The organism is Marinobacter sp. C1S70, from assembly GCF_000475355.1.
Lineage (GTDB): Bacteria > Pseudomonadota > Gammaproteobacteria > Pseudomonadales > Oleiphilaceae > Marinobacter > Marinobacter nauticus.
In genome coordinates this window covers 115,098-170,409 of the sequence record NZ_AXBW01000015.1, presented here as the reverse complement: position 1 = coordinate 170,409, position 55,312 = coordinate 115,098, and the positions used below count along the sequence as shown (strand labels likewise).

At 57.8% G+C, this 55,312-nt stretch carries 57 protein-coding genes (1 of these 57 running past the window's edge); 25 read left to right on the top strand and 32 right to left on the bottom strand.

Features of this window, described 5'->3' with window-relative positions; translation table 11 throughout:
* Positions 1-67 precede the first annotated feature (67 nt).
* Entirely contained in the window at positions 68-496 is a 429-nt protein-coding gene (locus Q669_RS05325; protein ID WP_014422248.1) for an Lrp/AsnC family transcriptional regulator, read from the top strand.
* Positions 497-811: 315 nt separating this feature from the next.
* Positions 812-2,494: an AMP-binding protein gene (locus tag Q669_RS05320; RefSeq protein WP_022991491.1), complete on the top strand. Its 1,683-nt coding sequence runs from the start codon at positions 812-814 to the stop codon at positions 2,492-2,494.
* Positions 2,495-2,579: 85 nt separating this feature from the next.
* Here the strand turns inward: Q669_RS05320 and Q669_RS05315 are convergent, their stop codons facing one another.
* The gene (locus Q669_RS05315; protein ID WP_014422246.1) at positions 2,580-2,774 is read right to left on the bottom strand and encodes a hypothetical protein; all 195 of its coding nucleotides are present in this window, start codon (positions 2,772-2,774) and stop codon (positions 2,580-2,582) included.
* A gap of 127 nt (positions 2,775-2,901) precedes the next feature.
* Here Q669_RS05315 and Q669_RS05310 point away from each other — a divergent pair, with 127 nt between their 5' ends.
* On the top strand, positions 2,902-3,801 hold the full coding sequence (locus Q669_RS05310) for a LysR family transcriptional regulator (protein ID WP_011786329.1): 900 nt from the start codon (positions 2,902-2,904) through the stop codon (positions 3,799-3,801).
* 1 nt (position 3,802) lies between these two features.
* Here the strand turns inward: Q669_RS05310 and Q669_RS05305 are convergent, their stop codons facing one another.
* The gene (locus Q669_RS05305) at positions 3,803-4,432 is read right to left on the bottom strand and encodes a lysozyme-like domain containing protein (protein WP_141067148.1); all 630 of its coding nucleotides are present in this window, start codon (positions 4,430-4,432) and stop codon (positions 3,803-3,805) included.
* A gap of 189 nt (positions 4,433-4,621) precedes the next feature.
* On the opposite strand from Q669_RS05305, the gene Q669_RS05300 reads away from it, so the two are divergent.
* Positions 4,622-5,449 (top strand): DUF2059 domain-containing protein, encoded by an 828-nt coding sequence (locus Q669_RS05300; RefSeq protein WP_022991488.1) that lies wholly within the window; start codon positions 4,622-4,624, stop codon positions 5,447-5,449.
* 57 nt (positions 5,450-5,506) lie between these two features.
* On the opposite strand, the gene Q669_RS05295 is transcribed toward Q669_RS05300, so the two are convergent.
* Entirely contained in the window at positions 5,507-5,785 is a 279-nt protein-coding gene (locus Q669_RS05295; RefSeq protein WP_008939100.1) for a peptidylprolyl isomerase, read from the bottom strand.
* Between the two features lie 180 nt (positions 5,786-5,965).
* Here Q669_RS05295 and Q669_RS05285 point away from each other — a divergent pair, with 180 nt between their 5' ends.
* The 3 genes from Q669_RS05285 to Q669_RS05275 are packed head-to-tail and all read left to right on the top strand — an operon-like array spanning position 5,966 to position 9,025.
* Entirely contained in the window at positions 5,966-7,552 is a 1,587-nt protein-coding gene (locus Q669_RS05285) for an ABC-F family ATPase (RefSeq protein ID WP_022991486.1), read from the top strand.
* Complete coding sequence (locus tag Q669_RS05280) at positions 7,549-8,100, top strand: DUF1415 domain-containing protein (protein ID WP_022991485.1); 552 nt, start codon at positions 7,549-7,551, stop codon at positions 8,098-8,100. The genes Q669_RS05285 and Q669_RS05280 overlap by 4 nt, the downstream gene beginning before the upstream one ends.
* A 28-nt stretch (positions 8,101-8,128) precedes the next feature.
* Positions 8,129-9,025: an NAD-dependent protein deacetylase gene (locus Q669_RS05275; RefSeq protein WP_011786324.1), complete on the top strand. Its 897-nt coding sequence runs from the start codon at positions 8,129-8,131 to the stop codon at positions 9,023-9,025.
* A 7-nt stretch (positions 9,026-9,032) separates the two neighbouring features.
* Here Q669_RS05275 and Q669_RS05270 read toward each other — a convergent pair whose 3' ends face one another.
* Both Q669_RS05270 and Q669_RS05265 read right to left on the bottom strand, forming a co-directional pair.
* Complete coding sequence (locus Q669_RS05270) at positions 9,033-10,445, bottom strand: sodium-dependent transporter (RefSeq protein ID WP_014422240.1); 1,413 nt, start codon at positions 10,443-10,445, stop codon at positions 9,033-9,035.
* Between the two features lie 90 nt (positions 10,446-10,535).
* Positions 10,536-11,633, bottom strand: a complete 1,098-nt coding sequence (locus Q669_RS05265; protein ID WP_022991484.1) for a Leu/Phe/Val dehydrogenase — start codon at positions 11,631-11,633, stop codon at positions 10,536-10,538.
* Positions 11,634-11,936: 303 nt separating this feature from the next.
* Here Q669_RS05265 and Q669_RS05260 point away from each other — a divergent pair, with 303 nt between their 5' ends.
* The 3 genes from Q669_RS05260 (at position 11,937) to Q669_RS05250 (ending at position 14,377) form a co-directional block, all read left to right on the top strand.
* Entirely contained in the window at positions 11,937-12,683 is a 747-nt protein-coding gene (locus tag Q669_RS05260; protein ID WP_022991483.1) for an AzlC family ABC transporter permease, read from the top strand.
* Positions 12,673-12,984, top strand: coding sequence for an AzlD family protein (locus Q669_RS05255; protein WP_014422237.1), 312 nt, complete (start codon positions 12,673-12,675; stop codon positions 12,982-12,984). The genes Q669_RS05260 and Q669_RS05255 overlap by 11 nt, the downstream gene beginning before the upstream one ends.
* 85 nt (positions 12,985-13,069) lie before the next feature.
* Positions 13,070-14,377: a hypothetical protein gene (locus tag Q669_RS05250; protein ID WP_022991482.1), complete on the top strand. Its 1,308-nt coding sequence runs from the start codon at positions 13,070-13,072 to the stop codon at positions 14,375-14,377.
* 129 nt (positions 14,378-14,506) lie between these two features.
* Here the strand turns inward: Q669_RS05250 and Q669_RS05245 are convergent, their stop codons facing one another.
* Entirely contained in the window at positions 14,507-15,280 is a 774-nt protein-coding gene (locus Q669_RS05245; protein ID WP_011786318.1) for a DUF3750 domain-containing protein, read from the bottom strand.
* 156 nt (positions 15,281-15,436) lie between these two features.
* Between Q669_RS05245 and Q669_RS05240 the strand changes: the two genes are divergently transcribed.
* Positions 15,437-15,652 carry a dodecin gene (locus Q669_RS05240; RefSeq protein ID WP_011786317.1) on the top strand — a complete coding sequence of 72 codons (216 nt, stop codon included), beginning with the start codon at positions 15,437-15,439 and terminating at the stop codon, positions 15,650-15,652.
* A gap of 6 nt (positions 15,653-15,658) precedes the next feature.
* Here the strand turns inward: Q669_RS05240 and Q669_RS05235 are convergent, their stop codons facing one another.
* From Q669_RS05235 to Q669_RS05225, 3 genes are read right to left on the bottom strand one after another with little or no spacing between them, the layout of a single operon-like run.
* Positions 15,659-16,321, bottom strand: a complete 663-nt coding sequence (locus Q669_RS05235) for a hypothetical protein (protein WP_022991481.1) — start codon at positions 16,319-16,321, stop codon at positions 15,659-15,661.
* A 46-nt stretch (positions 16,322-16,367) separates the two neighbouring features.
* Positions 16,368-17,534, bottom strand: a complete 1,167-nt coding sequence (locus Q669_RS05230) for a GNAT family N-acetyltransferase (protein ID WP_022991480.1) — start codon at positions 17,532-17,534, stop codon at positions 16,368-16,370.
* Positions 17,535-17,592: 58 nt separating this feature from the next.
* The gene (locus Q669_RS05225) at positions 17,593-17,952 is read right to left on the bottom strand and encodes a hypothetical protein (RefSeq protein WP_022991479.1); all 360 of its coding nucleotides are present in this window, start codon (positions 17,950-17,952) and stop codon (positions 17,593-17,595) included.
* 166 nt (positions 17,953-18,118) lie between these two features.
* On the opposite strand from Q669_RS05225, the gene Q669_RS05220 reads away from it, so the two are divergent.
* Positions 18,119-18,808: a response regulator transcription factor gene (locus tag Q669_RS05220; RefSeq protein ID WP_022991478.1), complete on the top strand. Its 690-nt coding sequence runs from the start codon at positions 18,119-18,121 to the stop codon at positions 18,806-18,808.
* Positions 18,802-20,121: a sensor histidine kinase gene (locus Q669_RS05215; protein WP_022991477.1), complete on the top strand. Its 1,320-nt coding sequence runs from the start codon at positions 18,802-18,804 to the stop codon at positions 20,119-20,121. Before Q669_RS05220 ends, Q669_RS05215 begins: the two co-directional genes overlap by 7 nt.
* Here the strand turns inward: Q669_RS05215 and Q669_RS05210 are convergent.
* The gene (locus Q669_RS05210) at positions 20,098-20,304 is read right to left on the bottom strand and encodes a hypothetical protein (RefSeq protein ID WP_224849769.1); all 207 of its coding nucleotides are present in this window, start codon (positions 20,302-20,304) and stop codon (positions 20,098-20,100) included. The two genes, Q669_RS05215 and Q669_RS05210, sit on opposite strands and share 24 nt — an antisense overlap.
* A gap of 10 nt (positions 20,305-20,314) precedes the next feature.
* Between Q669_RS05210 and Q669_RS05205 the strand changes: the two genes are divergently transcribed.
* From Q669_RS05205 to Q669_RS05190, 4 genes are all read left to right on the top strand, one after another.
* A complete protein-coding gene (locus Q669_RS05205; RefSeq protein WP_022991475.1) occupies positions 20,315-20,920 on the top strand; it encodes a YigZ family protein in 606 nt (201 codons plus the stop codon).
* A gap of 71 nt (positions 20,921-20,991) precedes the next feature.
* A complete protein-coding gene (locus Q669_RS05200) occupies positions 20,992-21,519 on the top strand; it encodes a DUF4136 domain-containing protein (RefSeq protein WP_022991474.1) in 528 nt (175 codons plus the stop codon).
* Positions 21,520-21,538: 19 nt separating this feature from the next.
* The gene (locus Q669_RS05195) at positions 21,539-21,898 is read left to right on the top strand and encodes a translation initiation factor Sui1 (RefSeq protein WP_022991473.1); all 360 of its coding nucleotides are present in this window, start codon (positions 21,539-21,541) and stop codon (positions 21,896-21,898) included.
* Between the two features lie 42 nt (positions 21,899-21,940).
* Positions 21,941-23,194 (top strand): D-amino acid dehydrogenase, encoded by a 1,254-nt coding sequence (locus Q669_RS05190; RefSeq protein ID WP_022991472.1) that lies wholly within the window; start codon positions 21,941-21,943, stop codon positions 23,192-23,194.
* An 83-nt stretch (positions 23,195-23,277) separates the two neighbouring features.
* Here Q669_RS05190 and Q669_RS05185 read toward each other — a convergent pair whose 3' ends face one another.
* The 15 genes from Q669_RS05185 to Q669_RS05115 form a co-directional block, all read right to left on the bottom strand.
* A complete protein-coding gene (locus Q669_RS05185) occupies positions 23,278-24,924 on the bottom strand; it encodes a fatty acid--CoA ligase (protein WP_022991471.1) in 1,647 nt (548 codons plus the stop codon).
* A 67-nt stretch (positions 24,925-24,991) separates the two neighbouring features.
* A complete protein-coding gene (locus Q669_RS05180; RefSeq protein ID WP_022991470.1) occupies positions 24,992-25,273 on the bottom strand; it encodes a pyrimidine/purine nucleoside phosphorylase in 282 nt (93 codons plus the stop codon).
* 66 nt (positions 25,274-25,339) lie between these two features.
* On the bottom strand, positions 25,340-25,750 hold the full coding sequence (mnhG, locus tag Q669_RS05175; protein WP_022991469.1) for a monovalent cation/H(+) antiporter subunit G: 411 nt from the start codon (positions 25,748-25,750) through the stop codon (positions 25,340-25,342).
* Positions 25,743-26,015: a monovalent cation/H+ antiporter complex subunit F gene (locus tag Q669_RS05170; RefSeq protein WP_022991468.1), complete on the bottom strand. Its 273-nt coding sequence runs from the start codon at positions 26,013-26,015 to the stop codon at positions 25,743-25,745. The genes mnhG and Q669_RS05170 overlap by 8 nt, the downstream gene beginning before the upstream one ends.
* Positions 26,016-26,025: 10 nt before the next feature.
* Positions 26,026-26,499, bottom strand: coding sequence for a Na+/H+ antiporter subunit E (locus tag Q669_RS05165; RefSeq protein ID WP_014422219.1), 474 nt, complete (start codon positions 26,497-26,499; stop codon positions 26,026-26,028).
* On the bottom strand, positions 26,496-28,010 hold the full coding sequence (locus tag Q669_RS05160) for a Na+/H+ antiporter subunit D (protein ID WP_022991467.1): 1,515 nt from the start codon (positions 28,008-28,010) through the stop codon (positions 26,496-26,498). Before Q669_RS05160 ends, Q669_RS05165 begins: the two co-directional genes overlap by 4 nt.
* Positions 28,007-28,354, bottom strand: coding sequence for a Na+/H+ antiporter subunit C (locus Q669_RS05155; protein WP_014422217.1), 348 nt, complete (start codon positions 28,352-28,354; stop codon positions 28,007-28,009). The genes Q669_RS05160 and Q669_RS05155 overlap by 4 nt, the downstream gene beginning before the upstream one ends.
* A 34-nt stretch (positions 28,355-28,388) precedes the next feature.
* Entirely contained in the window at positions 28,389-28,814 is a 426-nt protein-coding gene (locus Q669_RS05150; protein WP_022991466.1) for a Na+/H+ antiporter subunit B, read from the bottom strand.
* Complete coding sequence (locus tag Q669_RS05145; RefSeq protein ID WP_022991465.1) at positions 28,811-31,120, bottom strand: putative monovalent cation/H+ antiporter subunit A; 2,310 nt, start codon at positions 31,118-31,120, stop codon at positions 28,811-28,813. The genes Q669_RS05150 and Q669_RS05145 overlap by 4 nt, the downstream gene beginning before the upstream one ends.
* A gap of 121 nt (positions 31,121-31,241) precedes the next feature.
* The gene (locus Q669_RS05140; RefSeq protein WP_011786298.1) at positions 31,242-31,574 is read right to left on the bottom strand and encodes a Na+/H+ antiporter subunit G; all 333 of its coding nucleotides are present in this window, start codon (positions 31,572-31,574) and stop codon (positions 31,242-31,244) included.
* Positions 31,575-31,589: 15 nt separating this feature from the next.
* Positions 31,590-31,859 carry a K+/H+ antiporter subunit F gene (locus tag Q669_RS05135; protein ID WP_011786297.1) on the bottom strand — a complete coding sequence of 90 codons (270 nt, stop codon included), beginning with the start codon at positions 31,857-31,859 and terminating at the stop codon, positions 31,590-31,592.
* A complete protein-coding gene (locus tag Q669_RS05130) occupies positions 31,856-32,344 on the bottom strand; it encodes a Na+/H+ antiporter subunit E (protein ID WP_011786296.1) in 489 nt (162 codons plus the stop codon). Before Q669_RS05130 ends, Q669_RS05135 begins: the two co-directional genes overlap by 4 nt.
* Positions 32,344-33,861: a monovalent cation/H+ antiporter subunit D gene (locus Q669_RS05125; RefSeq protein WP_022991464.1), complete on the bottom strand. Its 1,518-nt coding sequence runs from the start codon at positions 33,859-33,861 to the stop codon at positions 32,344-32,346. The genes Q669_RS05130 and Q669_RS05125 overlap by 1 nt, the downstream gene beginning before the upstream one ends.
* Positions 33,858-34,229 (bottom strand): Na+/H+ antiporter subunit C, encoded by a 372-nt coding sequence (locus Q669_RS05120; RefSeq protein WP_011786294.1) that lies wholly within the window; start codon positions 34,227-34,229, stop codon positions 33,858-33,860. Before Q669_RS05120 ends, Q669_RS05125 begins: the two co-directional genes overlap by 4 nt.
* Entirely contained in the window at positions 34,229-37,030 is a 2,802-nt protein-coding gene (locus tag Q669_RS05115; protein ID WP_022991463.1) for a monovalent cation/H+ antiporter subunit A, read from the bottom strand. Before Q669_RS05115 ends, Q669_RS05120 begins: the two co-directional genes overlap by 1 nt.
* Positions 37,031-37,382: 352 nt before the next feature.
* Here Q669_RS05115 and Q669_RS05110 point away from each other — a divergent pair, with 352 nt between their 5' ends.
* Positions 37,383-39,437 (top strand): NADPH-dependent 2,4-dienoyl-CoA reductase, encoded by a 2,055-nt coding sequence (locus Q669_RS05110; RefSeq protein ID WP_011786292.1) that lies wholly within the window; start codon positions 37,383-37,385, stop codon positions 39,435-39,437.
* Positions 39,438-39,503: 66 nt separating this feature from the next.
* On the opposite strand, the gene Q669_RS19695 is transcribed toward Q669_RS05110, so the two are convergent.
* Together Q669_RS19695 and Q669_RS05105 are read right to left on the bottom strand one after the other, a co-directional pair.
* Positions 39,504-39,668 (bottom strand): hypothetical protein, encoded by a 165-nt coding sequence (locus Q669_RS19695; RefSeq protein ID WP_011786291.1) that lies wholly within the window; start codon positions 39,666-39,668, stop codon positions 39,504-39,506.
* A gap of 140 nt (positions 39,669-39,808) precedes the next feature.
* Positions 39,809-40,801: a GlxA family transcriptional regulator gene (locus Q669_RS05105; protein WP_022991461.1), complete on the bottom strand. Its 993-nt coding sequence runs from the start codon at positions 40,799-40,801 to the stop codon at positions 39,809-39,811.
* Positions 40,802-41,078: 277 nt separating this feature from the next.
* Between Q669_RS05105 and Q669_RS05100 the strand changes: the two genes are divergently transcribed.
* The gene (locus Q669_RS05100; RefSeq protein WP_022991460.1) at positions 41,079-42,881 is read left to right on the top strand and encodes an acyl-CoA dehydrogenase; all 1,803 of its coding nucleotides are present in this window, start codon (positions 41,079-41,081) and stop codon (positions 42,879-42,881) included.
* Between the two features lie 174 nt (positions 42,882-43,055).
* Positions 43,056-43,835 (top strand): crotonase/enoyl-CoA hydratase family protein, encoded by a 780-nt coding sequence (locus Q669_RS05095; RefSeq protein ID WP_022991459.1) that lies wholly within the window; start codon positions 43,056-43,058, stop codon positions 43,833-43,835.
* Between the two features lie 227 nt (positions 43,836-44,062).
* Here the strand turns inward: Q669_RS05095 and Q669_RS05090 are convergent, their stop codons facing one another.
* Positions 44,063-45,367, bottom strand: a complete 1,305-nt coding sequence (locus Q669_RS05090) for an alkane 1-monooxygenase (protein WP_022991458.1) — start codon at positions 45,365-45,367, stop codon at positions 44,063-44,065.
* A 181-nt stretch (positions 45,368-45,548) separates the two neighbouring features.
* Here Q669_RS05090 and Q669_RS05085 point away from each other — a divergent pair, with 181 nt between their 5' ends.
* The 5 genes from Q669_RS05085 (at position 45,549) to Q669_RS05065 (ending at position 50,697) form a co-directional block, all read left to right on the top strand.
* On the top strand, positions 45,549-45,800 hold the full coding sequence (locus tag Q669_RS05085; protein WP_014422208.1) for a hypothetical protein: 252 nt from the start codon (positions 45,549-45,551) through the stop codon (positions 45,798-45,800).
* A 79-nt stretch (positions 45,801-45,879) separates the two neighbouring features.
* Positions 45,880-46,194, top strand: a complete 315-nt coding sequence (locus Q669_RS05080; RefSeq protein ID WP_022991456.1) for a hypothetical protein — start codon at positions 45,880-45,882, stop codon at positions 46,192-46,194.
* Between the two features lie 179 nt (positions 46,195-46,373).
* Complete coding sequence (locus Q669_RS05075; protein WP_022991455.1) at positions 46,374-48,389, top strand: PhoX family protein; 2,016 nt, start codon at positions 46,374-46,376, stop codon at positions 48,387-48,389.
* A 237-nt stretch (positions 48,390-48,626) separates the two neighbouring features.
* Positions 48,627-50,267, top strand: coding sequence for a methyl-accepting chemotaxis protein (locus Q669_RS05070; RefSeq protein WP_022991454.1), 1,641 nt, complete (start codon positions 48,627-48,629; stop codon positions 50,265-50,267).
* 61 nt (positions 50,268-50,328) lie between these two features.
* Positions 50,329-50,697: a DUF4870 family protein gene (locus Q669_RS05065; RefSeq protein WP_022991453.1), complete on the top strand. Its 369-nt coding sequence runs from the start codon at positions 50,329-50,331 to the stop codon at positions 50,695-50,697.
* Between the two features lie 15 nt (positions 50,698-50,712).
* Here the strand turns inward: Q669_RS05065 and Q669_RS05060 are convergent, their stop codons facing one another.
* The 4 genes from Q669_RS05060 to Q669_RS05045 form a co-directional block, all read right to left on the bottom strand.
* Positions 50,713-52,026: an MFS transporter gene (locus Q669_RS05060; protein ID WP_011786281.1), complete on the bottom strand. Its 1,314-nt coding sequence runs from the start codon at positions 52,024-52,026 to the stop codon at positions 50,713-50,715.
* A gap of 80 nt (positions 52,027-52,106) precedes the next feature.
* Positions 52,107-53,201: a DUF1513 domain-containing protein gene (locus tag Q669_RS05055; protein ID WP_022991452.1), complete on the bottom strand. Its 1,095-nt coding sequence runs from the start codon at positions 53,199-53,201 to the stop codon at positions 52,107-52,109.
* 12 nt (positions 53,202-53,213) lie between these two features.
* A complete protein-coding gene (locus Q669_RS05050; RefSeq protein ID WP_022991451.1) occupies positions 53,214-54,248 on the bottom strand; it encodes an imelysin family protein in 1,035 nt (344 codons plus the stop codon).
* Between the two features lie 9 nt (positions 54,249-54,257).
* A protein-coding gene (locus Q669_RS05045; RefSeq protein WP_022991450.1) for a di-heme oxidoredictase family protein crosses the window boundary here: on the bottom strand, positions 54,258-55,312 show its 3' portion. Its footprint extends 355 nt past the window's final position; 1,055 of the gene's 1,410 nt are visible here — the last part of the coding sequence; the start codon falls outside the window, past its right edge — the gene reads right to left on this strand; the stop codon is at positions 54,258-54,260.

Sequence of the window (55,312 nt, the reverse complement as noted above, 5' to 3'; positions counted from 1 at the left end):
GGTTTGCAGTGTCAGAATGTTCGAAATGATCTATTGTTTTGTTGAAATGATAAGTTTAGGGGTCAAAATGACAGAAAGTCGCGATCAGAAACTGCTTGCCCTGCTCCGGCGCAATGCCCGTACGAGTGTGACCGAACTGGCCAAAGCACTGCACGTGTCCCGATCGACGATTCAGAATCGCATTGCCAGGCTGGAGGCCAGCGGTGTCATTCGAGGCTATTCGGTGATCCTGGGAGGGGATTATCTGGAAGGGCAGGTGGAAGCCCACGTGTCTATCAAGGTCCGGCAGAAGCTGACCGCACGAACCAACACGGAACTGGAGCGTATCAGCCAGGTGGCACAGTTATTTGCCGTGAGCGGGGAATATGACCTTATAGCGATTGTCCAGGCCCGTACTCTGGAGGAGTTAAGTAAGGTGCTGGACGACATCGGCAATCTCGAAGGCGTCGAACGAACCAACTCAGCCGTCGTGCTGGAAACCCGCTTCAAACGTTAGCGTTTAACGGTCAGGAACCGAGCATGCCTGCCCAGGCGCTGTAGAGAAAGGCACCGGAACCGACCAGAATCAGGGCCCAGGCCGGAAAGATCAGAACAGAGCGCGTTGACGATTTCATAACGACCTCCTGAGGTGATGACAATCTTTACGCTGCAACTTTCAATCTAGACCAGACTTGACGGATGTCACGAAGTATTTTGAGTGACAGGTCTCAGATTCGAGCTAAACGGCCAATCACCGGGATTGTTATTGCTATTGAGGGAGTCGGAAAGTTGGCTAGTATGGAGAGGAAGAAAACAATAACAAGGACGCACAATGGCCGTAGACCCGAACAAGCAGACTTCACTGCATTGCCTTTATTACTGGGCAGAGCATACTCCCGACAACGTTTTTTTGACCCAGCCCTACCCCGACGGGCGCGTTGAAGATATTACCTGGCGTGAAGCCGCCGACCAGGTGTCGCGCATGGCCGCTCACCTGAACACGCTGGGGTTGCCTCAGCGAAGCAATATCGGGATTCTGGGCAAAAACAGCGCCCACTGGATTCTGTCCGATCTGGCTATCTGGGCAGCAGGGCACGTCAGCGTGCCGCTCTATCCAACTCTGAATGGCGAGACCGCAGCCTATATTCTGGACCACAGTGAAGCTCAGATGCTGTTTCTCGGCAAACTCGACGGCACGGCCGATGGCTGGCATGACATCAAGGGCCATATTCCCGAGCAATTACCGATTATCTCGCTGCCGCTATCGCCTCGGGACGACACGCCCAAATGGCAGGACATTGTCGCCGAACAGTCCCCGGCGAAACCGAAACTGCCCGATCCCGATGATCTGGCCACCATTGTTTACACCTCTGGCAGTACCGGGCGGCCGAAAGGCGTGATGCACAGCTTCCGGACCATGATCTCGGTTGCCGACGGGCTGCAGCAGCTATTCCCCGTATCGGCCAGCGAACGTATGTTGTCCTATCTCCCCCTGGCCCATGTGGCCGAACGGGCGGCGGTGGAGACCCAGTCACTGTATTACGGTTTCCATCTGTACTTTGCCAACTCGCTGGATACCTTCCAGGAGGATCTGCAGCGGGCCCGGCCAACCCTGTTTTTCTCGGTGCCTCGCCTGTGGATGAAATTCTACCTGGGGGTGAATGCGAAGTTGCCGCCCAAGAAGCAGAAACTGCTGTTCAATATCCCCATTCTGAACACGCTGGTTAAGAAAAAGGTGCTCAAACAGCTGGGGCTGGATCATTGCCGGGCGGCACTCACCGGTGCAGCTCCGCTCTCGGTGGAGATCATCGGCTGGTACCGAAGCCTTGGTCTGGAGTTGCTGGAGGTCTACGGTATGTCGGAGAACTTCGGCTATTCCCATGCCAACCGTCCGGGCCAGGCCAAGGTGGGCACCGTTGGAATGGCCAACCCGGGTGTTGAACATCGGATCGGGGAGGGCGGCGAAGTTCAGGTGAGGAGCCCGGGCCAGATGCTCGGTTATTACAAGAACGAGGAAAAAACCCGGGAAGACCTGACGGATGACGGTTTTCTCAAAACCGGTGACATGGGTGAAATTGACCGTGATGGATGCCTGCGCATTACCGGGCGGGTTAAAGACCTGTTCAAAACCTCAAAGGGGAAATACGTGGTGCCGGTGCCTATCGAGAACCGGTTCAATCACCCCAAGGCGGAAGTGGTGTGTGTGGCCGGTGCCAACCAGCCCCAGCCGTGCCTGATGGTACTGCTTTCCGAGGAGGCCCGCGATGAACTGGAGCGGGGAGGCAGTCGCAGCGAGCTGGAACAAGAGCTGGCGGAGGAACTGGACTCCGTGAACGCGGAATGTGAGTCCCACGAAAAGGTGGCTTTTGTAGTCGTGGTGCGTGAACCCTGGACCATGGAAAACGGTATGCTCACACCCACCATGAAGATCAAACGCAATGTCATCGAGGATTTCTACAACCGCAAGATGGACGAGTGGTTTGAGCAGAAACGCAAAGTGATCTGGGAATTCTGACCAGGTACAAGCGAACAAAAAAACGCCGGCATGGAAACATGCCGGCGTTTTTTATTCAGCAACCCCGAAAGGCGTGCAGTCTGTTTTAGTGGCCGCCCTGAACCTGGGGCATATCCTGCGCCACGGCTACCGCCTTGCGATTGAAAATTCGCACCTTGCGGCTGATAAACTGCATCGCCTGCCTTGCGGCAGCGCGGGTATACTGGCGCCTGACCTCAGTACTGTTGTGGAGGATACTGGACGGCAGCGGTTTAACGGTTGCGATATGGTTCTGAGTCATAGCGCCTTCCTCCTTCATCTGGTGGATTGTTAGCGATCTATCTTTAATTTACGTTCAATTCTAAGGATTCTTTTTTGCAGCTTGAATACGTTAAAATCCGTACCCTTGTTGCAAATATGCAGTGATTATGGACTGGGATTATCTTCGATATATAAGGGCCCTTGCAATAGGCGGAACGCTTGCAAAAGCCGGTGAAATTCTGGGTGTTCACCAAACGACTGTTTTACGGCGACTTGATCAGATGGAAGAGTCGCTGGGGGTGCAATTTTTTGAGCGTAACCAGAGCGGATTGCAGCTCACCCCCGTGGGAGAAATGGCCTTTCGGGAGGCTGAACGGCTGGCTACCGATATGGAAAACCTTGAGCGCAAACTGGTGGGGGATGATTCCGCACCGGTTGGCAAGGTTCGTGTGGCCGCTGAAGACGTGATGATGAATGAACTGCTCAGCCCGATTCTGGCCGAGATGGTGCGCACCTATCCCGAGATTGAGCTGGAAGTTCTCACCGATAACGATGTGGCTAATCTCAGCCACCGGGAAGCCGACCTTACCCTTCGGCCGGAGAACAAGCCCCAGGCAACGCTGGAGGGTGAACGGATTGCCGCAATCGAATCCGCGGTCTATGGCGCAGCAAAATACTGCCGCCGGCACCGGAACATGGATATCGAGAATCAGCCGGAAGGCTGTACCTGGATACTGCCAGACGAATCCTTCAGCCACCTGGCAACGGGGCGTTGGTACCGCAAACAGCTGAAAAATGTCACGTCGGTGATTCGCTGCAATAGCCTGCAGTCCATGCATGCCCTTGCCCGGGCCGGGGCAGGCCTGGCAGTACTGCCCTGTTACCTGGGCGACGCCACCAGGGAATTGCGGCGGCTGTCCGATCCTCTGGAGGGCGAAAGCATCGACCTCTGGCTCCATGTAAACCAGGATACCCAGCAGATGGCCCGGGTCAGAATGGTCATGGAGTTTCTGGTAGAGCGTTTGCAGAGTCTGGAGTCGGTGATCGAGATTTCGGGAGCCCTGTAGTTCAGTCTTCAGCCGAGCAGAACGGCCAGAACTGGTACCAGCGCCAGCACTGGAACTCCGCTTCGCACTGCTGCAACTGGTTGTGGTAGCGGTAAGCCCTGGCCCGGACCCGGCTGGCCAGGGCCTGAAGCTGCGGCTTACGGTCGAAGGAGCGCCGGGCATAGCCGGTTCTGCCTTCATGGTAGGCCAGGTACAATTCCCTCGGGGCGGTATAGGGGATACCCAGTTGCTGGTGGCTCAGGCGGTTATACCAGCCGACGAAATCCAGGGCATACTTCATATCGCTGCGCACCGTCAGCCAGTCACCATCGTTTGCTGCCAGGTATTCCTGCCAGGCTGGATCAAGGGCCTGGGCGTAACCGAAGGCTGTGGTTGGTCTTGCCCACGGAATCAGACCCCATAGCCGGGTACGCGGTGGTCTGGCATGGCTTCGGAACGATGATTCGTAAAAGACAAAGGCCATCTGGGTGGCAATGGGGGTTCCCCAGCGTTGTTGTGACGCGCTGGCATAGTCGTACCAGACCGGATGCTCCCGGAAAATGTCGCAAAGGTTTTCCGGTCTCGCCGGGGGATCCGGAGCCAGCAGGCTGAAGCGGAGCGTGGCCCAGATCCCGATCAGTAGGCCGGCCACCGGTGGCCCATACCATTTGGCCAGGCGAAGCCAGCGTGCTTTTTCAGCCTTATGGCGGCTCTTTTTCTTTCGGCCTGACCTGTTGCGTATTCCTACCAAACTGTCATCTCCTGAACCCCTGGATTGCTTGCTGCCAGCCTTGGGCCCATGGCATAAGAGAGTCATTGCATTAGCCAGGATGATAGGTAAATGAAGCGATTGGCCCTAGTTAAACCTGTTTTAGTCGTTGCCATGCTTGGCGCGGGCTCAGCTCAGGCGGCCCCGGATGCCGCCAGCGTGCTCGAAGCCTCCCCGATTGACGACATTGTTGAGCAATACCCGGCGATGCTAAGCCAGGGTATTCGGGAAGGGCTGAAACAACGCGGTCAGGTGCCGCCCATGGTGGCGGATACCGTTGGCTATGTCGTGAGCAGCAGTTTCAGCGCCGACAAAATTGAGCAGCAGATCATTACCGATCTGCAAGCACAGCTGACGGACGAACAGCTTCAGGCGGTAAGTGAGTGGTACCAGACACCCGTCGCCCGGAAAATTTCGAGCGCAGAGATTGCCGCCTCGGCGCCGGAAGCCTGGCCGCAGATTCAGGCCAGCGCGCCGGAATTGAATCGAAAGTACAAAGGCGCTCCCAAAGCCGAGATGTTCGATCGATTCGACCGGGCCGCCCGGGCAACCGAAAGCGCGGTGGATACCACCATTGCTGTTCAGTTGGGGTTGGCCACTGCCATGTCGGCGCTCAGCAGCGAATCAATGCATTATGAGCAGTTGGAGCGCCGTATCGAAAACCAGCGAGGAATGCTTCGGGGTGTGGTCGGCCAGCAGGTCTACGACAGCTATCTTTATACCTACGACAAGATCAGCGCCCAGGAGCTGGCATTGTATCTGGACTTCCTCGAAAGCCCCGCCGGTAAGCAGTTTTCTCAGGTTGTGACCAGCAGTATTCAGCAGGCGATCATGGAGCCGGTGGAAAGCATCGGACGGCAGATATCGAGGTTCATGGCACCGCCGGCAGGATCGGAGTAGGACGCACCCCGGCCGGCGTCGGAGATATTCCGAACACCGGCCGGGCCAATCATCGGATCAGCTGCGGCTGGTGACTTCCAGCAGGTGGTAGCCAAACTGGGTCTTGATGGGGCCGATCACAGTATTGAGCTCGCTGTTGAAAACGGCTTTGTCGAACTCCGGAACCATCTGGCCCGGCCCGAAAGAACCCAGGTCGCCGCCGTTACGGCCGGAAGGGCAGGACGAGTGCTGCTTGGCGACTTCTGCGAAATCCTGGCCACCTTCGATGGCTTTCTTCAGTTCCTCACACTTGGCTTCACTGTCTACCAGAATGTGGCGTGCGGTTGCTTGTGCCATGATCAATTTCCTGTCGTTGGGTGAATGGAACACAGACCGGAATGCTGCCCGCAGCGGCGCCCTGAGGCAAGTGGTTTTTGTCCGTGTTTCTGCGGCCTCACAGTCTCTGGTGCAAACCTGTACAATGCCGGCTTTCTTTTCGCCGGCGCTCGTCGGCCTCTACTTCGACAGGTTTGTTTCTTGATCTCCACCGCCAATCTCACCATGCAGTTCGGGGCGCGGCCCCTGTTTGAAAATGTGTCGACCAAATTCGGCAACGGCAACCGTTACGGCCTGATCGGGGCGAATGGTTGCGGTAAATCCACCCTGATGAAAATTCTGGGTGGTGATCTGGAGCCATCGGCGGGCCAGGTTATGCTGGAACCGAATACCCGGCTGGGTAAGCTCCGTCAGGATCAGTTTGCCTATGAACAGTGCTCAGTGATGGACACTGTGATTATGGGCCACGAAGAACTCTGGAATGTGAAAAAGGAGCGGGACCGCATTTATTCGCTGCCGGAGATGAGTGAGGAAGACGGTATGGCCGTGGCAGACCTGGAAGTACAGTTTGCCGAAATGGATGGCTACACCGCGGAATCCCGAGCCGGTGAGTTGCTGCTGGGCCTGGATATTCCTCTGGAGCAGCACAACGGCCCCATGAGTGCTCTGGCGCCGGGCTGGAAACTGCGTGTGCTGCTGGCACAGGCTCTGTTTTCTGACCCCGACGTACTGTTGCTGGATGAGCCCACCAACCACCTGGACATCAACACCATCCGCTGGCTGGAAAACATTCTGGTGGCCCGCAACAGCACCATGATCATCATCTCTCACGACCGTCACTTTCTGAACAGTGTATGTACCCACATGGCGGACCTGGATTATGGTGAGCTGCGCCTGTTCCCCGGCAACTACGACGAATACATGACCGCCGCCACCCAGGCCCGAGAGCGCATGCTGTCAGATAACGCCAAGAAGAAGGCCCAGATTGCCGAACTGCAGCAGTTTGTCAGCCGCTTCTCGGCCAATGCCTCCAAGGCCAAACAGGCCACCTCTCGCGCCCGTCAGATCGACAAGATCCAGCTGGAAGAGGTGAAGCCCTCAAGCCGCGTGAGTCCCTTTATCCGCTTCGAGCAGGGCAAGAAGCTGCATCGTCAGGCCGTGACTCTGAAAGGTCTGACCAAGGGCTTCGACGAAGGCCCCTTGTTCAAAAACCTGGATCTGCAGATTGAGGCGGGGGAACGCGTGGCTGTTATTGGACCGAACGGGATTGGTAAAACCACACTCCTGCAATGCCTGGCTGGCGCTTATGAGCCGGATGCCGGCGAGGTGAAGTGGACCGACAGTGCCGAGGTTGGATATTTCGCCCAGGACCACACCGCGGATTTTGCCCGCGACGAGACCCTCACCGACTGGATGGCGCAATGGACCACCGGCGGCGAACAATTAGTGCGCGGCACGCTGGGGCGAATGCTGTTTTCCGGTGATGATATTGGCAAGTCTGTAAAGGTAATCTCGGGGGGGGAGCAGGGCCGCATGCTGTTCGGCAAACTGATCCTTCAGAAACCGAATGTGATGCTGATGGACGAGCCCACCAACCACCTGGATATGGAGTCTATCGAGGCTTTGAACCTGGCGTTGGAGAACTATCCGGGAACGCTGATTTTCGTAAGCCATGATCGTGAGTTTGTCTCTTCGCTGGCGACGCGGATTATTGAGCTCACAGCTGATGGGGTGACTGACTTCAGTGGCTCCTATGACGATTATCTTCGGAGCCAGGGCTACCTATGAATGAATCACAGGTTGTAAGCGCCAGCCGGCAATGGGTTGAAGAAGTGGTGGTTGGTTACAACCTCTGCCCCTTCGCCAAGCGCGAGTTGGTCAAGAACCGCGTGCGTTTTGTCGTCAGCGAGGCGGAGAATGAGGATGAGCTTTTACAGGCGTTGCAGTCAGAGTTGCAGCGCCTGGAAGACGAGCCGGACGTCGAAACCACGTTGTTGATCCATCCTGGTGTGTTGCAGGATTTTTTCGCCTACAACGAATTTCTCGATGCCGCGGATGCCTTGCTGAGCTATCTGGAGCTGGAAGGTGTCTTTCAGGTTGCCAGTTTCCATCCGGACTATCAGTTCGCCGGCACCGATGCAGAGGCTGCGGAAAACTACACCAATCGATCACCGTACCCCATGCTGCACCTGTTGCGGGAAGCAAGCCTGGAAGCGGCTATTGATCACTATCCGGACGTAGATGGTATTCCCGACCGGAATATTGCGTTGATGAATGAGCTCGGTGTGCAGAAGATGCGTACTATTCTGAAACGGTGCACCGACGCCGAAACCTGACATTCCGAGCCACTGAGTTGTAACGGAAATGACTGAGCATCGAACCCGCCCATTCAGTTCCAGCCAGCGCTTGCCCGAGCTGGAAACGCCGCCTGTGATGCATAACCCGAAGGAAGCCGGGGCGTTGCTGGCGGAGTTTATCCAACAACATCCAAGATTGATGATTCTCACCGGAGCCGGCGTGAGCACGGATTCCGGTATTCCAGATTATCGTGATGGCGATGGTGCCTGGAAGCGTAAGCAACCGGTGCAGCATAAGGCGTTCATGGAGGACTTCCACACCCGCCAGCGTTACTGGGCGCGCAGTCTGATTGGCTGGCCGGTCATGCGTAATGCCGCGCCCAACCCGTCCCATCACTACATTTCGGATCTGGAACTGCTCAACCACAGCAGCCTGGTGGTTACCCAGAACGTGGATCGTCTTCACCAGAAGGCGGGCACCCGGGCGGTGACCGATCTACACGGGCGGGCGGACGAAGTCGTGTGTATGGGCTGCGGCTATCGTTGCCCCCGGGATGAGGTACATGACCGTTGCGCCGAGCTCAATCCCGGATTTCGGAAGTACACAGCGGAGACGGCACCGGATGGGGATGCCGATCTGGATGTGGATTTTTCCGAGTTCCGACCGGTGGACTGCCCCAGATGCGCCGGTATCCTGAAACCGGATGTAGTGTTCTTCGGGGACTATGTGCCAAAGGACAGGGTGTACTCTGCGCTTGATGTACTCAAGGCGAGCGATGGCCTGTTGGTGATTGGTTCGTCGTTGATGGTGTATTCCGGCTTCCGTTTCTGCCGCTACGCCAGCGAGTGGAAAAAGCCCATTGCCACCCTGAATCTGGGGCGGACCCGGGCTGAGGATCTGGTGGATCTGAAACTGAACGCGAGGATCGGGGAGACCCTGAAGGCCTCCCTCGATCAGTTGTGAGCGTTATTTACATCAGGTTGTAGATGAACACCACGCCCACCGCAATCGGGGTGATGAAGCGCACGGTGACAAACCACAGGTTGAACGTACCCGGTGACAGGGCCAGCTCTTTCTCCATGGCCGGTTTCGACATTACCCAGCCGGCCATCAGCGCGACCAGTAGCCCACCCAGCGGCAGCAGGATGTTGGCGGTGAAGAAGTCCAGCAGGTCGAAGATGGTTTTGCCTTCCAGCATCGGGATGAAGCCCAGTGGTGCGAAATCCGCCCACAGGTTCAGCGACAGAATAGAGGCAATACCCAGAGCCCAGCACACCACACCGGCACCCAGCGTACTGACGGTGCGGTTCATGCCCTTTTGTTCTTCCAGCCATTCAACGATCGGTTCCAGCAGGGAAATGCCAGAGGTCCAGGCGGCGAAAATCAGAAGTACAAAGAACAGGGTGCCGAACAGTGAGCCCATGGGCATCTGACCGAAGGCCAGGGGCAGGGTCTGGAAAATCAGGCCAGGGCCAGCACCGGGCTCCAGGCCGTTGGCAAAGACAATCGGGAAAATGGCGAGGCCGGCCAGCAGGGCGACACCGGTATCAATCACCGAGACGGTAATGGAGGTTTTGGCGATGGAAATCTTCTTGGGCAGGTAGGAGCCATAAGCCATCATCACCGCCATACCCAGGCTCAGAGTAAAGAATGCGTGTCCCAGTGCCACCAGTACGCCGGAGGTGGTGAGCTTGGAGAAGTCCGGCTGGAACAGGAAGGCTGCCGCCTGGCCAAAGTGGCCGGTGGTCATGGCGTAGCCGACCACAATCAGTAGCAGTACAAACAGTGCCGGCATCAGAATGCTGACGGCCCGCTCCAGGCCGGAGCGCACACCTTTCGCCACCACCAGCATCACCAGGGCCATGAACACCGTGTGCCACAGCAACAGGGTGCCGGGATTGCTCAGCAGGCCGGAGAAAATCGCACCCACGGCATCTGCGGTCTGGCCGGAGAGCTGGCCGCTGGCGGTGGTGCCAACGTAGGAAATGGCCCAGCCACCAATCACCGAGTAAAACGACAGAATCAGGAAGCCTGCAAGAATGCCCACGGCGCCGACCAGTTTCCAGGCCGGGTTCAGTCCGTCTCGCTGGGCGATCGCCTTGATGCTGTTAACCGGGCTGTGGCCACCACGACGGCCGATCATCACCTCGGCCATCATGATGGGAATACCGATGATGGCGATGCACAGCAGGTAGACCAACACAAAAGCGCCACCGCCGTTTTCGCCGGTTACGTAGGGGAATTTCCAGATGTTTCCGAGGCCCACAGCGGAACCGGTGGCCGCGAGGATGAACGCGAGCCGTGATGACCAGAGCCCGCGCTGGGCATTGGAGCCCTCAAGGCTGCCGGAATAGGCAGCAGAACCGGATGATGAGACAGACATGGTTTTCTCCCGAAGGTCTTGTTTTTGTTACTGGGGTTAAAAATGGAGCCGCAGAGACTGCGGCTCCCAAGGGGAAGCACCGGTGTCAGGTTATCCGGTGCGAGACAGCCGCTGGGGCGCCAGCCCAGCACCCGCGGCATGCTTGGTGAACCGTTCTTCAGCCAGTTCATTGGCAATTTCACCGGTAGGGAGCCCGGTGCGGTCAGAACGGTTAAAAATTTCGGTCAGGGTGTCGCCGATGGTTTCCACATGGGCGCGCACTTTTTCCGGGGATGCCCCTGTGCGTTCGTAGAACACATCAATGATGCCGCCGGCGTTAATCGCAAAGTCTGGAGCGTACAGAATGCCCCGCTGTTTCAGTGCCGCGTCGTGTTCCGGGCGATCCAGCAGATTATTGGCCGCGCCTGCGACGATACCGGCGCGAATGGCAGGAATACTGCGGTCGTTCAGGACGGCGCCCATGGCGCAGGGTGCGATAACATCCACGGGCAGAGTCAGTATGTCTTCCGCCGAGGCGGCGTGTGCGCCGAGCTGGTCGACAGCCCTCTGCATGTTGTCGGCGTGAATATCGTTCACCCAGAGTTCAGCGCCAGCGTCTTTCAGGTGTTGGGCCAGGCGGAACCCGACATTACCGATGCCCTGGATGGCTACTTTCAGGCCGGTAAGGTCGTTGCTGCCGAGCCGGTGTTTTACTGCTGCTCTGAGGCCAACAAAGGTGCCGTAAGCGGTGACAGGAGAGGGATCCCCGTTACTGGGGGTGCCGTCGAATCCGGTACGGTAGGCAACGCCGGCCACATGGCGGGTATGGCGCCCCATCACTTTCAGATCCGGCACGCTGGTGCCGGAGTCTTCGGCCGCAATGTAATGGCCTCCCAGGCTTTCCAGGTGCTTGCCCATAGCCTCCAGCAGGGCTTGTGTTTTGTGCTTGCGCGGATCGCCAATAATCACGGATTTGCCACCACCCAGGTCCAGATTGGCCAGGGCCGATTTGTAGGTCATTCCCCTGGACAGGCGAAGCACATCTCGCAGCGCTTCTTCATCACTGGCGTAAGGGAACATTCGGCAACCGCCTAAAGCGGGGCCGCGGGAGGTGTTGTGAATAGCGACAATGGCTTTGAGGCCGGTTTCGGCATCGCAGAAAAACGACAGGTGTTCGTGGTGATCGAACTCCGGATGGCTGAACAGCATGTTGAAATCCTCTCCCGCACAGCCGGATCCCGGCGGCAGGTTCTGTCTTGTTTTTGTCGGTCTGGCTTGTGGCCAGGGTGTCGATTTCAGGTGTCCTCCCGAAGGATTGGTCGGGTTGCCCTTTTGGGGCCGGACGAAATTCAAGCTAATGCAAGTTTACGTGAACGTCAACCTTGGCGGCCGGCGGAATTGTGAACTTGTTTGATTTAATCATCTAACTGCCTGAGCACTGGTAAGAAAAAAAACGCTTAATGGTGGTTTCTACCTATACGCGTTTTGCACTATACGGCTTAGCTTCTTCAGATGTCTGTCGCCTCCTATCCTTATCAGTTTGATTCGCGGAAAGTCCGTTCCGAGTTCTTCCGCCTGCTCCCCATCTCATTCTTTGTGGTGGCGTTTGGTGCTGCCTTTGGTCTGGCCGCCATTCAGGAAGGGTTGACGCCGCTGCAGTCTATCCTGATGAGCACGACCGTGTTTGCTGGCGCTTCGCAGTTTGCGGCGGTGGATATCTGGGGCGCCGATGTCTCGGTTCTGCCTTTGATCGCCGTGGTTTTTGCCATCAATTCCAGGCACCTGCTGATGGGCGCCTCGCTATACCCGATGCTCAGGGAAGTCTCTCCCGGGCGGCGTTATGCGCTCTTGCTATTGCTGACCGATGCCAACTGGGCGGTCTCGGCCCAGGATTACCAGAATGGCAGGCGCAATCTGGAAGTGATTATCGGGGGTGGCCTGGTTCTGTGGCTGGCCTGGATTGTTGGTACAGCCCTGGGTGTCTACTTCGGCGGTTTGTTACAGAACCCCAGAGCCTTCGGGCTGGATATGGTGCTGGGTTGCTTCCTGCTGGCCATGGCACTGGGTGGCAATAAATCCCCGCGGGTGCTGGTCGCCTGGTGCGTTTCCGGCGCAGCCTCCCTTGCCGCCTGGAAATGGCTACCGCCCAATATGCACGTGGTGGTTGGCGCGATCGCTGGTGGTCTGGTCGGTTTGTTCTGGCTGGAACACAAAACCGAGGTGGCGGATAGCCAGCGGGAGGTGTCTGGTGACCATTGAAACTACCACCCTCGGTGTGCTGGCGCTGATCACCATCATGACAGTGGTGACACTGATTACCCGTTTTGGCGGCGTGTTCGTGATGTCGTTTGTGCGCATCAATCCGAGGGTAGAGAGTTTTATCAATACCATGGCCAGCTCGGTGCTGATCGCCATCATTGTACCCATGGCGGTGGGTGGCGATCTGGGTGCGCTGGCAGCACTGGTAGCCACGACGGTTTCCATGCTTGTGCTCCACAAGCCGCTTCCCGCTATCGCTATTGGCTTGCTGGCCGCTGCGACGGTTCGTTATTTGCTCTGATGTCGTCGGTGGGTGTGGTTGAAATCTGCTCAAGTTTTCGGTGATGGTGCCGTTAAGTGACCCAGTGTCACTGAGGTACCACTCCATGATTGCATCCAGCCAGATTTCGCTGTTTCAGGACAGCAGCCGCCAGGTCTCGGCGTTTGACAGTTCCCAACTGAGAATCCGCCAGTCTGCCGCCCCGGAGCCGCAGGGGCAGACCAATCGGGGCACCGAAGTGTCGCTGATCCGACAGGCGGCGTATCGCTACAGCAGCCAGGAGCAGATGGCCTTTTCCAGCACCAGTGAGGTGACCGGGTCCAACCGAGCGGCCACCTTCACCAGTTCGGAACTGGTCGAAAAGTCTTCAGAGCTGTTCCTGATGGGGCAGCAGGCGCTGACGGTCAGCCGAGCCGCCCTGGGAGGTGAAGCAGCTGCGGAATCGCCGAAGAGTCTGTCGGTTTCTGCCGGTCGCTATATGTTCTACTCCGAAAGCGAAACCCGCAGCTTCGCGTCGACTGGCAGTATTACCCTCGACAATGGTGAAACCATCGACTTTACCCTGTCGCTCAGGCAGTCCCAGTCCCGTAGCTATGAATACTCCGAGCTGATCCAGATTCAGGAGCGTCCCCTGACTGATCCGCTGGTGATCAACTTTGGTGCTTCTACCGCGAGACTGACCGACACCCTGTTTGAATTCGACATGACGGGCAACGGCGAGACGGCGCAGTTCGCCTCTCTGGGCGCGGGCAGCGGATATCTGGTTTTTGACCGCAATGGTAACGGTAAAGTGGACGATGGCAGCGAATTGTTCGGTCCGGAAAGTGGCTCTGGCTTCAGCGAGTTAGCTGCATTTGATGACGATGGTAACCGCTGGATAGATGCTAACGATGAAATATTTCAGTCCCTGTCGGTGTGGGTACAGACGGCTGATGGCGGCCAGGATCTGCGCTCGCTGGCGGAGGTTGGGGTCCAGGCACTCTATGTCGACAGCGTGGACGACCGCTTCACCCTGACCAATCCTCAGGGCGTGCCCCTGGGGCAGATCAAGGCCTCTGGTATTTATCTGACCACTGACGGTGACGTTCGTACTCTGGAAGAGCTGGACCTGGCGGAGCAGAACACCGAGTCGGCCCCGGCGGTGGAAACCGCGCTTGGTGTTCGCAATGCTGAACCAGAGATGAGTGGCGCTGTCTCGGCGCGAATTGCGGCAATTCAAAACGCGCTGGAGAAACTGAACGAAATTCGTGAGAAGCAGCAGGCGTTTATTGAGGCTTCAAAAGAGCAGGGCGAAGAAAAGTCCCCGCTGGATGGTTACCTGAAGATCATTGATAAACTGCGGCTGGAGTTGCTCAACAGCCAGGATGAGAAGAAGCAGGCAGCCAGTCGGTATCTGGAATTCGCCAAGCTTTGACTTTGGGACAGTGCAGCTCAGGGGTGGGGGTGGTCTCCCAAAAATGTCGGAGGCCATGGATGGCCGGAGAGAAGCGCACATGGATGTGCTTGTAGCGGTTTTTGGGAGACCACCCCCACCCCTGAGCGTCTAGCGAGCTGGTTGCTCGTGCATGGGGTTTGTGTCAAGCAAGGCCAGCTCGCCGAGTCCCGGTAATTTGATCCCCAGCGCCATGGGATTGATACCCAGCGACAACCCCAGAATATTCACTTCCAGACCCTCTCGAACCCCGGCCAACACACCGAAATACCCACCCAGGGATAGTTGATAGCCCGCGCCACCCGGGCTTGGGGCGATCAGCCGGTCACCCAGGTAGTCCTTGCCGATGGCGTGGCTGGGCAGGGCTACGTCGAGCCCTGGCGTTTCCCGTATCACCCAGGCTACGAAGGTATTGCTGTTTGGCCCCGGCCAGGCTTCGTATTGGGTGGGGTAGGGATAGTTTTCCACTGCCTGATAGATCTGCGGAATCAAGGCCGCGGCTTTCTCTCCCCGAATATCTGCATACAGTTCCGGCCTGGCGCCGTACCAGTGTCTGTCCGGGTCGCCGGGGCGGGAATTGACCACGTAGGTGCGCCAGCCGGTGACCTCGTGCACCTGATAATAATCAGCGCCATGTTCTTTGGTCGCAATCCAGGTATGTACCGCAAAGTAGCCTCGCCAGCTCCAGGCGCGTGCGCCATAGACCTGAATAATGGCTTCCTCAACCTGTTCGGGTCGAGGCGCTATACCGGCGCTTTCCCGGCTGGCGGTACGCCAGCTCTCCGCAACCTCAAGGCTGCTGCTGGCGGCCAACAGAAGGGGGCCGCCCAGAAGCAACAGCAGGGCGCCGAGCAGGCCCGCGGCGTATTTGAGAAGTCGTTTCATTTACAGGTCCGGTTCGAGTATTTCCAGCATGCTACAGGCAAGATGATACGCCTTTTAACGGTCAATGGATGAAGCAGGTTAAAGAATGGTAGTTTGCCCAAGCTCACGCTGGCTTCTAGGCTCAAGGTGTAAATATTCTTGAGTCAGGAGGCTGTCATGTCTGATCACCATGTCTACAAAAAAGTGGAAATCGTAGGCTCATCAAAGACAAGCATTGAAGATGCCATTCAGAACGCGCTGGATGAGTGTGGGAGAAGTGTTCGCAATATGGAGTGGTTCGAGGTAACGGAAACCCGTGGCCACATTGTCGACGGAAAGGTCGGTCATTATCAGGTGGGCCTGAAAATCGGTTTCCGGATTGCCGATAGCTAAGCAAACTTAGCCGCTTCTTATGGCGCGGTGCCGGATGGTGGTCACCAGGTGATTCAAAAGCTCCCGAGCCTCGCCCTCATGCAGGCTGTGAAACTTGTCGTGCAGGACTCTCCGGTCGTGATCGGAAGCGCCGTGCCGGACTTCCTTCACCAGGTCCAGGTACTGGCAGGCGGCGAGGTGGGCCTTGATTTCCACGTCAATGAGCCGGGTGAGCAGTTCATCCACCGTTTCGTGACAGAAGGGGCGGTGCTGGTTCAGGTGATTTCGGGCGTCCAGCGCAGCGTTTCTGGCCTCCAGACGTAAGTCGTTGGCGGATTCACCGGTTTCGACAGTTCGCAGAAACTGCCCCAGGCGTTCGTGCAGAAGCCAGATGGCCGGCCAGGTCTTCTGGTAGGCTTCCATTTCCGTTTGGTAACGGGCTTGGTCCAGTGAGGAATGGCTGGTCGACGGGCTATGATCTGAGCGGTTGAACTGGCTGACCCGGATGTCATCCATTTCACGCCAGAGGGTGTCCGACCTTTCCCTCAATGCGCTGAGCTGGCTCTGGTTTTTGTTCCGTAACCGGGATGCCAGTATCAGGCTGAGAAGCGCCAGCACAAAGGCACCCAATGCCACCATCAGGGGTGGATCAAATGCGGTGAGTATGCTTCCTGGCAGACCGGTATCCATGGCCGTTCACCTGATTGAAGTCCGTCCTGGTCAATCAGTATACAGACTATTGCGGTGTTTGTTGTTTAAACGGCAGTAAGGTTTCCGCCTCTGCAAAATACCCTTGTACCTGCTCTGCTTCTTCCCGGGTGAAGTCGGCAATGGCGTCCCGGAATCCGGGGTGCTGTATACCGTGCCAGGAATGGGTGATCACCGGTTCAAACCCCCGAACCAGTTTATGTTCGCCTTGGGCGCCGGCATCAAAATGTGTCAGCCCAAGCGCCAGCGCCAGCTCGATTCCCTGATAGTAACAGGTCTCGAAATGCAGGTGATTGTACTCGTCCAGACAGCCCCAGTATCGGCCGTAAAGTGTGATTTGCCCCGACAGAAACAGGGCCCCGGCGATCATTTCGCCCTGTTTGATCGCCATGATTACGTGCATATGCTCGGATAGCTGCTCTCTCAGTAACGTGAAAAACTGTTTGTTCAGGTATGGTCTCTGGCCCCGCTTCAGATAGGTGGCCTGGTAGAACACATAGAAGGCGGCAAGAACCTGGTCTGGAATATCCTTGCCATGGAAGCAGGCAAAAGTGATGCCCTGTTCCGCCACTTGCCGGCGTTCCTTGCGAATGGATTTACGCTTGCGGGAATTCAACGCTGCCAGATAATCGTCGAAGCTGTGGTAGTTGTGGTTGTGCCAGTGGAATTGGCAGCCGATGCGATGCAGTTCATCGTCATGCGTCAGCAGTTTCTGGTCCTCGGCGTTGGGAAACAGCAGGTGCCAGGAGTGTGCCCCAAGGTGGTGTGTCAGGGTATCCAGCAAGTCGTGCAGGCGTTCGGGTGTCAGCTGTCGCCGCACCTCAGCGTCCAGCAGCAGCCGGGGTCCGGCAGACGGTGTGAACGGAATGGCGAGCAACAGCTTTGGATAATAGGGCAGGCCGTATCGCTGGTAGGCCTCGGCCCAGGACCAGTCGAACACATATTCACCCATGGAGTGGGTTTTCAGGTAGGCGGGTGCCAGGCCCACAATCCGGCCTTCGTGCTTGAATACCAGGTGGCTGGGGGTCCAGCCCGTTTCGGTGCGGGTGCAGCCGCTCTCTTCCAGTGCCTGAAAGAATTCGTATCGAAGAAACGGATTGGAGACCCCCGCCAGTCGTTGCCAGTCCGATTTCGGGATGGCGGCAATACTGGCTCGGGTCTCCAGAGTGAGTTCGCGTGGCGCGTTTTCTGACATGGTTGGTTTCAGGTCGTTGACGAATACCTTCTACCATACGCCAGAACCCGTCATTTGATCACTCCTTGTCTTGCTTCCCACTGTTGCTACAGCGTTGCTGCATTTTTTCCTGCCATTGATTCATGCGTTTTTCCTGTTTGGCCTGTCGTTCCTGATGAATCTCCGCCCAGATCTGGCGCTGTTCCTCATTCAGTTTCAGGCGATCGGCCATTTCTGCCCGATACGTTTCCCTCTCGGCCCGGCGCTCCTCACGGTTAAAGGGGCCTTTGCCTTCACGGAAGTTCTCGCACAGTTCCTGTTTGTCCCACTTGCCGTTCTGGTTGTGTTTGCCGTGCCGTTCCGCGAGAACAGCCGGGCTGGCGGCCATCAGACTTGCCACCAGTACACCGGCGGTTAACAGGGTGGTTTTTACTTTCATTGGTCTTTCCTCGTCGTTGTTCACAATGGATGATGGCCATGCTACGCGGACGCAACGTCAGATGGTGTCAGGGCTACGTAAAGGTTCGGTAAAGGCCGGGAGACCGCCCGCAGCGCTGCAGGATGGCCATGCTAGACTGTGACCGGCACATCCCAGAGAGAAGACTATGCAGAACCGGGTACTGTTGATTGAAGATGACGATGAGTTACGGGAGCTGTTAGCCCGTTACCTGGCCAGCCAGGGCTTCAGTGTGCGTGAGGCCGCCAATGGTCGTGATGGACTGGCTCTCGCTCTGGGCCAGGATTGTGACATTGTGGTGCTCGATATCATGCTGCCTGATATCAATGGTCTGGATGTTCTGAGGGAACTTCGGGGCAAGACGCACTTACCCGTGATCCTGTTGACGGCCCGTGGCGATGAAACTGACCGAATCGTCGGCTTTGAAGTGGGCGCCGATGATTACATTCCCAAGCCCTGCAATCCCAGAGAGCTGGTGGCGCGGCTTCAGGCCCTGCTTCGTCGTATCGCCTGGGATCAGAAAACCGAGGTGGACGCCAGCCGGACTTATGGTGACTTGCGGGTGGAGCCTGGACAGCGCCGCATCTACCAGAATGACGCGCCCCTGGAACTGACCGGCACCGAGTATGAAGTGCTTCAGGTGTTGCTGGCCCATGCCGGCAGCGTGGTCCGCAAGACCGATCTCATGCAGTGGGCGCTGGGGCGCCGCCTTGAGGCCTACGACCGCACTCTGGATATGCACATCAGCAATCTTCGCAAGAAACTGGGCAATGATGACCCACCCCGCATCGAGACGGTGCGAGGACTGGGATACAGCTACCGGATACCCACATGTTGAAGCGCTTTATGTTTCCTCTGTTCTGGCGGATTTTTCTATCCATCTGGCTGGCCATGGCGGTAACCGTGGTGGCCAGCCACCTTGCCTCGCGTTATCTGTTGGACCGGGAACGCCAGGCGATTGAACGCCAGGTGGGTTTACAGGAACTGGCTCGCGAAGCTCTAGTCATTCGTGAACAGCGGGGTCGGGGGGATGCCTGGCGCTTTTTGCGTTCGGAAGGTGAACGCCTGGATTTGCACCTGATGCTGATCGAAAAGGAGCAGGGCCAGCATCGACTGCCCCGGGCGATTCGGGAACGCATCCAGTCCGGTTGGTACCCCCACAAGCCAGCTGTTCTGGATCTGCAGGAGGGCTATCAGCTAGTTGCCTGGCCCCGGATGGGCGGCGATGGTTGGCTGGACCCGAGAATGTTCCGGTTTGTGGAGATGGGGCTGGCGTTCCTGTTGATCTCCCTGGCCTGTTGGTGGATTGCGCGAATGGTCTCGCGGCCGTTGAGACACATGGAGGGAACCGCCCGGGCGATTGCCGGGGGGGATACTGGACTGCGGGTTGCTGGTCGCATTGCCCGGCGCCGTGATGAAGTGGGCCAGTTGGCGACGGCATTTAACGGTATGACAGACCGGCTGTGCCAGCTGCTGGACCGTCAGAACCAGCTGTTGCGGGATATCTCCCACGATCTTCGTACTCCGCTGGCACGGCAGCGGGTGGCGATTGAGCTGGCTTCGGATAGCGGCGCCGATGAGGCATTGATGACCAGTATTCTGCGCCAGAACGAGCGGCTGGAAACCATGACCGGCCAGATTCTGACCCTGTACCGGGTGTCCGAGAACGGCGGTGATATGGCGCGTGAGCCGGTCAAGCCGATGGTCCTGGTCAATCACGTGCTTCAGGATGCCGCCGATTATGCTGAGCACCAGCGCGTGGACTGCAAACTGGTGGCCTCGGAGGAGAGCAAAGCGGTGTCTGTGCTCGGTGACAGCAGTTTATTGCAGCGTGCGTTTGATAACGTGCTGCAAAACGCCCTGGACCACACGCCACCGGGTAAATCGGTGAAGCTCTCTCTGTCCACGGACAATGAGAGAATCCGTTTGATCGTCGCTGATGAGGGACCGGGTGCTCCGGAAGACCTGCTACAACACTTGTTTGAGCCGTTTTTCCGGGCTGACAAATCCCGTGGTGGCAAAGGTTGGGGGCTGGGGCTCGCTATTGCCCGTGATATCATTCAGGCCCACGACGGGCACATCAGTGCCCGCAACCGGGACGAGGGTGGCCTGGAAGTGACCCTTGAGCTACCGGTCTTTGTCGGAGGCTGAGGAATCGGCGCTCGGGCTTTGATCCGGTGCGTTGTCACTGCCCGGTTTCAGCTTGCTGGCGGCAGAAAAATCAATGCCTTCCTGCAGCTCGTCCTCATCAAACCGGATGCCGCAGGCGGCCTTGCGTATCCGTGCAGGGGCCGCGGTCCCGGGTTGGGTCTGTTCGTTATCTTCGGTCGTCATAGGATCGCCCATGAGTAAGGATTACCCGATTCCTGCAGGATACCTTGAGCGGGAAACGGAAGTGAAGAAAAGCCGTTTTATTGCCCGAGTGTATCCCGTCAGTGACCGGGACGACGTACGAACATACGTTGACCAGGCCCACCGCGACTACCCCGATGCCCGTCATGTCTGCTGGGGGTATCAGATCGGCCGGCCCGGCTCTGCGGCCGAGGCTGCCATGAATGATGATGGTGAGCCTTCCGGAACCGCCGGCAAACCCATTCTGGGCGTGATTCAGCACAAGGATATGGGCGACGTACTGGTGATCGTTATCCGCTATTTTGGTGGTATCAAGCTTGGAGCCGGTGGCCTGGTTCGGGCCTATGCCGGCGCCGCTGAAAGTGTCTTGTCCGCCGTTGATCGCGTGGTGCAGCAGGCACGTGTGCAGGCAACGGTGCAGTTCGGGTTTGCCGATGAGCAACCGCTGCGGCACTGGTGCGACGGGCATGAAGGGCGTATCGACGCGATTTCCTATACTACGCGGGTGACAGCCAGCGTTTCCTTGCCTGTGGCTCAGCAACAGGACTTCAGCGCTTTTTGTGAGTCCCAGAAGATGGATTACCGTTTTGAAACCTGACTGACTGAGGCAGGCCGGTAGACCTGGGCACGCGTATACTGGAGACATATGGGAACAACGGAGTTAAGCCTATGCGTATTATCATGATCGCTGCTTTGGCGTTGGCCATAACCGGCTGTGCCAGCAATGTAGTGACCGACTACAATTCAGCCACCGTTTTTGGCAATTACAGCAGTTGGGCCTTTGCCAGCAACGCCCAGGACTCTGGTTTCACCTCGCTGGATGACGCCCGGGTTCGGGACGCGGTAGAGCGCGAGCTGAACCGGAAGGCCATGAAAAAAGTGACGGAAACTGAAGCTGATCTTCTGATCAGCTGGCAGATTGTGGCCGAGGAACGGCTTGAGCAGGTAGGCGTTGGCCTGGGGTTCGGGTTCGGCCATGGCAACTTCGGCTGGGGCCTCTCATCGCCGCCACCGGTGCGAGAGGTAACCGAGGGCAAACTGGTGGTGAGAATGGTTGATCGGACCACCGAGGAAGTGGTCTGGCAAGCCGCGAGTCGACGCTATCTCAATGAAAACCAGTCGCCGGAAACCCGCCGCGAGCTGATTGACGAGGTTGTCTCGGAAATGTTTTCCAAATACCCTCCGGGCCTGAACTGATTGCAGATAAGGCGTAATCATGGGTATGAACAAGCGCAAGGGTGGTCTGGTGTTCTCCACGGATCAGGGGCGGATGTGCCCTGAGTGCCGGAACCCGGTGGATGACTGCACCTGCCAGGCGGCGCAGAGGCCGGCTGGAGACGGTATTGTGCGCGTCAGCCGGGAGACAAAGGGGCGCAAAGGCAAGGGCGTGACCCTGGTGACCGGTATTCCGCTCGACGACAAAGAACTGAAAGCCTACGCCAAACAGCTAAAGGCCAAATGCGGTACAGGTGGTACAGTAAAAGACGGAGTGGTGGAGATACAGGGCGACCAGCGAGATATTCTGGTGCCGTTACTGGAGCAGGAAGGCTGGACCGTCAAGCGCGCGGGCGGCTAACGTTCTGAAGCTACCACAGTTGATCAATCAGGGGAGGCAGGCATGCACATAGCGGTACTTGGGGCAGGCGTCGTTGGTATCACCACCGCGTGGTACCTGCAGAAACAGGGGCACCAGGTAACCGTGGTCGACCGACAGAACCAGTCAGGACTGGAAACCAGCTACGCCAATGGCGGGCAGGTATCGGTGTCCCATGCCGAGCCGTGGGCCAATCCTTCGGCGCCCCTGAAAGTCGCAAAATGGCTTTTCCAGCCGGATGCCCCACTGTTGTTCCGGCCCCGGCTGGATCTTTACCAGTGGCGCTGGGCGCTGTCGTTCCTGGCTCAGTGTACCTCTGCCAAGGCCGCCCATAATATCCGCCAGATGGTCAATCTCGGTACTTACAGCCGTTCATGCCTGCAGTCACTGCGAGACGAACTGAAGCTCGATTATGACCAGTTAGCCAAGGGCATTCTGCATTTCTACACCAACCCTGCCGAATTCGATGCGGCCCTGGAACCTTCCCGCATCATGCGTGATCTGGGCTGTGACCGTCAGGTTATCGATGCTGGTCGTGCGGTTGAGCTGGAGCCGGCCCTTGAACCGATCCGTCATCGTATTGCCGGCGCGACTTACACCGCTGATGACGAAAGCGGCGATGCCCGAAAGTTTACCCAGGCTCTGGCTGAGAAATGTAAAGAAGCCGGGGTGGCTTTTGAATATGGCACCGAAGTGCTGGGTTTTGATCGGGCGGGTGACCGGATCCTGGGCGTGCTGGCACTGAAAGACGGCAAACATCACACCCTTCGGGCGGACAGCTATGTGTTGAGCCTGGGCAGTTTCAGTGCGGTACTTGCCCGCCAGCTCGGGATGTTCCTGAATATCTATCCGGCCAAGGGCTATTCCATTACCGTGCCGGTGAAAAACGAAGAAGCGGCCTTTAACGTCAGCCTGACCGACGATGAATACAAGCTGGTTTACTCGCGCCTGGGCGACCGAATGCGTGTCGCTGGCACAGCAGAACTGAATGGTTACCGTCGCGACCTGAACTTTACCCGTTGTCGGGCGATTGTCCGTCGGGCTGCGGAAGTCATGCCCGAGGCTGGCTATTGGGATCAGGCCGAATTCTGGACCGGCTTGCGGCCAGCAACGCCATCCAATGTGCCCTACATCGGTAAAAGCCACTTCACCAATCTGTACCTCAACACCGGTCATGGTACCCTGGGCTGGACCCACTCCTGTGGCTCGGCAGCCGCTCTGGCGGATATTGTTGCTGGGAAGGATCCTGAGGTGGACTTCACCTTCTCAGGCCTCTGAGCAGCCGACGATTCCGGTAGCACACAAATAAAAACGCCGGCGTCTGTTGCCAGGACGCCGGCGTTTTTTGCTTCCCCGGAAGATTAGTCTTTCAACTGATCCCGAATCAGTTTTTTGTTGATCTTGCCGACGCTGGTTTTGGGAATGTCTTCCACAAAACGCATCTGCTCGGGAATCGCCCATTTATTGATGTCGCCGCTGTCGACAAACTGTTGCAGGTGCTGCTTGATATCCTGCTCAGAGATGGATTCTCCGGGCTTCAGGGTGATCAGGGCGTAGGGACGTTCCCCCCATTTCTCATCGGGCACACCTACCACCGCAGCCCCGGCAACGGCAGGGTGCTGGCTGATCATGTTCTCCAGGTCGAGCGACGACAGCCATTCGCCTCCGGTCTTGATCACATCCTTGATGCGGTCTTTGATGGTCAGCGTGTTGTCCGGCTCCATGGAGGCGACATCACCGGTGTGTAACCAGCCGCCTTCCCACAGTTCCTCGCCTTTGTCCGGTTGTTTGAAGTAACTCTGGGTCAACCAGGGGGCGCGAGCGACCACTTCACCCTTGGCTTCGCCATCATGGGCTACGGGGTTGCCGTCAGGATCGACAATTTCCAGTTCCACCATGGGCACGGCTTTACCGGTCTTCACCCGGATTGCGGTTTGCTGATCCAGAGGCAGTTCAAGATCCGCCGGGGTGAGGTGCGTGGTGCTCAGCAGCGGGCAGGTTTCGGACATGCCGTAGCCGGTGAACATCTTGATGCCGAGTTTCGCCCCCACATCGCACAGGCCTTTGGTCAGGGCGCTGCCACCGATGAGCACATGCCAGTTGCTCAGGTCGGCGGTCTTGATGGACTCGGTGGCCATCATCATCTGCATGATGGTGGGCACGCAGTGGGAGAAGCTGACCTTGTGCTTCTTGAGCAAATCCACCAGTAGTTCCGGCTCATAACGGCCGGGGTATACCTGTTTGATGCCCATCATGGTGGCCGCGTAGGGTACGCCCCAGGCGTGAACGTGGAACATGGGCGTGACCGGCATATACACCGAGGATGAACGCAACAGCGGCATCTCGTCGAAATGGGAGATGCTGCCGGCCATGGAAAGCGTATGCAGTACCAGCTGGCGGTGGCTGAAATACACGCCTTTCGGGTTACCGGTGGTGCCGGTGGTGTAGAAGGTGGTGGCGACGCTGTTTTCGTCGAAGTCCGGGAAGTCGAAGTGGTCGCTGGCCGCGGCCAGCAGGGCTTCGTACTCGCCGTGGGTGTCGAATGAGGCGTTGCCCGGCTTGTCGCTGTCGGTTACCTGAATCCAGGTGTTGACGGTTTTGATCTCGTCTTTCACGCCCTCGATGATGGGCAGGAAGTCATCATGTACCAGTACCGCGTCGTCCTCGGCGTGGTTCATGGTGTAAACGATCTGCTCCGGCGACAGGCGCACGTTGACCGTGTGCAGTATGGCGCCAATCATCGGAATCGCAAAAAAACACTCCAGGTACCGGGGCGTATCCCAATCCATCACAGCCACGGTATCGCCAGGTTTGATGCCGGCGTCGGTCAGGGCATTGGCAAGGCGATGGATGCGCTCGACCAGGTCCTTGTAGGTGTATTTGCTGCGATTGGCGTAAACAATCTCCTGATCCGGGTTATAGCGGGGCCCGGACATCAGCAACCGCTTGATCAGGAGCTGGTACTGGTGGGCGTTTTCAGCTGGTTTGAGAATTCGGGTTTGTGCCATGTTGTTGTCCTCTTTCTCTGCTTATGTTTGTTGTCACGGTAAGAAAGACTGGCTGACTGACTGAGGCTTATCCGTAGGTACAGAGATAAGCGGTGTCGACATCCGCTCTCGCTTTGAAGCTCGCTTGCCCGGCTACTTCAAAACTTTCGCCGGCACCAAAGGTTTGCCAGTCTTGCTGGCCCGGCAGCAGCACCGTCAGTTCACCGCTGACGACCGTCATGGTTTCTTTTTCTGAGGTGCCGAATTCGTATTCTCCGGCACTGATAACACCGATTGTGGCAGGCAGTGTGCTGGACTGGAAAGCCACTGATTTTACCTTGCCATCGAAGTATTCATTGACTGTCAGCATGTCTGGTATTCCTTGAAATGGTTTGCAGCCTACTATACTGGAAATTCCTGTGCTGCCAATCACAAACTATTGGTTTGAGGTACCTTTTCCAGTTCGGGTTGGCTGCCCGTGCTTTAGCTCCTCGAGCCCGCTATTGAGTTTGTGGGTAACCGGGTCATATCGTTCCTGCAGCTCATCCTTGATGGTGCCGGCCCAGAGTTTGGTGCCGGTGAAATAACCGGCCCGGCCTATGACATGAGCGGCGATCGGAGCTGTCAGAAAAATGAAGATAACAATGGCAACCGCCCGCGCGGCCACGGTACTGTCCCCGAAATAGAACGCCACGCCACCCATGGTCATCATGGCCCCGAGGGCACCGGCTTTGGTCGTGGCGTGCATACGGGTGGGGAGATCGGGCAACCTGAGAACGCCGATGGCGGCCAGTACCATGAAAGCAGCGCCTGCCAGAAGCAGAACGGATACCAGTATTTCAATCATTCTTAACGCCTCCCCGCTCCACGAATCTGGCGAAGCCGATGGCTGCCAGAAAGGCTGTCAGGGCGATAACAATGGCAACATCCAGGAAACTGGCTACGCCGGTATCAATCGCGTGCACACCCACGTAGCCAACCACGATGGATGCAATCAGTTCCAATGCGACCACCCGGTCCGGCAAGGACGGACCACGGGTAAGCCGAATGAAGGCAAAGAGCAGCGCCAGAGACAGCATCAGATAGACAATATTGATCACAACACTCAGCATGGCTGGCCTCCTAGCGTGTCACCTTCAGGATTCGGCGTTCGAGTTCTCTCAGGTCGTTTCTGAGCTGCTCTTCGTCGTGAAGAAACATGGCGTGGATAAACAGCACCTTCCGATCGTCAGAAACATCCAGGCTCAGTGTCCCGGGTGTGAGAGAAATGACGCTGCTGACAAAGAGAATTTCCATATCGGTCTCGGCCCGGAGCGGAAACGCGATCACTCCCGGCTTCATGTGCCAAACCGGCGTTGCGATGTCATAGGCGACCCTCAGATTCGACTTCACCAGTTCTTTCAGGAAATACACCAGGAAAGCGGCGAGACGGGGAATCCGGCGGGAATACCCTTTCAAAACCGGGACCTGTTTTTGCAGCACCATGAGGGCGACATAGCCAAAGATAAAACCAGCGAGCAGGTTCATGGCTGTGATACTGCCCGTGAGGGTTACCCACGCGAGCGCCAGCAACAGGTTCCAGAACAGACCGATCATTCAGGCTGCCCTCCCAGAACGGCTGCGATGTAAAGCTGCGGGTTCATCAGCTGTTCGGCGGCGGATTCCGCAAGCATGTATATGGGCTGACCATAGAGGCCGATAATCAGAGTGCACACCGCAAGCGCCACCACCGGGGTGTAGTAGGCCCAACTGCGTTTTTCCCTGATCTCACCATTGAGCCGGCGCACATCAGTAACGTGCTCCGGGACTTTCTTCCAGAACACTTCCGCCCAGATTTTGATCATGGAGTAGAGCGTCAGCAAGCCCACCAGCAGGGCCACCGCTGCGACAAGGTATTCGCTGGATTCCAGTGTGGCACGGACAACAACGAACTTGGCGAAAAAGCCGGACAAGGGCGGAATACCGGCCAGCGACAGGGCCGGAATCAGGAATAGTAACGCCAGGTAAGGGCGCTGCCGATACACGCCACCCAGGTCTTTCAGCTCATAGCTGCCCAGCAGGCGATAGGTGATGCCGCTCACCAGGAACAGATTCGTTTTAACGATGATGTGATGCATGATGTAAAACACACCGCCAATCAGCGCCAGGGGCGTAAACAAGGCTAGTCCCAGAAGCATGTAGCCGATCTGGCTGACGATGTGGAAGGACAGAATCCTGCGGAACTCGAACTGTGCGGCGGCGCCGAGTACACCGGTCAGCATGGTCAGTGCCGCCGCCCAGAGCAGGATGGTGTGGGTGTATTCCACATCCTGGGTGAATATCAGTGTAAATACCCGATAGAGCGCATACACCCCGACCTTCGTCAGCAATCCCGCAAACAGTGCGGATACTGCGACCTGAGGGGTGTGGTACGAGGCCGGGAGCCAGAAAAACAGTGGGAATGCCGCCGCCTTGATGCCAAACGACACCATGAACATCAGCGACACAACGGTGATCATGCCGGGATCTTCAACTCGGCTCACCTTCTGGGCGATATCCGCCATGTTGAGGGTGCCCACCATGCCGTACAGCAGGCCGACGGCTGACAGGAATAGGGCCGATGAAAACAGGTTCAGGGTAACGTATTTGATGGCGCCTTCCATCTGGGCACGCTCGCCACCGAGGGTGAGCAGGGCAAAGGAGGCCAGCAGCATGACCTCAAACCAGACGAAGAGGTTGAAAATATCGCCGGTCAGGAAGGCACCAGCGACCCCGGCAAGCAACAGGTGCATCAGCGGGTAGTAGCCGAACCTTTCGTGGCCCGGAGGCGTTGAAGCCAGGGAGTAGATGGCGATGGCGAGCCCGATAATGCCAGTCAGCACAATCATGATGGCGCTGAGGATGTCCGCCACCAGCACAATGCTGAACGGCGCTGGCCAGCTGCCCATTTCAACCACCAGAAAGCCTTTGTCGATGGTTGAGCGCATCAGCCAGATGCTGGCGGCCAGCAAAAGAGCGGTGGCTACCACGCCAACCAGGCGTTGCAGCTGAACCGAGCGCCACAGCGCCAGGGACAGGGCGCCGGCGGTCAGGGGGATCAGAATCGGGAGAACAACTTCCAGGTTCAAGTGTCGGTATCCTTCATCTTGTCCAGATCATCGGTGCCCACAACTTCGTATGCCCGGCGGATCAGAACCACCGCAAAGGCCAGAACGCTGAACGCGATCACGATAGCCGTAAGGATGAGGGCCTGGGGTAACGGATCTGCCACCGTTCCAGCCACCTGCTTCGCGCCGTCGGCTATCAGCGGAGGTGCGCCCCGGGTTAGACCCGACACCACAAAAATCAGCAGGTTTGCCGCATTGCTCAGAATGATCAGGCCAATAACGATTTTCACGATGGAGCGTCTGAGCATCATGTAGATACTGGCCGCGAACAAGATACCAACCACAAGGGCCATCAGGCTTTCCATAGCGATGCTCCCCGTTCAAAAAACTGTGTTCGCCTCATCCCTCAACCTCCATCAGACCGATCACGAATGTCATCAGTGTGCCAAGGACCGCCAGATACACGCCAATGTCGAAGATGAGTACGGTCGATAACTTCAGGTAGCTGTCACCCGGCAGCGGAAGCTCCCACCAGTGGGCGGTGAGCATGGCCTGACCAGACAACAGGGCCGGAATTGTGGATGCCAGCCCGAACAGCAGGCCGGCTGCCAGGAGATCCTTCGGGTGCACCCGAAGGAGTTTGCGGGTGGCTTCCGCGCCGAAGGCGAAGGCGTAGAGAACAAACGCACTTGCAGCGACCAGGCCCCCGATGAAACCGCCGCCGGGTTCGTCGTGCCCGCGCAAAAGCAGGAACACCGAAAACATCAGCTGCAGCGGCATGATCGCCAATGCCGCGGTGTGGAGAATCACGGTGTTGGATTTCATGGCTTGTACTGGTCCTCCGCCCTGAGCTTGATCATGGAGTAAACGCCAATTGCGGCAAGACCCAGTACAAATATTTCCCCCAGAGTATCCAGTTGCCGGAAGTCCACCAGAATTACGTTGACGATATTTTTGCCAAACGCCAGACCATAGCTGTTTTCAACGTAGTAGCTGGAAATGCTGTCAAAGTACTGGATATCCAGAACAGCAAGAATGATGAGCGTCATCACCACGCCCGCAAATACTGCGACAGACAGGTCCCGGTAACGTTCCCAGGACGAGGACAGCTTGGCAAACGGTGGCAGCCGGAACAGCACCAGCACAAGCAGAATGACGGTGAGGGTCTCCACCAGTAGTTGGGTAATGCCCAGATCCGGTGCACTGAAGTGAATGAAGGTCAGGGCCACACCAAAGCCCAGTACCCCCAGCGAAGCAACCGAGCCAAGCCGGGACCGGGTGACACAGGCAAAGACGGTCGCAGCGACAATCAGGAGCGCGATTCCCCACTCGTAGAAATAACTGTCACTGAAGTCAAAATCCAGCTGGAGACCATGCCGGGTCAGCAGGGTATAGCCTGCCAGAGAGAAGGTGACAAGAACCAGTACCAGAAGATAGATTCCGAGAACGCCGTTCTGCAGGAGCCGGGTCTGCCAGCCCGCAACCTGACTGATACCTTCCATGAAGCGGAAATAACCCGCCTCGGGGCCGATTCGGCTGGCGGCGGTATTAAGCGCATACAGGGTTGGCTGCAGTCGGCGCCAGCCTACCACCAGGAACGAGCCTGCCAGGAGACTGAGACCGGAAAGCATCAGGGGAAGGTTGATGCCATGCCAGAGGGCGAGGGCGGTTTCTACCGGGTAGCCGGAGACTGCTGAAATAGCGGCGTCCAGAACCAGATTTGCGGGCAGAGATGGCATGATTCCGAAAACCAGGGCGAGCAGTGTCAGCACGCCGGGGCCGATCAGCATTGCAAACGGAGCCTCGTGGGGCAGTTTGGGCGTTTTAACAACCGGCCCGAAAAAGGGCTTGATAAACACCAGACCGGCGACGGCCACCACCAGCATGGCCGAGAGAACGGCGGCCACCAGAAGCCCGGTTTGCCATATTGGCGCATTCAACAGCGACTCCAGTAACAGTTCCTTGGCCACGAACCCGAACAGTGGTGGAAGCCCTGCCAGTGATAGGGCGGCAAGCCCGGTAATGACGGCCGTTTTGGGCATGCTGTGCCTCAGGCCACCCATCCGGGTAATATCTTTGGTGCCGGTTTCGTGGTCCAGGGCGCCGGCGAGCATAAACAAGGCGCCCTTGTACAGGGAGTGGGCCACCAGGAAGCAGATAAAAGCTGTGATGGCCAGTTCAGTACCCACACCCACCAGCATGGTCAGGGTGCCCAGCGCCATCACCGTGGAATAAGCCAGAACCTTCTTGATGCCGGTGCTGCTGTAGGCAAGATAGGCGCCGGTGAGCATGGTTAATGCACCAAACACCAACAGGGAGCCGCTCCACAACATGTCTCCGCTCATTGACGGATTCAGGCGGGCCAGCAGATACACGCCCGCCTTCACCATGGTCGCAGAATGCAGGTAGGCCGAAACCGGGGTGGGCGCAGCCATGGCGTTTGGTAGCCAGAAGTGGAAAGGCGCCTGTGCGGATTTGGTAAAGGCGCCAATCAGTATGCAGACCGCTGCCGCGGTGTAATACGGGTGCTCATGAATGAGCAGGTCTGAGGCCAGAAGGCCGGAGAAGGAATAGTCCCCGGTGATAAAAATCAGCAGGATCAGGCCCGCCATCAGTACGAGCCCGCCACCTGCGGTTACGAACAGGCCCTGGAGCGCACACTTTCGTGCCTCGGCATCTTCATGGTTGAAGCCGATCAGCATGTAGGAAGTGATGCTGGTCAGTTCCCAGAACACAAAAAAGGTAATGAGATTGTCCGAAAGCACCAGTCCAAGCATGGATGCCATGAAAGACAGCATGATGACGTAGAACCGGGCGAGGTCTTTGTGGCCTTTCAGGTAAGAACCGGCGTAGATCAGAATGAAGGTGCCGATGCCGCTGATCAAAAGGGCAAACACCAGGGACAGGCCATCGACCATGAAGTCCAGGGTTATCCCGAGCCCCGGCATCCAGGGCGTTTCAATCAGGAGCCTTTCACCACCACGGATCGTGGGAATCAGGCTGGCGAAGTAAGCTGTGAGGGAAGCGGGGAGCAGAGCCAATACCCAGCCAATGTAACTGCCTGCCAAACGATAAAGCGCCGGTACCGCGACCGCCAGCAAAAAACCGGATAGCACAGCCAGTAACATCATGGGAGATGGCTCCTTTAAGGCCTTACTTTAAGTGTTTTTACAGATTCTGGTTGCCGGTAGCCCTTTGATAAATACGATCCTTTTTTACAAAAGGCTCACCGAGCCCATGGTTGCAAGGGACTCACTGATCCCAGCTTTGACCGCGAGTGTTCTTGGAGGTTCTGACTTCCAGGTGCATCGCGGCTTTTGCCAGGAAGTTGGCGCTGATGGGCGCCGTCATGAACAGGAACGCCGTGATCAGGATTTCCTCTATCCCGATGCCTCGTCCAAGCGTGCTGAAGTAAATCACGGAGCTGATCACGATGGCGCCAACGCCAACCGTGGTGGCTTTGGTTGGGCCGTGTAGTCGGGTGTAGAAATCCGGCAGTCGAGCCAGACCAATGGCACCGATCAGGGTAAAAACGCCACCGATAATCAGCATGGCGGAAATGGCGTATTCTGCGAAGGTGCTCATAGGGTGTCCTCCGGGTTATTCAATGACGCTGCCGCGCTTGAGGTATTTGGCCATGGCGACGGTTCCAACAAATCCCATAACCGCAATCAGCAGCGCAGACTCAAGGTACATGCGTGTTTTCAGCGTGATGCCCAACAGAATGATCAATGCGATGGCGTTAATGTAGAGGGTGTCCAGCGCCAGTATCCGGTCCGGCGCATCCGGGCCCTTGATCAGGCGGTACACGTTCAGCAAGGCGGCCAGCGTGACCATGGCAATGGTGATGTAGAGCGCGGTTAGCATCATTGGAACATCTCCAGCAAAGGCTTTTCGTACCGGTTCCGGATAGTGTCGATGACTTCCTGCTCGTCCTCGGCGTCCAGGGCATGAATCAGCAGCAGTGTGTTGTCATCGCTCACATCCGCGCTAACGGTGCCCGGCGTCAGGGAAATGGTGCTGGCTAGAATGCTGATAGCCAGCGGATCCGTTAGTTCCAGGGTGTAGCAGATGAACATCGGCCGTGGTGCGCGAGGGCTCAGTATCAGCCTTGCCACATCAACGCTGGCGACCACAATGTCCCACAGAACCCGCAACAGGTAGGCAGGTGTCTTCCAGGCCTTGAGCAAGGTGGGTGGATCTGGCCAGAAACCCTGGGTCATCAGGGGGATTATCCAGGCCAGGATCAGTCCAAGAACAATACTGCCGCCACTGATGCCGTCACTCAGAAATTGCCACATGACGAACAGGGTCAGGCTCAGCCAGGGGTGGGGAAACCTCAGTCGATCAAGCATCAGTCATCCTCCCCGACCATAGGCATCTGCAGGATTTCGATATAGGCATTGTTATTGTGTAGCTGTTCGGCCGTTGCATCGGTATAGCGTGTTATTGGACCGGCAAACACGACCAGGACGATCGCCAGTGCGGTGAGCGCGCCAGCGGCTACAGAAATCCGACCATTCAATGGGTCCGGCTTTTCCAGGTGACCGTCGACGGTTCGCCAGAAAACAATACTGCCGGCCCGACTGTAGGCAATGATTGTGAGGAAGCTGCCAACCAGCAGCACTGACCAGAGCCAGGCCATTTCGAAACCGGGCTCAACGGACTGTAGAATCAGCAGTTTGCCAATGAAGCCGCTGAGCGGAGGCAACCCGGCGGCGGCAACGGCACCGATCAGAAACAGCACGCTCAGGAAGGTGCGGTTATGCATCCTGGGCGCGGTGATGATGCGATCGTTCGCGCTGCCGCGCTGGTTGGCTATCAGTTCCGATACAAGGAACAGGCCGCCGACGGTCCAGGTCGTGCTGAGCATATAGAACAGGGCGGCAGACAGGCCGGCTTCGGAGCCCAGAGAGATGGGAGCCAGCAGGGTGCCCACGGATATGATCACCTGCCAGGCCACAAGCGTCTTCAGGCTACCAGAGCCCAGAGCGCCTATGACGCCCATGGCCAGGGTGGCCAGAGCGATCGGGAACAACCAGTCCATGCCGAGATTGGCGAGCTCGCCGGCATCGTCGCCAAACACCAGTGGGTACACCCGCAAGATGGCGTAGATGCCCACCTTGGTCATGACCGCAAACAGAGCCGCAACGGGCGCCGTGGCTTTGGAGTAGGCACGGGGCAGCCAGAAACACAGCGGCAGAATGGCGGCCTTCAGGCCGAAGACTACCAGCAACATCATGCCGCCGGCCTTGACGATATTCAGGCTTTCACCGGTTACCTGGGGAACCTTGACCGCAAGGTCTGCCATATTCAGGGTGCCGGTGACGCTGTAGATCATGCCCACACTGATCAGGAAGATCGCCGAGCCGATCAGGTTGAGAACCACGTAGTGGAGGCCAGGCACAGTCCTTATGGTGCCTCCACCATGCATCAGCAAGCCGTAGGAGGCGATCAGCAGCACCTCGAAGGCAACGAAAAGGTTGAACAGGTCACCGGTCAGGAAGGCGATGTTGAGGCCCATCAACTGGAACAGGAACAGGGCGTGGAACTGTCGGTTACCCTCGTCGGCGCCGCCGATGGCATACAGGTGGCAGAACAGGGCCAGAACGGAGGTCATGATCAGCATCAGCGCGGCCAGCCGGTCCAGAACCAGGACAATCCCGAACGGTGGCTGCCAGTTGCCAAAAGCATAAATGCGGTAACTGCCGTCGTTTGCCAGCACCAGAAGGACTATGGCCGAGACCAGGATCAGCACGGTGGTTGCCAGTGCCAGGGTTCGGCGCAGAGTGATGGGGGCATAGCCCATCAGTGCCTGCAGAATGCCGCCAAGCAGAGGAATCAGAATCGGAGCGGTAAGCCAATGGTTCATTTACCGGTTACCTCCTCGTCTTCCTGCTCCGGTGCTGGCGATTTATAGGGTTGTTTGCCATCAACATGGTCATCTTCGTTATCCGCAAGGTTTCGTAGCGACATCACCACCACAAAGGCTGTCATGGCGAAGCCAATCACGATGGCCGTTAAAACCAGCGCCTGCGGCAGTGGGTCGGCATAGCTTTCCGCAGTGCCGATAATCGGTTGCTTGCCGGTAGCCAGCCGGCCAGTGGAGAACAGGAAAAGGTTTACCCCGTAAGACAGGAGTGTCAGGCCAACCACCACGGGGAACGTGCGCGCCCGCAGCAGCAGATAAACGCCGGAGGCGGTCAGGGCACCAATCACCAATGCATAGACAAGTTCCATTACGCGCCCTCCCTCTTACTCTTGATGGCCGAATGCGGCGATATGCGGCCAATGGTCACCAGCGCCAACAGGGTGGCCCCGATTACCGTGAGATAAACACCCAGGTCGAAGACCAGTGCTGAGGCTACCTCGAACTTGCCGACTACCGGCCAGGTGATATAGCCGAATGTTGAGGTCAGGAACGGATAGCCGAAGGCCAGGCTGGCTGCGCCGGCAATGGTTGCGAACAACAGGCCCAGGCCAATGACGTTGTGATATTTGAACGGAATCCGGTCCTGGGTCCAGTTCATGCCACTGGCAATGTACTGGAGGATCAGGGCTATCGAGGTGATCAGGCCCGCGATAAATCCGCCGCCGGGCAGGTTGTGGCCACGCAGGAAGATGAATGCCGACACCATCAGGGACAGCGGCAACAGTGGCCGGGCGATCAAACGCAGCATTAACGGGTAGGCATCCCGGGACCAGGCATGGCCTTCGCCATCACTGGGTGGTGGCGTCAACGGCGTATTTTTCAGCAGCGCGTAAATGCCCAGGGCAGCAATCGCCAGCACCGTGATTTCGCCCAGGGTATCAAAGCCCCGGAAGTCCACCAGGATGACGTTGACCACGTTGGTGCCGCCACCGCCCGGTTTGCTGTTCTCAAGGAAGAAATCGGAAATCGAACTGAACGGTTGCGTCAACATGGCCAGGGTAACCAGAGTCATACCAATACCGGCAATACCCGCGATGGCGATATCCCGGAAGCGGCGTTTCAGTGGGGTTTCCACGGGTGTCCAGCCAGGCATGTAGTAGAGCGCCAGCATGAGCAGAACAATGGTCACCACTTCCACCGACAACTGGGTCATGGCCAAGTCGGGCGCCGAGAAGCGGGCAAACGCCAGTGCAACGATCAGGCCCACCACGCTCAGCACAACCAGCGCGTAAAATCGCTGCCGGTGCACGGCAGCCGTCAACAGGGCACAAATGATCAGCACGCCTGCGGCAATGGCCGTGGGCCAGTCCACAGGGCTCAGCCCGGTCTCACCAATGAAGATGCCCAGATCCAGCAGTGGCATGGCAGCGACTGCCAGCACGCTGACCACAAGCAGCATGCCGTATCTTTGCAGAGAGCCGTTCTCGATTCTTGCCGTAAAGCCGTTCGCCAGGTCGACGATCCGCAGTACGATCGCTTCGAATACGGCCTTCTCGTCGATTTCCTTGAAGCGCGCGTGGAAATCAAAGAATTTCTGGCGCTGGCTATACATGATCAAACCGCCAAAGAAAGCCGCAAAACTCATGATCAGTGGTAGATTAAACCCGTGGATAACCGCCAGTTGATAATCCGGTACCTCGCCGCCAAGCGTGGCGTGGGCGGCAGCGTAGAGCAGAGGCCCGACCGATACTGCCGGGAACATGCCTACCATGATGCAGGCGAAGACCAGGATCTCCACCGGGATTTTCATGTACCGGGGCGGTTCGTGGGGCGGGTAGATGGGCAGATTGACGGGCTTGCCGTTAAAGAACACGTCGTGAATAAAACGTGCGGAATAGGCGACCGCAAAAATACCGGCCAGCGTGGCGACGATCGGCGGCAGCCAGGCCCAGATGCCGGGCAGATTCAGTTGCAGGGACTCGGCAAAGAACATTTCCTTGCTCAGGAAGCCGTTCAGCAGCGGAACCCCGGCCATGGATGACGCGGCCACCATGGCCAGAGTGGCCGTATGGGGCATGTATCGCCACAGGCCGTTAATCCGGCGCATGTCCCGGGTACCGGTTTCGTGGTCGATAATACCGGCGGCCATGAACAGTGAGGCCTTGAAGGTGGCATGGTTGATGACGTGGAATACCGCTGCCACCGCCGCCAGCTCGGTACCCATACCGAACAACAGCGTGATCAGGCCCAGGTGGCTGACGGTGGAGTGCGCCAGCAGCCCTTTCAGGTCGTGCTTGAACATGGCCACGTAGGCGCCAATCAGCAAAGTTGCCATGCCGGTAAAACTGACCATGTAGAACCATTGTTCCGTACCAGCCAATGCCGGGTACAAACGCGCCATCAGGAAAATGCCGGCCTTGACCATGGTGGCAGAGTGCAGGTAGGCCGAAACCGGCGTGGGCGCCTGCATGGCATGGGGCAGCCAGAAATGGAACGGGAACTGTGCAGACTTTGTAAACGCGCCCAGCAGTACCAGCGTCAGGGCGACGGGGTACATGGCGTGGGCTTTGATAACATCGCCGGCGGCCAGCACATCGTCCAGTTCAAAACTGCCGACAATGTTGCCGATGATCAGAATGCCCGCGAGCAACGCCAGCCCACCGCCACCGGTCACCGCCAGCGCCATGCGGGCGCCGCGACGGGCGTCCTGTTTGTGGTTCCAGAAACTGATGAGCAGGAACGAGGTGAGACTGGTCAGTTCCCAGAAAATCATCATCAGCAAGAGATTGCTGGAGAGTACGATGCCCAGCATGGAGCCTTTGAAACAGAGCAGCAGCGCGTAAAACTTCCCGATATTCTCGGCCGGCTTCAGGTAATAGCGGGCATAGAGAATGATCAACACGCCAATAATCAGAATCAGCAGTGCGAACAGCAGAGACAGTCCATCGAGGCGGAAGCTGAAGGAAATGCCGATCGCCGGTAACCACTCCCAGGATTGCAGGACGGTGCCACCGTTGGCCAGTGTTTCCCAGTGCGGGAACAGGGCAGCCAGGGCAATAAGCGCCGGAACAGAAGAGGCAATCGCAATCGCTGTCCGCCCCCCAAGGGCAAACAGCGGGGCAGCTATAGCCCCCAGAAATGGCAGAAATACAACCAGCGGTAGCGACATCGCAACCTCGTTATCGGTGTTCTTTTACATGAGTACCAAAGGCGTGTTTGCCTGAGTCTAGTCTCCGACCAGCCACCGTGCACGATGAGCATCGGGATCGGGTCGGCATGGGTCAGGGTGGATTCAGCAGGAAACAGGCGGGTCCGGGAAATACGGAAGGCGTCCCCGATGCCGCGCGATGTCAGCGGTAACGGGTGGGCGGGTGATTCTAATGCAGCCGAAGGACCTTGCGGTCATGGTTGCTCCGTCAGTCAAACTTGAAATGCGATGATACGTGGCCCGTCGGTCAGGTCAAGTCAACTTGCCATTGATCAAGTGTATACTCCCGATAAATATTCGATGAGAGTGCGCCATGACCAACGCCTATCCCAACCTGCTGAAACCGCTTGATCTGGGGTTCACTGAGCTCAAGAACCGGGTGCTGATGGGGTCGATGCATACCGGCCTCGAAGACCGTTTCTGGAATATCCACAAGTTCGCCCGGTATTTTGCCGAACGGGCGGAAGGTGGCGTCGGGCTCATGGTAACCGGTGGCTTTTCTCCCAACCTGGTGGGGCAGCTGGCCCCGCTGGCGTCTACGATGAATAACCGTGCGACTGCTTTGCTGCATCGTCATGTGACCGGGGCCGTGCATGAAGCGGGCGGAAAAATCTGCCTGCAATTGCTGCACGCCGGTCGTTATGGTTATCAGCCGCTGATTGTGTCGGCCTCGGCCACCAAGGCACCGATCAGTCCGTTCAAGGCCAGAGCCCTCTCAACAAAAGGTGTGGAACGGCAGATCAATGACTTCGTGAATGCCGCCAAGCTGGCTAAATTCGCCGGCTACGACGGCGTTGAGGTGATGGGCTCCGAAGGTTATTTTATCAACCAGTTCCTGTGTGAACGCACCAACAAGCGAACCGACAAGTGGGGTGGGCCCTACGAAAACCGAATGCGCTTGCCGGTGGAGATCGTTCGCCGCATGCGTGAGGCGGTCGGGCCGGAATTCATCATTATTTACCGCCTGTCCATGCTGGATCTGGTGGAAGGCGGCCAGACCTGGGAGCAGATCGTCACTCTGGGCAAGGCCATCGAGAAAGCCGGTGCAACCATTATCAACACGGGTATTGGCTGGCACGAAGCCCGCGTTCCCACCATCGTGACCTCGGTACCCCGCGGCGGCTTTGCGGATGTGACAGCCAAGTTCTATGGCGAGGTGGACATCCCGGTGTGTACCACCAACCGTATCAATACGCCTGAAAAAGGCGAGGAAATCCTTGCTGCCGGTAAGGCTGACATGGTGTCCATGGCACGCCCGCTGCTGGCCGACAGCGAGTTTGTCCGCAAGGCGGAACAGGGGCGCGGCGACGAGATCAATACCTGTATCGCCTGCAATCAGGCGTGTCTGGACCATGTGTTCCAGGCCAAGCGCGCCTCCTGTCTTGTAAACCCCCGGGCCTGCCACGAGACCGAACTGGTGCTTACGGTAGCGCCTGTCGTCAGGCGCGTAGCGGTGGTCGGCGCCGGTCCCGCTGGCCTGGCAGCAGCCACCACGGCGGCAAAACGGGGGCACAAGGTGACCCTGTTTGAAGCTGACGACAAAATTGGCGGCCAGTTCAATTACGCCAAACGTATTCCGGGCAAGGAAGAGTTCTACGAAACCCTGCGCTATTTTCAGCGTCAGATTGATCTGCTGGAAATCGACCTGCGGCTCGAAACCCGTGTGGGGGCCGACGAGCTGATCGAACAGGGCTTTGACGACGTGATCATCGCCACCGGCGTCAAACCACGAACACCGAAGATTGAAGGCATCGACCATCCGAAAGTGCTTGGGTACCTGGATGTACTACGCCACAACAAACCGGTGGGCAAGTCGGTGGCTGTGATCGGGGCTGGTGGTATCGGTTTTGATGTCAGTGAATTCCTGACTCACGACTTTGGCAAGCACCCGGAAGGCGAACAGGTGAGTGTGGCTGAATGGCAGGCGGAATGGGGGGTGAATCCCACGTTTGAGGGCCCCGGCGGCCTGGCTGAACGGGCGCAGACCCCATCGCCCCGCAAGATCTATCTGATGCAGCGTAAAACCGGCAAAGTCGGCGGCGGCCTGGGCAAAACCTCAGGCTGGGTGCACCGAAGCAGCCTCAAGCATCGGGACGTCGAAATGCTCCGGGGTTGCCGTTACGATCGAATCGACGATCAAGGCCTGCATATTACCCTGACCGACAAGGACGGAAAGACCGGCGAGACCAGAGTTCTGGCCGTGGACAACGTGATCATCTGCGCGGGACAGGAAAGCTATCGGGAACTGTTCGACCAGCTTGCTGATAAAGGCGTGAAAGCGCACCTCATTGGCGGTGCTGATGTGGCGGAAGAGCTGGATGCCAAAAGGGCCATCCGTCAGGGAACCGAAATCGCGGCAGCCATTTAAAAAGTGACCTGCTACGTCATCAGTTGACCGGAAGTGGCGTTCGATAGCTGTTGTCTGGATAAATGGCTATCGAACGGTTTTCAGGGCATTGGAAATCGCCTCTGCTTCGGCTTCCAATACCTGGCAACGCAGGCTGTTACCCTGCTGACTGGCCTGCGCGAGCTGCTTGCGCTTCATATCGTATAGCCGGTTAAGTACATCGGCCCGGCTCTGCTTCAACGGTGCGTTCATGGAAACGACCTCCCCCGAAGGGTTAATACTGTCAAGATTATTTACGTACAGCGGCAAAAAATCGCCTACAAGACAGTTTGATGCATAACCCGCGCCACAGAAACACTACCAAAGACTGAATTGTGACCTGTAACACCATACTATCGGCCGAATTTCGCCCGATAGGCGCCCGGTGAAAGCTTCGTATGCCGACGAAACAGCCGGCTGAACGAGCTCACATCCTCGTATCCGACTGCCCGGGTGACCGACTCAAGCCCTCCCGTTGAGGATTCGAGTAGCCTGCGAGCCTCCTCCACACGGAGTAGCTGCAGATAGCTGGACGGTGAATCCCCTGTCGCCTGCCGGAACCGACGTAACAGCGACCTTTCGGACAACCCGGCGAAGCTGGAAAGCTCTGGCAATGAAACCGGCTCTTTGAAATGCGCCTCTAGCCAATCCTGAACCTGGTGAATCACCTTGTCTGAATGGTATCGCTTGGCCTGCAGCACGCTATAGGGAGCCTGGCTCGTGCGCCCGGCGTCAATCACAAACGCCTTCGCCAACTCCCGGGCCACCTGCGCACCTGCCAGCCGCTCAACCAGATACACCCCCAGATCCCACCAGGCCATACCACCCCCGGCGCAGGCTACGGGGCCATCAACCGTGACCAGCTTGTCGGCATGGAGATTTACAGCCGGAAACTGCCGTCTGAACTGTTCACCAAACCCCCAGTGTGTGGTGGCCTCCCGACCGTCCAGTAACCCCGCCGCCGCCAACAAAAACGCGCCGGTACAGTTACTGGCCACCCGAACATCGCCGGGCGTCGCAGTCTGAAACTTTGAAAGCCACTGAATCAGGAGGGGGTTGGTTTGCAGAACTTCATCAATGGGTGCACCAATGGTCGGAATAATCAGCAGGTCATCGGCACCCAGTTCGTCAATATCCTGCCAGGAACCATCCGCCAACAGGGTCACGCCATTGATGCATCGGCAGGGCTCGCCATCCTCGGTCAGCAGCCGGGTTCTGAACCATGCCGTCGGCTGCTCGCCATGAATTCGGGCCCAGGTCACCCCGGCCAGGCGAAACAGGTCGATCATACCGGTGATGGCGCTGCCCAGAGCCCCATTAAAGCCGATGATGGTGACGGTTTTCAATGCAGGAATGCTCCGTGGTTGTGTGAAGCTTGATCAGCCGATGCTGAAGTAGGCGGGAGGTGTGGGGGAGCTTTCAGGGAGTGTGCGCAGCAGGGAAGCTGCGCTCAAGCCCCCATGGATGGGTTCACGGCGTCTCCCGGAAAGCTCCCCCACACCTCCTGCCGGGCGTCAGTCACCACTAGGTTGTGGCGGATTCAACCAAGAATAAGTCAGAAATGACAATTCCAACAACCATAGCCGTTATGAGACGCTATGACCAATCAACAGGAGACCAAGAATGACCGACACCCTGATCGACCGCCGCGACCTTGCCTTCCAACTTTATGAGGTGATGGACACCGAATCCCTCATCCAGCGCGAGCGCTTCAGCGAACACAGCAAAGAAACCTTTGACGCCGTCATCGAAACGGCCGACAAAATGGCGAAAGAAAAATTCGCCAACCACAACAGTGCTGCCGACAAAGACGAACCCAAATTCGTCAACGGCCAGGTAGAAATGCTCCCGGACGTCAAACAGGCCTTCGATGCCTACGCCGAAGCCGGCTTCCTAGCTGGCCGATACGACTACGACCTCGGCGGCATGCAATTGCCGGAATCCGTCATGGCGGCCTGCAACGGCTTCTTCACCGCCGCCAACCCGGGCACCGCTGGCTACCCGTTTCTGACCACCGCCGCCGCCAACCTGATTCGTGTATTCGGCAACGAAGAACAGAAGGCCAAATTCCTGCCCAATATGCTCAGCGGCCGCTATAGCGGAACCATGGCCCTGACCGAGCCCCACGCCGGCTCCAGCCTGGCAGACATCCGCACCTCCGCCACGCCCACCGACGACGGCCACTACCTGATCAAAGGCGCCAAAATCTACATCTCTGGTGGCGAGCAGAGCATCACCGAAAATATCGTTCACATGGTGCTGGCGAAAATCAAAGGCGCACCGGCGGGCGTAAAAGGCATCTCCCTGTTCATCGTCCCGAAATTCCATGTGGACGAGAACGGCAATCCGGGCGACCGCAACGGCGTCAGCCTCGCCGGCCTGATCCACAAACTCGGCTATCGCGGCACTACCAGTACTGCCCTGAGCTTCGGCGATGATGCCCCCTGCCACGGCTACCTGGTAGGTGAACCCCATCAGGGCCTGAAGTACATGTTCCAGATGATGAACGAAGCCCGCATCGGCGTTGGCTTTGGCGCCGCTGTGATTGGCTATCGGGGCTACATGCACAGCCTGGAATACGCCAAGGACCGCCTGCAGGGCCGCAAGGCCAGCGAAAAGAATCCGGAAAGCCCGCAAGTACCCATCATCGACCACGCGGACGTACGCCGCATGCTGCTGGCTCAGAAGGCCTACAGCGAAGGCGGCCTGGCTCTCTGCCTCTACGGCGCCCGCCTGATGGATGATCAGCACACCCACCCGGATGAGCAGAAACGAATGGAAGCCGGCAAGCTGTTGGATTTGCTTACCCCGGTGATCAAAGCCTGGCCCTCGGAATACGGTCCGAAAGCCAACGATCTGGCAATCCAGGTCTACGGCGGCGCCGGTTACACCCGTGAATACCCGGTAGAACAATGCTGGCGCGACAACCGCCTGAACCCCATCCACGAAGGCACCAACGGTATCCAGGCTCTGGACCTGCTGGGCCGTAAAATCTGGCAGGACCAGAGCCACGGCCTGCAGTTGCTGATGCAGGAAATGCAGGTAGACCTGCAGGCGGCCACCACCGAGCGCTGCCAGCAGTGGGCGTTGTCCCTCAGCGAAACCCTGCAGCAGGCGGTGAAGGTCACCCAGAGCCTGGGCAAATCCCTGATGGGCGGCGAAGTCGACAAAACCCTGGCCAATGCCAGCTGCTACCTTCACCTGTTCGGCCACATCATCGTCGCCTGGATGTGGTTGCGGCAGGCTAATGCGTCAGCTAACGCTCTGGCCTCTGCCAACAGCGACAGCGAACGCAACTTCTACCAGGGCAAACTGCAGGCCGCCCAGTACTTCTTCCACTGGGAATTACCCACCGTGGCTCAGGATCTGGTGCTGCTGCGGAATCAGGATGATACGTGTCTGAATATGAAGGCTGATTGGTTCTGAGTTTGGAGTAGGCCCAATCTGCCGGGATCGCTTTCAGGGACACGCTACAAGCACATCCATGTGCGCTCGACTGTGGCCATCCATGGCCACAGACGGTCCCTGAAAGCGATCCCGGCAGATTGAGCCCGTATATGGGCATAGCCTGTTGACAAGAAAACATGAAAGGAAAGCGCAATGGCTCTGGTAAATGTTGATAAGAAAAATCATGTTTTGCTGATCGGACTGAATCGCCCGGAAAAAATGAACGCCATGAACCGGGCCATGTACCACGAAATCGCTGCCGCCTATTACCAGCTCCAGAACGATCCGGAGCTGCGCGTGGCCGTGATGTACGCTGAAGGTGACCACTTCACCAGCGGCCTGCAACTGGATGACTGGGCCGGCGTGTTCGCCAACGGTAAAGGCATTGAACCCGGCGAAGGCGAACTCGACCCCTTCGATATTACCGGCGATAGCCTCACCAAACCCGTGGTATTCGCCGCCCAGGGCATCTGCTTCACCTGTGGTGTCGAGATGATGCTCAACACCGACATCCGCGTGGCCGCGAAAGGCACCCGCTTCGCTCAGCTGGAAGTGAAACGCGGCATCTTCGCCTGCGGTGGCGCCACCATTCGCCTGCAGCGCGAAATCGGTTGGGGCAACGCCCAGCGCTACCTGCTCACTGGTGATGAATGGACTGCGGAACAGGCTTACCTGTGGGGCCTGATTCAGGAACTGGTGGAACCCGGCGAACAGCTCAACAAAGCCATGGAAATCGCCGAGAAGATTGCCAGAGCGGCTCCGTTAGGCGTTCAGGGCAGCCTGAAATCGTCCAAGATTGCCGTGTCCGAAGGCCAGGAAGCGGCCAAGGAACGTCTGTTCCCGGAACTACGCCCGGTCATGGCCAGCGAAGATGTCAAAGAAGGAATCCAGTCATTCCTGGAGAGAAGAGAGGCGGTGTTCAAAGGCAAGTAGCAGGATTGCCCTGTTAATCGAGATTTAGTCCTTAGCGAATCGTCGAATCAGCGACTATCCCACGGAAGCGAAAGCGGCGGGTTGGGGCCACCCTTCCGGGAGTGTGCGCAGCAGGGATGCTGCGCTCAAGCCCCCATGGATGGGTTCACGGCGTCTCCCGGAAGGGTGGCCCCAACCCGCCGCCGGCACCTAACCCGAAGGCTAGGGCCGAAACATAACTCCCGGACTCAGGCTGCCTCAGACTCCGAAGAAGAACCAGAAGCCCCCCGAGCCGCAGCCTCCGCTGCCACTTTCGCAGCATAGTCCGCATACTTGGCCATCAACTCCTCCTTGCGATCAGGATCCCAGTTGATCTTCGACAGATCCCCTTCATAGTGGTCAATCACCCGCTTATCCATCGTCTCGTACCACCACTGGGGCAGGTAGGCCGGCAACAGCATCGATGCGTACCCTCCCGGCAACTGGGGCGCCTTTTCAAAATGGCGCAAGGCCTGGAAGCTCCTTGTCGGATGGGCGTGGTGGTCAGAATGCCGTTGCAACTGATACAGGAACAGGTTGGTCACAATGTGATTGCTGTTCCAGCTGTGTTCCGGCTTCGTGCGCTCATACTTGCCATTCTTGTCCTTCTGCCGCAACAGACCATAGTGCTCGATGTAATTCACACTCTCCAACAGACTCGCGCCATAAACCGCCTGCGCCGCCAGGAACGGCACCGCCCTCGGGCCGCAGACCAGCGTCGTGGCGCCAAAGAACCCGGCCGTCATGGCCCAACCCTGTAGCAGTTCGTTATCAAGACTCCAGAAGCTCTTACCCTTGCGTTCCAGGCGTGCCTTTTCGATCTTGATCGACGACTTGATGCCGCCGAACACGGTTCGGGGCAGGAACTTCCAGAAACTCTCGCCCATTCGGCTGCTGGCGGGGTCCTCCGGTGTGGCTACCCGCTTGTGATGACCAAAATTATGTTCCACCACAAAGTGGGTGTAGGCGGTGGGGGCCAAGGCGGCCATGGCCATCAGTTTGTTCAGTTTATTGGACTTGTGGCCCAGCTCATGGGCGGTGTTGATGCCTACCCCGTTGATGGCGCCTACGGTCAGGGTCAGGCCGATCTTGTCCTCAAGTGGTGTGTTTTTCCGGCTGGCCAGCCAGGCGCCCATGAAGGTCATGGCGTACTGGGTGGGGATAAACGCCTTCACAATACGGTCGTAATACTTGTCCTGCTCCAAGGTCTTTACCGCCGATTCAGGAGGATTGCTCTTGTCTTCACCAATCGCCCGGTCCAGTGCCGGAATAATGCCGTGCACCAGTGCCGGCCCGGTCCAGGCCAGAGCCTTCAGTCGTTTCGGTGCCAGGGCGTAGCCAGTCAGAGCGGCAAGGCCAATGCCTGGAAGCGCAGGCCCCAACAGCCACATATAGCGCTTGGGATCTTTCCAGGTCTCGGCCTTGGTGGCGGTGTCTTTTGAATCCGATGTCCCGGTTTTCCGGGGCGCGGCGACCTGGTGCGTGTCGAGCGAGGATTTCACTTTGGCGTTCATATGGGCTCTCCGTGGAACTCGTTGTGTTTGTTTGTTCAATTTATGTCGGACAATCTTGCAATACAACAAGTAAGAGAGTCTGGTTAAGCGAACTGGCCTCTAATGACAATCAGGCTCCAGCTGGCGAATCCAGAGCTTGTGGTCCAGACTTTTGGAAACAAAAAAAACAGGGAAGCGTCGAATGAGTGCCATAAATCCATCTCCGGCCACTATGTCCTGGACGTTGCAGCACCGGCTCCAGGAATACGCGCGCGCCATGAAGCTGGCAGAAATCATCTATCAGGACCCGAATGGGCAGGTCTGCGTGGTTCACGGCGTTATCCGGGAAGTGCTTAGCCGGGCCGGGCGGGATTTCGTGGTGCTGGGAAAAGGACAGGTGGTCTCAGCGGACCACATCATCATGATCGACGGTGAGCGGTTAACGAAAGGGTAATCGCCCGGTAATTGCTATTGACCGCGGGCTGCCTCTACTCTGTTGGCGTTGTACACATATACCGACAGAGGGACATGTTATGAACAAGTTTACCTTGAGCGCACTCGCACTGGTTGCCACGCTTGGACTTTCTGCCTGCAGCTCCGAGAGCGATGAAGGCGCGGATTTTGAAGAAGCGGGTGAAAATGCCGAGGAAATGATGGACGACGCCGCTAACGCCACCGAAGAAACCTGGGAAGAAGCCACGGGTCAGGATGAAGGCGTGATTGGTGAAATGCAGGAAGGTGCCGAAAACGCCGGCGACGAGATTGAAGAAGCCGCGGATGAAGCGGGTGACGCCATGGAAGAAGCAGCGGACTCCATGGAAGAAGGCTACGACGAAATGACTCAGTGATCAGCTGAGTTGCATCGCGCGGTTGCGGGGCCTTTTGGCCCCGTTTCTGTTTCTGCCTCGCCGGTTGTCATCGAACGTTCAACATTCTGACTTAAATCTGTTTACGTCCTGTCACATTACTTGCCGACACTTGCCTCTCGAAATAAAGGACTTGTCCACCAATCCGAGAGAGGCAAACCATGGCCAAGCACGATCTTGATCCGAATTACCTGGACCCGAACTACGAGCCAGTCGTCAATCATTCCGAAAACACCCCGTTCCATCAGGTACTGTCTGCCAGAATGCAGCGTCGTACCGTCATGAAAGGTAGCGTAGGCGCCGCTCTGGCCAGCGTTATGGGGTTGGGGCTTGCCGGTTGTGGCAGTGACAGTGATAGTGACAACGATGGCGGTACTACCGGTGGAAACACATCCAGCACTGAACTGGGTTTCAAGGCTGTCCCTACTTCAACCGCGAATCAGGTCGTTGTTCCCGAGGGATACTCCTCTGAAGCGTTTCTTCCCTGGGGCACGCCAATTACCGGGTCTTACCCGGCCTATAAGCCGGATGGCACCAATACCGGAGAAGAGCAAGAGCAGCAAATGGGCATGCATCATGACGGCGTGCACTTTTTCCCGATTGATCTGAAAACCGGTGGTAACAGCTCCAGCGAAGGTCTGTTGGTGATGAACCATGAGTACATCAATCAAGGCGCTTTGCATGCCAACGGGGCTACCTACATCAACGGTATGCGTCCGGCCGATGAAGTGCGCAAGGAAATCGCCGCGCACGGTGTGTCTGTGGTTCATATCAAACGCGACAACAACGGCAAGTGGGATATTGTTTTCGGGAGTCCGTTTAATCGCCGGGTTACGGGTAATACCGAAATGGATATCCGTGGTCCGGTGCGTGGTTACGACAAACTGGTCACCAAATACAGTCCGGATGCAACGGAAACCCGCGGTACTCTGAACAACTGCGCGATGGGCCCGACGCCGTGGGGAACTTACCTTGCGGCTGAGGAAAACTGGCACGGGTACTTCGCTAATAGCGATGCAACGCAGCCCCGGGAGCAGACCCGCCATGGCGTCGGCGATTCAAGCCGCTACGACTGGGAGTTGGCTGACAGCGGTGCGGATCAATACGTGCGCTTTGATGTTACCCCGACGGGTGCGTCGGCGGCGGATGATTACCGGAATGAGGCCAATACCTATGGTTTCATGGTGGAAATTGATCCGTTTACTCCAGAGAGCAAACCACAGAAACGAACCGCGCTGGGCCGCTTTGGTCACGAGGGTGTGATTTTTGCGCCGGTTAAGGAAGGTGAGCCGGTCGTATGTTATTCCGGTGATGATTCCCGTTTCGAGTACATCTACAAATTTGTCTCCTCAAAGCCCTACTACGCTGCAACGGCCGGTGGCTACCTCCTGGACGAGGGCACGCTCTACGTGGCTCGCTTTAACGACGATGGCTCAGGCGACTGGCTGGCGCTGGATCTGAACGATGCGGATTTTGCTGCCAAAGTGGCTGCGGCCCAGGGCGAAATGGTTGGCAACGTTCAGTTTGACGGTTTTGAGAATCAGGCTGATGTTTTGTTGAACACTCGCCTGGCTGCCGACATCGCAGGTGCGACCCCGATGGATCGCCCGGAGTGGGGGGCTGTAGATCCGAATTCCGGTCAGGTTTACTTTACGCTGACCAATAACTCCCGCCGGACGGAGGAGCAGGTTAACGCTGCAAACCCGAATGCCAACAACCGCACCGGTCATATTATTCGCTGGAGCGAAGACGGCAACGATCACACTGCGACCAGCTTTGACTGGGATATCTTCGTGTTCGCCGGTGAGCAGGGCACGGAAACCGTGGTTGACGACCAGGTTATCGTATCTCTGACTGATGACAACATCTTCAACAGTCCGGATGGCCTCTGGTTCGATTATAACGGCCGCCTTTGGATTCAGACCGACGGCTCCGATGCAGCACCTTATCAGAACAACATGATGCTGGCGGCCAACCCGGAAACCCGCGAGATCAAGCGTTTCTTCGTTGGGCCGGTTGGCTGTGAGGTTACAGGCGTTGTCTCCACACCGGATGTGAAGACCATGTTCGTCAATATCCAGCACCCGGAAGCAAACTGGCCGGATGCTAACGATCCGCGTCCGCGTGATGCAACGGTTATCGTAACCCGCGATGATGGTGGCGTTATCGGTGCCTGATCAGCCATAACGGTTGTCAGGCGCTGCCAAAAAGCCCGGGCGGACTCGTTCCGCCCGGGCTTTTCTCTTCTGTATTTCAGATTTCCTTCCAGATGCCGATAAACTCCTTGGGCCCTGCAATAGTGGTATCTTTAGTCCACTAAAGTAGGAGTTATTAACCTATATCATTTCTTTAACCTCAGGGATGGCCTGCAATAACAACATGCTTGCGTTAGCAATGACAAAGATGAGGGCACCATGGGTTTACTCGATCGCACTGCAATTTTATGGGGGGTGGGCATTGCTGTTGCGCTCGGTATTGCCTGCATTCTGGTGGCTCCGATGATGGGGCTCGATGCCGCGTCTCTGTTGATCGGACTCCTGGTTGGTCTCGCCGCCGCGGCCGGCTATCTGATATTGAGGGTGCTGGAACCAATAGAGCGTGGGATTAACGGCCTGAATGATGGCTCCCTGGCTGATAACCACCCGTTGCGGGCTCAATGTGCGCAGCTTCTGGCCGATGCCCGGGCTGGCAAGGCCCTGGTTGAAACGCTCTCGGCCAGTGCCGACAAGAATGCCATCTCGGCCGCCGAAGTCTCGTTTGCGGCGGATCAGGTGAAGCAGCGCCTGGACCGACAGGTTGAAGAAACCGCTCAGATGGCCGACTACGCCGGCCAGATCACGGAATCGGTTCGGGAATCATCGGAACAGGCCACCAACGCCGCCACCATGGCATTGCAGAATCGCGAAGTCAGCGTGGAGGGGCGTCAGTCATTGGTGTCGGCCATTGAAAATGTGCGCCTGGTGCATCAACAGTCGGAAGAGAACCTCAGGTTGATTCAGGCCCTGCACGAAAAATCCGGCAAGATCCAGGGCGTGACGTCCACCATTCAGGGTATCGCCGAGCAGACTAATCTTTTGGCACTGAATGCCGCCATTGAGGCGGCCCGAGCCGGTGAACAGGGCCGCGGGTTTGCGGTGGTGGCCGATGAAGTCCGGCAGTTGGCCGGGCGCACTGCCCAGGCCACCAGTGAAGTGGCGGACACCCTCGACGAAATTCAGAATGACACAACCAAGATTGTGTCCCGCATTGAATCTCTGGCGAAAACCGTGGAAGACGGGCTAGCATCTGTAGAGAGCGTTGGCGGCCAGCTGGATCAGATTCGGGATCAATCCGACCGGGTTCAGCAGCAGGTTGCCCGTATTGCCGAGATTGACCAGAACAACGAGCAGAGTCTGGCCCAGGTGTTTTCGGCTATTGAGTCTGTCCGTGACCATATATCCGAAAGTGATACCAGTGTGGCATCGCTGGCGGACCAGGCTTCCACGTTGATGGAGCTGGCGGAGAAGGCGAATGCTGCCTTTGCGCTGAACAGCAGCGAAAGCTACCACCGGCCGTTTTATGAGAAAGCACTGGAAGGGGCGCAGCAGATTGGCCAGTTGTTTGAGGCGGCAATTCGAGAGGGCCGTTTGAGTGAAGCGGCGCTGTTTGACAAAAAGCGAACACCGATTGCCAACACCCAGCCCCAACAGTATTCCAGCAGCTTCGATCGGTTTACTGACCAGATGTTTCCGGCAATACAGGAGCCCATCAAGAAATCCCATGAGGCCATTGTGTTCTCCATCGCCTGCGCGCCGGACGGTTATGTGCCTACCCATAACAAGGATTTTGCCCACCCGCCGAGTGGTAATCCGGAAGTCGACCTGGTGAAAAGCCGCAGCAAGCGACTGTTCAATGACCGCACTGGCATACGCTGCGGGAGTCATACCGAAAGCATGCTGCTCCAGACCTATCGCCGGGACACCGGTGAGATCATGCACGACCTGTCGGTGCCCATCTATGTGAACGGTAAGCACTGGGGCGGTTTCCGGGTTGGGTATCGGCCGGCGGGGAATTGATCGCACTGGGCTCCAGCCAAGGCTGTGATAGACTGCCAGGGACGTAACAAGGAGAACACCTGTGTCCGAAACCGAGTATATCCCCGCAAAACCTGACGGTCAGCAATCACAGGAGCCCAGCTCTGCGAGGAATCTGGCGGTGGTGGTTTACATCCTGCAGGCGTTGTCTTTTTTCCTGGGGGGGCTGACGGCACTGGTGGGCGTGATCATCAACTACGTCAAACTGGATGATGTCCGTGGTACCTGGATAGAGCCCCATTTCCGCTGGCAGATCCGCACCTTCTGGATTGGTTTGCTGTGGACAGTCATCGGGGTGATTACCACCATGCTGATTGTGGGCTGGTTTATTCTGCTGGGTATTGCGATCTGGGTGATCTACCGAATTGTCAAAGGTGCCCTGGCCCTGAACGATGGCAAGACCCCGATTTAACGGGGTCTTGATGGCTCAGTCTTCCGTCACTTCTTCAAGGCGTAATGCGCTCAGCATGCCCGCCAGCCCCATCAGTCCCAATACCAGAATCACCGCCACGTCCGAAATCATGGAAATGGCGGCTGTGAACCCCCCGGTTACCAGCAGCAACACACCGATAACGGTATTGCTGACCGCTGTGTAGTCTGTCCGTTTGTTGCCTCCGGCCATATCCACCAGATAGGTTTTGCGCCCCAGGCGCACGCCGGCATGGGCAATACTCAGCACAAAAAACGCGACCGGATAGAACCAGGCACCGCCAAACCCGGGGCCCAGCACCAGTGCCAGAACACCAACCACCAGGCAGACCGAGCTGGCCATGGCGGCACCCCGAATCATCACTCGGCGGCTGGAGGTGTCGGCGGCCCAACCCCAGAAGCTGGCGCTCAGGGAGCTGGCCAGACTGCTGGCGAGCAGAAAGACGCCCAGCATCCAGCCAATATCGGATTCCTGTTGGGCGAGCACCACGAAATAGGGAGACGCCAGAGCCGAACACAAAAGCAGTGCACGAGTGATGACAAAATGCCTGAAGGGCGCATCGTCCCGTAGCAGCGACAGACTTTTAAAAGCCTCGTTGATCGCGTTGCCACCGCCCCCTGTTTCCCCGGCATACTCTTCCACATTGGCAAACAGAACCCCGGCAATCACCCACAGCGTAGCTGCCAGGAGCAGCAATGTGGTGTAGAACGCAATGCTGGGGTCGCCCCGATCCCAGAACAGCAGTCCTGTGAGCACCACCGTGGCGGTGCCACCAATGGTGGTTGCCAGCCCAGACAGCCGGCCCCGGCGGGTTTTGGGGATACACTTGCCCTGAACGTCTTTCATGGAGACCGAGCAGAATCCCCGGGCCAGTGAAAACACAATAAGCGCCGCGACAATGCCGCCACCGGCCGCATAGCCTTCAAGAAACCACACGCTTGCCGCCATCGCAGCCACGCTGACGGCCTGCCCGAAACTGCCCAGGGTCCAGAACCATTTGCGCACCGCCTTGCGACGCACCCAGGCGGCGATCACCATCTGCGGCACCATGGAGCCGGATTCCCGGATAGGCACCAACCAGGCTACCAGAGCCGGTGCGCCAACGGCACTCATCAGCCAGGCCAGCACGGTCTTGGGGCTGATCAGCAAGTCGCCGAGTTTGGTGAGCACATTGCTGAACAGAATCAGGAAGAAGTTTCGGGGTACTTCCCGACAGGCTTCCTCCGGGATGTCTTTACAGACCCGTGCGTCCTCTTCGTTGGCAATCAGTCCGTAGAGCTGGTCGATGGTGTCGGGTTTGGTTGCTGGCAAAGGGCCGTCCTCCGGAAAAATGTTTGCCAAGCATACCAGTTAGCTCGGGTGTGCTTAAGCGGGAGGACCAGCGGTGCCGGTCAGACCAGGTGGTGGTCCCACTGTACCGGTAGCCGCGCGATGTCTTTCGCAGGTTGTCCGGCGCTCAGTTGCACCAGTCGGCCCTGTCCCGAGGACACCAGGAAATCGCCTCCTGCCAGAGTCTGAATGCCGGCGCAGTCAGTGATGCGGGCTTTGGCAACCAGCTCCCCGGTCTTGCCGCGGAAGACAATAGCGGTGCCGCCCACGGGGGAAGCGGCGGCGATCAGGTCGTTTTCAGGATGGGCCACCACGCTGGCGATGTAGTTGCCGAGAGCGGCCTGGGTTTCCGGGTCAAAGCGATATTCCCGGAGTTGCCCATCTTCTATGCGCGCCAACAGCGGAGGTCTCTCGTAGAGGGGGCCCTGGTACTGGTAGGCAACATAGACTTTGCCTTCGGTACTGACGCTGACGTGGCGGGAGCTCTGCTGGTGGTGGGCAGGGGTAAAGCGGCCAACGATCTGGCCGGACCGGCGGTCCATCAGAATCAGGGCCGGTTGCATGGTATCCAGATTGAGTTTGATGCGGTCGTAATCAGGGTGGGTCAGAATGCCGCCCAGGCCGATGACCAGAGTGTTGCCGTCCGGATGCAGGGTAAGCTCATGGGGCCCGATGCCGGCCAGTTCAAAGGTGTCCACCCGTTTATAGTCCTGCTCGGCATCGTAGACGGCGACAATGCCTTCGCCGGGCTGGTAGCGGCTGGCCGTGGCGTAGAGCCACCGGCCATCAGGTGAGAACACGCCGTGGCCGACAAAGTGTTCGCCTTCCGGGGCCATAATGCGGTGTCTGCGTTGCCCGGTTTCTGCATCGAAAACATAGAACGACCAGCCCGGTCGGCGCTCAAAAAACAGAGTATCTTTTCGGCCGGGCCGGTTACAGCCGCTGTGGCATCGGGTGTCTACCGGCGCCTGCCACTGAACGTTGCCGGATCGATCAAAGGCACTCACGCCAAAGCGTCCATCCGGCAGGCCAACCGCGCCGGCATAGCGTTCGGGCTGTGGGCCGGTTTTGCGGGGGAGCAACGAGCAGCCGGTGAAGGTGGCGGCCATGCCTCCGGCGACGGTGGCTTTGATCAGGGTTCTGCGATGGATGAGCATGGGTATACCTGTTCAGTCGCCGTCACTTGAGTTGAAGCCACGCACTACGCCAAGTGCCACGGCGGCTTCGTCATTGATCAGCGTTGAAAGCTGGGAAACATCCACAAAGAGCCCTTGCAGAATGCGGAACCGCTCATCACTCTCCATGAGCGTTGCCATGGCACCATGGGCTTCCGGAAAGTTGTCAGCCACTTCCTCAAACTGCCTCTGAATGCGCTCTGCCAGTTCGGCCTCGCCGTCGGTTTTCAGTAAGGTGATCAGTCCGGGAAGGTAGAATTTCTCGAGCCCTGCCACTGTTGCTTCCACCGCCATCAGACTCTGGCCACTGCGCCAGGCATCGGTGATGTAAGGATTGCGTTTGCCATTGCCCCTTAGCCCCATGGGCTGCGCCAGCCGGCGCTCTTCCAGTATTTCAAGCGCCGTCATGCCGGCTTTGATGGTGGTGTCGCGGTATGGCCCGGTGTCCAGATAGTGTTGTTTGAAACTCGCCCAGCTGTCTGCGAGCCCCCGGGCATTACGTGCCATATGCCGGGTGACCGCCGAGAGCACCTCACAGTTTTTGGCTGCGGGCAGGGCGTTCTCCCCACTGTTGAGTTGCTCGTCGAACAGCAGGTATTCGGCCATGGGAAAGCCCTGAACCGCCACCCCGGATTGGTTGATCACCTCGGTGTTAACGGGGGCTTCGGTGCCAAGCAGATACCGGGCCTTGCGAGCGACCAGGTTTTTCGGGTCCGGCCAGAACTGGAATTGCCAGGACAGGTTGTTGTTCTCCACCGGGCCGAAGTCAACAAAGCGGACCCGCTGCCAGGCCAGGAAGGCATCGAGCCAGGCATCGTTCAGGGCCGGTCGGCTGTCGGACGTCGGTGCGTTGCAGTAGCCGACCGCCGCCGATGCCAGTTGTTCGGTTTTGGTTGCCAGCGATTCGTAGCCGTTTTGAATTGCGCCATGCCACTGTTCGCGGGCCTGGGTATCGGCGTTGGCCCCGAGTGCCGCCGTAGTGCAGACAAGCAGGGCGGAGGCGAAGAACAGTCTGGTGATCGGTTGCATAGTGGATCCTCAGAGTGAATTCAGAAAATCGATCAGGGCGCTGCGCTCCGACTCGGCCATCTGACGATAGCGGTCAGCTGCCGGCCGGGCTTCGCCACCGTGCCAGAGAATGGCTTCTTCCAGCGTGCGGGCGCGCCCGTCATGCAGAAAACCGGACTGGGGGTTAACCACCTGGGCCAGGCCGATGCCCCAAAGCGGTGGCGTGCGCCACTCGTTGCCGTCAGCGAGGAACTCGTCCCGGCCGTCTGCCAGGGCCGGGCCCATGTCGTGCAGTAACAGGTCGGTGTAGGGCCAGATGGTCTGGTTGCTCAGATCCGGGCGGTCGGCCACTTCTCCGGTCTGGTATTTCGGGGTGTGGCAACCGGCACAGCCGGTTTCATTGAACAGCCTGGCGCCTTTCTGCACGGATTCAGCGCCCAGATCCCGACGGGCAGGTACCGCCAGACTCTTGGCGTAGAAGGTGACAAAGTCGGCGACCTTGTCGCTCACTTCGGGCTCACCACCGTGAGTAAACCGTTCGCACTGTTGTTCCGGGGTGCAGTCGGTGGTGGGTTTGATGGACGATGTCAGGCCCATATCGCCGGCGAAGGCGCCCATGCTTTGCTGGTGCACATCCGGTTCCGCGGCTTTCCAGCCAAACCGGCCCGGCAGCGTTTGCTGGCTGGCGACATCCCACACCTGATTAAGCTTGCCGGAAATCCCGTTGTTGTCGGTATCTTCCGGATCGGCCAATGCCTCAAGATCGGCAATAGGGATGGCTTCCAGCAGTCCCATGCCGATCATTTGTGGTGCCACCCGGGGAGAGACCAGCAAATTTGCCGGCATAGGACCATAGTTGGGGTTCTCGATGCGATATTCCGGTTTGCGCAGTTCAACCACCGTTCCATCCCCAAGTATTTCCTGAACTGGCTCCCAGTCAATCACCAGATCCGCTTCCGGTTTTGCGGCCGGCAGGGCCGCAGTCTGCAATTGACTGCCGTAGACCGGTGCGGGTTTGAAACCGTGCTTGCGCAGGAGTTCTGCATCCTTGACCGGATCGGCGGGTACTGCCAGCCGCAGGAACA

Excerpts from the sequence above, each read along its gene's own strand:
- Q669_RS05230 (WP_022991480.1), bottom strand. The coding sequence starts at position 17,534 with ATGTCAGAAAACGCGCCACGCGAACTCACTCTGGAGACCCGAGCCAGT.
- Q669_RS05265 (WP_022991484.1), bottom strand. The coding sequence starts at position 11,633 with ATGCTGTTCAGCCATCCGGAGTTCGATCACCACGAACACCTGTCGTTT.
- Q669_RS05050 (WP_022991451.1), bottom strand. The coding sequence starts at position 54,248 with ATGCAACCGATCACCAGACTGTTCTTCGCCTCCGCCCTGCTTGTCTGC.
- Q669_RS05240 (WP_011786317.1), top strand. The coding sequence starts at position 15,437 with ATGTCTGATCACCATGTCTACAAAAAAGTGGAAATCGTAGGCTCATCA.
- Q669_RS05200 (WP_022991474.1), top strand. The coding sequence starts at position 20,992 with ATGCGTATTATCATGATCGCTGCTTTGGCGTTGGCCATAACCGGCTGT.
- Q669_RS05135 (WP_011786297.1), bottom strand. The coding sequence starts at position 31,859 with ATGATGCTAACCGCGCTCTACATCACCATTGCCATGGTCACGCTGGCC.
- Q669_RS05090 (WP_022991458.1), bottom strand. The coding sequence starts at position 45,367 with ATGAACGCCAAAGTGAAATCCTCGCTCGACACGCACCAGGTCGCCGCG.
- Q669_RS05195 (WP_022991473.1), top strand. The coding sequence starts at position 21,539 with ATGGGTATGAACAAGCGCAAGGGTGGTCTGGTGTTCTCCACGGATCAG.
- Q669_RS05315 (WP_014422246.1), bottom strand. The coding sequence starts at position 2,774 with ATGACTCAGAACCATATCGCAACCGTTAAACCGCTGCCGTCCAGTATC.
- Q669_RS05115 (WP_022991463.1), bottom strand. The coding sequence starts at position 37,030 with ATGTCGCTACCGCTGGTTGTATTTCTGCCATTTCTGGGGGCTATAGCT.
- Q669_RS19695 (WP_011786291.1), bottom strand. The coding sequence starts at position 39,668 with ATGAACGCACCGTTGAAGCAGAGCCGGGCCGATGTACTTAACCGGCTA.
- Q669_RS05130 (WP_011786296.1), bottom strand. The coding sequence starts at position 32,344 with ATGCTTGATCGACTGAGGTTTCCCCACCCCTGGCTGAGCCTGACCCTG.
- Q669_RS05125 (WP_022991464.1), bottom strand. The coding sequence starts at position 33,861 with ATGAACCATTGGCTTACCGCTCCGATTCTGATTCCTCTGCTTGGCGGC.
- Q669_RS05320 (WP_022991491.1), top strand. The coding sequence starts at position 812 with ATGGCCGTAGACCCGAACAAGCAGACTTCACTGCATTGCCTTTATTAC.
- Q669_RS05140 (WP_011786298.1), bottom strand. The coding sequence starts at position 31,574 with ATGAGCACCTTCGCAGAATACGCCATTTCCGCCATGCTGATTATCGGT.
- Q669_RS05150 (WP_022991466.1), bottom strand. The coding sequence starts at position 28,814 with ATGAAATCCAACACCGTGATTCTCCACACCGCGGCATTGGCGATCATG.
- Q669_RS05325 (WP_014422248.1), top strand. The coding sequence starts at position 68 with ATGACAGAAAGTCGCGATCAGAAACTGCTTGCCCTGCTCCGGCGCAAT.
- Q669_RS05185 (WP_022991471.1), bottom strand. The coding sequence starts at position 24,924 with ATGGCACAAACCCGAATTCTCAAACCAGCTGAAAACGCCCACCAGTAC.
- Q669_RS05100 (WP_022991460.1), top strand. The coding sequence starts at position 41,079 with ATGACCGACACCCTGATCGACCGCCGCGACCTTGCCTTCCAACTTTAT.
- Q669_RS05055 (WP_022991452.1), bottom strand. The coding sequence starts at position 53,201 with ATGCTCATCCATCGCAGAACCCTGATCAAAGCCACCGTCGCCGGAGGC.
- Q669_RS05165 (WP_014422219.1), bottom strand. The coding sequence starts at position 26,499 with ATGATCGGTCTGTTCTGGAACCTGTTGCTGGCGCTCGCGTGGGTAACC.
- Q669_RS05120 (WP_011786294.1), bottom strand. The coding sequence starts at position 34,229 with ATGGAACTTGTCTATGCATTGGTGATTGGTGCCCTGACCGCCTCCGGC.
- Q669_RS05170 (WP_022991468.1), bottom strand. The coding sequence starts at position 26,015 with ATGCTGAGTGTTGTGATCAATATTGTCTATCTGATGCTGTCTCTGGCG.
- Q669_RS05210 (WP_224849769.1), bottom strand. The coding sequence starts at position 20,304 with ATGACGACCGAAGATAACGAACAGACCCAACCCGGGACCGCGGCCCCT.
- Q669_RS05110 (WP_011786292.1), top strand. The coding sequence starts at position 37,383 with ATGACCAACGCCTATCCCAACCTGCTGAAACCGCTTGATCTGGGGTTC.
- Q669_RS05080 (WP_022991456.1), top strand. The coding sequence starts at position 45,880 with ATGAACAAGTTTACCTTGAGCGCACTCGCACTGGTTGCCACGCTTGGA.
- Q669_RS05220 (WP_022991478.1), top strand. The coding sequence starts at position 18,119 with ATGCAGAACCGGGTACTGTTGATTGAAGATGACGATGAGTTACGGGAG.
- Q669_RS05270 (WP_014422240.1), bottom strand. The coding sequence starts at position 10,445 with ATGTCTGTCTCATCATCCGGTTCTGCTGCCTATTCCGGCAGCCTTGAG.
- Q669_RS05245 (WP_011786318.1), bottom strand. The coding sequence starts at position 15,280 with ATGAAACGACTTCTCAAATACGCCGCGGGCCTGCTCGGCGCCCTGCTG.
- Q669_RS05235 (WP_022991481.1), bottom strand. The coding sequence starts at position 16,321 with ATGGATACCGGTCTGCCAGGAAGCATACTCACCGCATTTGATCCACCC.
- Q669_RS05070 (WP_022991454.1), top strand. The coding sequence starts at position 48,627 with ATGGGTTTACTCGATCGCACTGCAATTTTATGGGGGGTGGGCATTGCT.
- Q669_RS05075 (WP_022991455.1), top strand. The coding sequence starts at position 46,374 with ATGGCCAAGCACGATCTTGATCCGAATTACCTGGACCCGAACTACGAG.
- Q669_RS05180 (WP_022991470.1), bottom strand. The coding sequence starts at position 25,273 with ATGCTGACAGTCAATGAATACTTCGATGGCAAGGTAAAATCAGTGGCT.
- Q669_RS05190 (WP_022991472.1), top strand. The coding sequence starts at position 21,941 with ATGCACATAGCGGTACTTGGGGCAGGCGTCGTTGGTATCACCACCGCG.
- Q669_RS05280 (WP_022991485.1), top strand. The coding sequence starts at position 7,549 with ATGAATGAATCACAGGTTGTAAGCGCCAGCCGGCAATGGGTTGAAGAA.
- Q669_RS05145 (WP_022991465.1), bottom strand. The coding sequence starts at position 31,120 with ATGATGTTACTGGCTGTGCTATCCGGTTTTTTGCTGGCGGTCGCGGTA.
- Q669_RS05310 (WP_011786329.1), top strand. The coding sequence starts at position 2,902 with ATGGACTGGGATTATCTTCGATATATAAGGGCCCTTGCAATAGGCGGA.
- Q669_RS05085 (WP_014422208.1), top strand. The coding sequence starts at position 45,549 with ATGAGTGCCATAAATCCATCTCCGGCCACTATGTCCTGGACGTTGCAG.
- Q669_RS05225 (WP_022991479.1), bottom strand. The coding sequence starts at position 17,952 with ATGAAAGTAAAAACCACCCTGTTAACCGCCGGTGTACTGGTGGCAAGT.
- Q669_RS05300 (WP_022991488.1), top strand. The coding sequence starts at position 4,622 with ATGAAGCGATTGGCCCTAGTTAAACCTGTTTTAGTCGTTGCCATGCTT.
- Q669_RS05275 (WP_011786324.1), top strand. The coding sequence starts at position 8,129 with ATGACTGAGCATCGAACCCGCCCATTCAGTTCCAGCCAGCGCTTGCCC.
- Q669_RS05260 (WP_022991483.1), top strand. The coding sequence starts at position 11,937 with ATGTCTGTCGCCTCCTATCCTTATCAGTTTGATTCGCGGAAAGTCCGT.
- Q669_RS05215 (WP_022991477.1), top strand. The coding sequence starts at position 18,802 with ATGTTGAAGCGCTTTATGTTTCCTCTGTTCTGGCGGATTTTTCTATCC.
- Q669_RS05295 (WP_008939100.1), bottom strand. The coding sequence starts at position 5,785 with ATGGCACAAGCAACCGCACGCCACATTCTGGTAGACAGTGAAGCCAAG.
- mnhG (WP_022991469.1), bottom strand. The coding sequence starts at position 25,750 with ATGATTGAAATACTGGTATCCGTTCTGCTTCTGGCAGGCGCTGCTTTC.
- Q669_RS05095 (WP_022991459.1), top strand. The coding sequence starts at position 43,056 with ATGGCTCTGGTAAATGTTGATAAGAAAAATCATGTTTTGCTGATCGGA.
- Q669_RS05155 (WP_014422217.1), bottom strand. The coding sequence starts at position 28,354 with ATGGAAAGCCTGATGGCCCTTGTGGTTGGTATCTTGTTCGCGGCCAGT.
- Q669_RS05250 (WP_022991482.1), top strand. The coding sequence starts at position 13,070 with ATGATTGCATCCAGCCAGATTTCGCTGTTTCAGGACAGCAGCCGCCAG.
- Q669_RS05205 (WP_022991475.1), top strand. The coding sequence starts at position 20,315 with ATGAGTAAGGATTACCCGATTCCTGCAGGATACCTTGAGCGGGAAACG.